The organism is Paenibacillus sp. J22TS3 (genome assembly GCF_018403205.1).
Classification (GTDB): domain Bacteria; phylum Bacillota; class Bacilli; order Paenibacillales; family Paenibacillaceae; genus Fontibacillus; species Fontibacillus tuaregi.
In genome coordinates this window covers 346028-403533 of sequence record NZ_BOSF01000002.1, presented here as the reverse complement: position 1 = coordinate 403533, position 57506 = coordinate 346028, and the positions used below count along the sequence as shown (strand labels likewise).

The following is a 57506-nucleotide window of genomic DNA, read 5'->3' as shown; positions in this document are numbered from 1 at the left end:
CATTCGTAAGCAGCAGCAGACCCTCCGTATCCTTGTCGAGCCTCCCTACCGGGAAAGGGGAGAACGCCCGGAACTGTGGCGGGAGTAGATCAATAACTGTACGGTCCCGGTTATCTTCAGTGGCCGAGACGACCCCAGCAGGCTTATGAAGCATAATGTAAACAAACTCCCTGTAGAGCACCGGCTCGCCGTCCAGCTCAATTTTGTCATGATAGGGGTCGACCTGCAGGCCACTGTCTTTAATGACAAGGCCATTCACCAGGATTCTTCCCTGTTTAACCAGCTTCTTGCTGTCCGAGCGGGTGGCCAGTCCAAGATGGCTGAGGATTTTGTCCACCCGTAGTGTTGTTCTGCCTTTACTCATGTCGCTTTACGTCCACCTCCATCCTGCAGGATATTCATTCTTCAGCATACCGTCCTGCCATTTGCCCCATCCGGCTGAATAACCATCTATGCACACGAGCACATACCCTTTGGGCTTCGCCTCACTTCGGCATTCAATCCGCTCAGCCGGAATCATCAGCGTTTCTCCCTTCAGATAATGCACAGCCTCCCCGTCCCTGGAGGACAGGGAGAGCACCCGCTTAGCCTCTTCGGGGCGAAGAGCCACGGCAAGCGGGTGACCCGGCGTAAATCTTCCATTCTTCACCGCACCCACATACCATCCCGGACGTACCGTCTTCAGGCCATTCAGCCGCTCCTTGGCGAACACAGAGAGATATACGTTGCCTCCGTAAAATATCGGACCGCCTGCGGCTTCGAGATTCAAGTTACCAGATAAGAACTCACGCCAGCTGACAAGCGGGTCCTGCTCCTCAAACCCCTTTTTCGCGGAACGGGCATCTCCCTTGCTTTTAACGGGCTTGGCCTTCACAAGCCGTTCTGCCTTAGGATTGCTCTTTCCTTGAGCCTGAACTGGCGGCGCTATACTTAGGCTCACTTGACCGCCGCTTTCAGTGCGGCTTCCGTTCAGGGACTCAGCTGTACTTCCAGCGCCCTGGTGACGGAGTATAGCGACAAAATGACCCTCACCATGGATTTTGTGAGGCCATAGTCTTCCGCAATTCCGGGTTTGCCGTAAGGCCTCTTCACTCCAGACCTCATGCTTGTCACCAGCACTTATAAGCTCCAGCCAATCCGGGCGTCCACCTGAAATTCCCCACTCTTCCGGAATAGGAATAACCCTGAATTCCGGGTTCAAAGTCAGAAACGAAGCGATCATCCCCTCATTCTCCTCCGGGGCGAAGGTGCAGGTGGAGTATACAATAGTTCCGCCAGGAGCGAGCAGATCTGCTGCGCTGGCCAGGATATCCCGCTGCATGCTTACACATTTCTCCACAGAATGCTTCTCCCACTGACGTGCCATGTCCGGCTCCTTCCGGAACATCCCCTCCCCCGAGCAGGGAGCATCAATCAAGATCCGGTCAAAAAAGTGCGGAAACGCCTCCGCTATTCGCTCGGGCGATTCATTAAGCACCACTGCGTTGCGCACACCATATAACTCCACATTCTTGGCTAACGCCTTGGTCCGGTCCGCACTGATATCGTTCGTAACGAGAAGCCCTGTTCCCTCAAGCTTCCCGGCAATCTGCGTCGACTTTCCTCCCGGTGCCGCACACAGATCAAGCACCCGGTCTCCAGGCTGAACGTCCAGCGCCTCTACCGGTGCCATCGCACTCGGCTCCTGAATATAATAGAGCCCAGCATGATAATACGGGTGTTTCCCCGGCTTCAGGCCCTCTTCCGTATAATACCCCGTTCCGCACCAGGGGATGGGTTTCATCGGGAAAGGAACCACACTCTCGAATTCATCCTGTGCAATTTTGAGCGGATTGACCCGCACCCCGGCATAATGAGGTTTCTCATAAGAAGCAAGGAATGCCGGGTACTCCTCTCCAAGCATTCTCTTCATACGTTCCAAGAACGCCGTAGGCAAATATACGGTCATCATAACATCCCCTCTAACCTGCAAGCGGCCCGCCGCCTAAGTGATCAGGCAGCGGGCCGGCGCATATCTATTTATCAAGCATCCTCTTCTCCCGGAGCGCATGCTTCTCGCCCCGCTGAGGATGGATCTGAATCGGCTCGTTCGGACGTATTTCCGAAGAGGCCGTCTCAACTGCGCGAAGCAGCTCATCATCTATGATTTCAATGGTCAGATCGGCATATGCCGGCGGCACCGGACCAGCAAGCTTTTCAGACAACTGCTGGATCTCTCTCCTCAGCCGGCCCAAGTTGATCCCCAAACATTCATCTCCGTATGCTTCAAGCTTATCCACAGCCGAGACCAGCATTTTGCTGCTGCCTTTGAAATTCCCCCTGCGGAAATGAAACATTCCGACAGCCACCTGAAGCAATCCTTTATAAAGAGGTTCCCGTCCCTGGGCAAGCCACAGTTCTTCCAGCACCTCATGGCATTCAAAATAATCACGGTCCCGGTTGAAATAGATCAGATACGCCAAGTACAGCGGATCATACTTCATCCGTTCCCTCCCCTTTGCGGGCCGCCTTAAGCAGCGCCTTCACGTCCTCCACAAGCTCCTTCATTCCAGTCAGGTTCTTCGCTTCCCACAGCTCGTTGAAACGCCGCTGTGCTTGAATGGCCTCGCTGATCAAATGATAGAAATACAGCTGGTGAATAGTTTTCAGTGCTTCAGCCACCAGGCTGGAGTCATCCTCGAAGGACTTCTGGGCATCCAGAATTTCCTGACGGATGCTGGACATCTCATTATCGAGCACAAAAGCGGCTTCCGCAGCTTTCTTCAATCTTTCGCGCATTTCCCCGGGCAGGCTCTCCCGGTATTTATAATTAAGCGAATGTTCGATGGTCGCCCAAAAATTCATCGCAAGTGTCCGGATCTGAATCTCGGCCAGTACAATCTTCTGTTCGAGTGCTGTCTGCACCGGATATTCAACAATCATATGGAAGCTGCGGTACCCGCTGTCCTTATAATTTGTAATATAGTCTTTCTCATACAGAACCTTCAGATCTTTCCGGTTACGAATATATTCAGCCACCCGCCGGATATCCTCCGCGAATTGGCACATAATCCGGATTCCCGCGATGTCCTCGATCCCCGTCTCCAGATTATCCATAGAGACATTCAGACGTTTCGCTTTGTCCAGAATACTGGAAATCTTCTTAACCCGTCCGGTCACGAACTCGATCGGCGCATACTCTTCGCGTTTCTTGAGCTCTGAGCGCATCGTCTTGAACTTAACCTTCAACTCCTCAACTGCCTGTTCATACGGAAGCAAAAATGTTCCCCAATCTCTGCCATCCATTCTGTTGCCTCCTCTCTATATTTCCGGCATATCAGCGGTGGTCCGCGCCCACCGCTTCGGATATATGAGTGAACCCGTCACGGGCAAGCAGCTCCCGCAACCCGCGGTGTATCCGGCGGTTAATTTCTGGCCCCTCATAAATAAGTGCGGTATAAATCTCCACCAGACTGGCGCCAGCACGAATTTTCTCATAAGCGTCCTTGCTGTCAAAGATGCCGCCCGATCCAATGATCGGCAGCTTGCCTTCTGTCTGGCGGTATATTCTTGAAATGATCTCCGTTGAACGCTCCTTCAGTGGACGCCCGCTAAGGCCTCCTGTCTCCTTGGCATTGGAGTGGGTCAGCCCCTCTCGGGAAATGGTGGTATTGGTCGCAATAATCCCAGATACTCCACTGTCCTTAATCGTATTAACCATATACTCCAGTTCTTCGTTACTTACATCTGGAGCAATTTTTACAAGAACCGCCTTATTCAAGCCGGATTTCTGATTATGCTCGTTCATCTCCCGCATCACCACCGCAAGCAGATCAGCCAGTTCATTTCCATGCTGAAGCGCCCGGAGATCCGGTGTATTCGGCGAGCTGATATTCACAACGAAAAAGTCCGCATGAGGATACAGCACCGATATGCATTTGGCGTAGTCCTTATGCGCCTCTTCATTCGGCGTCACCTTATTCTTACCAATATTTATAGCAATAGGAATCCTTCTTGTGGGCAGAGCGGACAACGATTCCGCCATGCTCTCGGCTCCCTTGTTATTAAATCCCATCCGGTTGACCAGCGCTTCGTCCGGCGGCAGGCGGAACAACCTTGGCTGTTCGTTTCCTGGCTGCCCCAGCGGGGTCACCGTACCCACTTCCATAAATCCGAAGCCAATGGCTGAGAAACCTTCAGCCGCCTCAGCATTTTTGTCCAGACCTGCGGCAAGCCCCACCGGTGTCGGAAAGTGGATACCAAACAAATCAACGGCCAGATCCGGGGTTTCGGACACACCGTACAGTTTGTTAAGGAGTGTTACTCCTCCCGGCATCCTGGACGTTTTATGTAATCCGCCAATAACAAGATGATGCGCCTTCTCCGGATCAATCCGGAAGAACACCGGTTTGCCTACGTTACGATATAGCAATGTTAACTCACTCCGTTCCTCTCTCGCTGGACATTATAGCCCCATAACTCAGTTTATCGTTTTCTCCCCCAAAAGAAAAGTCTTGTACCTGACGGGAACAAGCCTAATCAAACGTATAGCCAACCTTTTTGAAAGCCGTTACAATATAGCTGAATGGGCTGCTCCTCATAAGAAACAACCCATTTTATGCAAAGATAGTTATGAGAGGGGAATAAGCGCGATGTCAACCAAACGCAAACCGCCAACACTTCAGCAGAAGAAGGAGGAAGTCAACAAAAAAGCGCTGATCTGGATTGGCTCATCCCTTGTGGTTGTTGTGATTGTGTTCACGGTCCTGCTGCTGTGGAGCCGAAGCTAGAAGAGCCAGTGATATGTCCTGTGGGGGTTGGTCTGATCGGGTCTGTCTTGCAAAACAAACCGCATCTCCGAGTCCGCTGATAGATCAGGCACAATCCCCTTCCCGATCGTAACCTTGGTCCCCTTCGGGGCCAGGTCAAACAGCTCCTCCACATCCTCCTTGCTCATCCGGATGCATCCGAGCGACTCATCCTTGCCTATGCTGTCCGGCTCGTTCGTCCCGTGAATCGCATAGTTCGTATCTGACAGCTGCATTCCTCTGCTGCCAAATTCCCCATTTGACCTCCCATTCGGATTCACAATCTTCTCTGTTATCGCATAACTACCTTCAGGCGTGCGGTCCGCACCAAGCCCTACCTTGTAGCTGCGTAGAATTACATTCCCGCTGACCAAGGCCAGACGGTGGCTGGTCTTGTCGACCAAAATCTCCAAAGGCTCATTAAAAAATGGTTTGCTGCCAGCATGCGCATTGCTGCGGGTCCGCCCATCAGTCCCAGCAGCGCTCTTCGTCGAGCCGCCCTTCGAGCTCCCATTTGCCCCTGTTCCAGACGGATCATGGTCCTCCTGAACAGCCTGTTCGAAGGCAGCTTCCAGCTCGGGACTGCTTCCGGCAATCCAGTTGTCCGGGTAAGGCTTGACGAGCTCTCCCAGCTTTGCGGGCTTCCTGCCGTTCTTCTGCCTGAAATGCTCTACCGCGGAAGTCACAACCGCGCTTGCTTCCTGCTCCTTCGTCCACTGGTTGGCCTTCTTTCGAAGCGGGCCCTCATCCGGCGGCTTGCACTCACAGCTCTTCGCGTCATAAGACTGCACGGCTGCTCTGCCGCTGGCCGGGTCTCTCTCCACCGTGAACATCACCGGCATGTCACGCTTCCACAGCAGCCACTTACCGTGCTGCCGCATCCCAAGTACGGCTGTTAGTTGCGCCTGCGGTCCCTTGCCCATGATCAGTTCCCCAAGGGCTTTATTTCCCGCCCCGCCGCCATAGGCCTTAGCCGTAAATGCCAACGAAGCCGCGCGGGGTCCCTTGACAGGTGCTGACGGATTGTCCACCTCCTGAACAGGCAGCGTCAGATAATCCTCTTCGATCGAAGATGTATCCACAGCCACCATGGAATTCTCAGCGATGCTTGGATCATCAATCGAAGGAATAAACATCAGGAGCAGAATCATCAGGGCTAACAGCAGCTTACGCTTTCGGCGGCTTCTTCGTTCCTTCTGCGCCGAGGCTTCAAGCAGCTTCGCTTCATATTCCTTCCACACCTCGGCGGGAACCTTGCTGCTCTCAAATGCTTCATAAATATGACCCGCTTTATTGAAGCAGTAATTCGCCTTCCCGACCTGACCGCTTCGCTCATATTCTTTACCCAGCAGATACCAAGCCATCTTATTGCCGGGATGCATCTCGACGTATTTCTTCAGATATGAAGGGTTCATCGAAACCTCCTGGTATATGGTTTTTTTATGTATCGGATCTTACTTTTCTCTTATCAGCCAATGCTACCAGCCCTTATTTATATATCGGCAGACGGGTTTAAGTCTATAGATCAAGGGAGCTCTAAGCGGCAAGTCACGACTTTATACCCAAGGGTATAATATAGGAAATTAAACCCAAAAAAAAGACATCCCCCATCCTTTAAATCAGGATGAAAGATGTCTCATGGTGAATATCAACAGAGGGCTGTAATCTTAGCCTTCCTTGTTAAATGGAGTATCGGCGATCTTGATGGAGTCCGTAGGGCAGCCATCGCAAGCATCTTGAAGATCGTCGTACAGGTCCTCACCAATTTCTGTGTTACCATGGTTTCCGTCACCCTTGTAGATGACTTCAGCCAAACCTTCATCGTCATAATCGTAGATATCTGGTGCTGTAGCTCCGCATGCGCCGCACGCGATGCAAGTATCTTTCTCCACCCAAGTATATTTCGCCATATTAATCTGCCTCCTAATATAAGACGGTACAAGTCCGGTGCGTTCCACCATGTACAATATATAATAATATAACCACAATTTCAAATGCTTTTGCAGGTAATCTTAACTGATAATTATTATCATCATTCCCGCTTCTCTCTAAGAAAATCAGTCTGCAGGGAAGTGCCCCGAATCCGGTGATTCCGGATCAAGGTGGAGGGGTCGTCCCCCAGCATTCCGGCTGTAAGAACAGCACTCTCACCGAACTTGTCGCGCAGCATATCCATCGTTTTGGTGAGCTGCTCCTTTTTGGGCTGCTTCTCATAATCAAATAGATCCAGCTGAAGTGCCGATTCATCCTTGGGAACCAGGTTCTGGACTGTAATTCCAAGAAGACGCACAGGATGTTCTTCTTTCCAGTGACGCTGATACAGTTTACAGGCTTCCCGGTAAATGTCCTCCATATTCTCGGTCACTTTGCCCAAGGTCTGAGAGCGGGTTATCGTCTTCATATCCGGTGTGCGAATCGTGATTTGCACCGTCTGTGCCATCATATTCTGCCTTCGCAACCGGCGTGCAACCTGATCAGCCAAGTTCAGCATCACACGGGATATATCTTCGTACTTGCTGATGTCTCTTGGAAGCGTTGTGGTATGGCCAATCGACTTGTTCTTGTCCCTCTCTTCCTTTACAGGGGAGTCATCGATTCCCCAGGCAGCCTGCTTCATCCAGAGTCCCATCACTCCGAACTTCTCCGCAAGAAGCCGCTCGTCTGCGGCAGCCAGCTGGCCAAGCGTATAGATCCTTAACCGCTGAAGCTTCTCCGCCGTTTTCCGGCCTATTCCGAACATCTCCGCGCAAGGCTTGTCCCAGAGCAGCTTGGGTACATCCCTGATCCGGAGCACAGTTATGCCGTTTGGCTTCTTCATGTCCGAGCCCATCTTGGCGAGAAGCTTATTGGGAGCAACGCCAATCGAACATGGCAGGCCAAGCTCATTGCGGATTCTCCCCTGGATTTCCTCGGCAATCTCCAGCGGGGTTCCAAACTGCTTGGAGCCCGTGATGTCCAGATAACACTCATCGATGGACACAGCTTGAAGAAGCGGGGTGTATCCATAAGCAATATCCATAAAAGCCTTTGAATACTTGCGGTACAGATGAAAATCCGGAGAGATGACAATGAGGTCCGGACACAGCTTAAGCGCCTGACTGACCAGCATGCCCGTTGAAATGCCCAGCCTCCGCGCCGCATAAGAGCACGTCACTATCACACCCTTGCGAAGCTCCACACTGCCAGCTACCGCTGTAGGCCTGTCTTTGTACTTGTGCGGCTCCTCTGCTTCATGTACGGAGCAGTAGAATGCATTCATATCTATATGTAATATGACCCGGCCCTTAGCGGGATAATACTCCTCCACATTCTTCACCGGAATCCCCCTCACTTGCTTGTAAATTCATGGTTTTATGCAAAAATCCTAATTCCGTGTTACATTTAAAATAACAAATGTTATAATAATTCATTATACCAAAATACCGTGCATGTTTATGACTTTTAAAGGGGGACTCTCCACTATGTCAAAGGCCTTATCCATCTTCGACACAACCTTGCGTGACGGCACACAGGGCGAAGGAATCAGCTTGTCTGCGGACGATAAATTAAAGATCGCCTCAAAGCTGGACCAGCTGGGTGTGCATTACATCGAAGGCGGCATTCCGGGGAGCAACAATAAAGACATTGAGTTTTTCAAACGGGTCAAAAGCTTAGGGTTAAACGCTAAAATTACCGCATTTGGCAGCACCCGCCGCAAAGACAGCATTGCCTCCGCGGATGCGAACCTCAACCGGGTCATCGAATCCGGAGTGCAAGCCGCAACCCTCGTGGGCAAATCCTGGGACTTCCACGTCCACACGGCTTTGCAGACCTCACTGGACGAGAACCTCGCGATGATCTTTGATTCCATCGCTTATTTGAAGCAAAATGGACTTGAAGTGATTTTTGATGCAGAGCATTTCTTTGACGGCTACAAGAACAATCCGGAATATGCGCTGTCTGTCATGAAGAAAGCCAAGGAAGCCGGTGCCGACTGGCTCGTTATGTGTGATACGAATGGCGGAACTCTTCCCCATGAAGTTCACCAAATTGTATCGGCTCTTGCTCAAGAGGTGCCTGGTGCCCATCTCGGCATTCATACCCATAACGATTGCGAGCTGGCCGTAGCCAACTCACTCAGCGCGGTACAGGCTGGAGCGCGGCAGATCCAGGGTACGATGAACGGATATGGGGAACGCTGTGGTAACGCGAACCTCTGCAGTGTAATCCCTAATCTTCAGCTCAAAATGAACTATGAGGTGTTGGAGCCGGGCAAGCTGGCGCAGCTGACCAATACAGCCCGTTACATCAGTGAAATTGCCAACGTGCATATGCCGAATAACCAGCCGTATGTCGGGACGTCCGCTTTTGCTCATAAGGGCGGTATCCATGTGTCAGCGATACTCCGTGACTCCCGTACCTATGAACATGTGGTACCCGAGACGGTGGGCAACAAACAAAGGGTACTCGTCTCCGAACTCGCCGGCCAGAGCAATATTCTGTCCAAAGCGCAGGATATGGGGATTGAGTTCGACCCGGCCAATGAGGATACCCGGGAAGTGATTAACCGGATCAAGAACCTGGAGCATCAAGGCTACCAATTCGAAGGGGCTGATGCCTCGCTGGAGCTTCTCCTGCGTCAAGCCAACGGGGAATTGACTGAGTTATTCGTATTCGAGTCCTTCAAAATGCTGGTAGAGAAAACCGCCGGCAGACCGGTTGTATCAGAAGCTTTCGTTAAGCTTAATATAGCAGGTTCCAGCGTATATACCGCTGCGGAGGGTAACGGTCCGGTCAACGCACTCGATAATGCCCTGCGTAAGGCGTTAATCACTTACTTCCCGCGGCTGAACGAAATGCATCTGTCTGACTATAAAGTCCGCGTGCTGGATGAGATGGACGCTACCGCTTCCAAGGTACGGGTTCTGATTGAATCCAGAGACCTAACCAGCAGCTGGAATACCGTTGGGGTATCCGGCAACGTAATCGAAGCGAGCTGGGAAGCCTTGGTTGACAGTATCCGCTACGCCCTGCTCGGCGAGAACCAATTGGAGAATCAGGAGATCACCGCAGAGCGCGGGGGAATCGTCAATCATTAATCAAACCGTATGGCTTCGGCCAAACTTCATATCATGACATCAAAGGCCCGTCTAATCCTCTAAGGAGCAGCCGGGCCTTATTCACACCAGTTTATTTAACAATTCGTTACAGATTAACCAATTTCGCCAATTTACGATCAAGCTCATCCGCGGATAGCACACCGATGATCACATCCTGAATCATACCGTTCCGGTCAATTAAGACATTAGTCGGAAAAGCCACGCCATTGTATTTCCGATAGGCGGTCTCTTTTTCATCCAGCAGCACAGGAAATGTCATTTTATAGGTTTTCACAAAATCCTTGGCTTTGGATAACTTGTCATACATGGTAACATTTACACTATAGACATCAAGGTTAGACTTATATTTGTCAGCCAGCTTAACCAAATCAGGTGCCTCATCTTTGCAGGGATCACACCATGATGCCCAGAAGTTGACCAGCAGCGGCTTCTCCCGCTTGCCGCCAACCTGATAAGTTTTGCCGTCCAGCGCAGTTAAGCTAAAGGCCGGTGCTTCAGCGCCCGGCTTCAGTCCGCTCTTCTCCAAAGCAGTGGCACTAATGGAAGCTGGCTTACGCTCACTGGTCCCTGTAAACCAGGACAAGATGCCTTTGTCGGAGTTTTGATATAACGCAACGCCGAGAAGCAGCGCAATCCCGAGCAGAATAAATCCGTTTCGTTTCATGGTTCTCTTTCCTTTGCTGTTAAGGTTGAAGGACTAACTTCTACTATTGTACCCTTAATGAGCAAAATGTTACAGGTGTACGTTAAAGAACCGGAAACTCATAAAATCCTGCCATATAAGTTGAACATAAAAATTACTAATAGACCAGGACATTTCCCTTGTTTTCCTTACATGTAAATCAATAGTTCAGCTTATATACAACGGGGTAGCGTATCCATTCGCGGGTCTGTTTCTGTCCAGGTTTATTTTCACAAATAGAGATGAAATAATTATTCAAAGGAGAGAGTATCATGCAGCTTCAATCCCGTCAGCAGTGCATCCTCACCCCTGAAGTGCGTCGTTCTTTGGTCACCCATCTATACCGCGTATTTCCGGAGGAAGGCTGCGGTGCACTTCTTGGCGACAAGACAGACAACGGGTGGATTCTGGATCACTTTCAGCCTATTCGCAACACAGCCAGCAATCCACAACATATGTTCAAGCTGGACCCTACGGGCTGGATTACCTCCAGCTTTAATCCGAGATTGCTGGGGATATTTCACACCCACCCCAGTTCATCTCCCGTTCCTTCTCCCGAAGATACTATGCAGCTCCAGCTGTTTGGGGAGATGATCCAGCTTTATTTGATCGCCTCCAGAACAAGTGTAGACGGTGAACCGGACGCCGAGATTGGCGTGTACACGGTGCACCGTCAAGAGAATGGATTATATACGTTAGAGTCTTTAGGTCTTGCTTAGAAACACGTATAAATCTCCTAAGGTTATGATGTTCATCTGCTTGAGCCTTGGGATTAACGCAGCCCACAGGGAGGCTGTCATCAACGCATCTTCGAGGGCATGATGGCGGGTTCTAATGGGAAGGCCGTAGGCGTTAAGCCAGTCATCCAGACTAGAAATGCCCCGGTAAGGCTCCAGCTTGCCCGCAATCATCATGGTATCCAGCACCCTGTGGCCGAGATGGGATCGCGTAGTCCTCCATAACGCCTGATCCAGAAATGACTTATCATGTGCACTCCCATGAGCGATCAGCACCCTGTCAGCAATGAAGGACATAAACCCGTGAAGTGCCCCCATCAGGGGAGGGGCCTGGTCGGACATTTCCTGGGTAATACCGGTCAGCTCTGTAATGGACCTTGGAACAGGACCTGAGGATCGGCATAACTCATGAAAGGTCTGATCGGTAATCCTTCCCCCTTCCATCTTCACTGCACCGAAAGACAGAATTTCATCCCCGTGATGCGGATGAAAGCCCGTCGTCTCCAGATCAAATACTGCGGTCTTAAGCTGGGTCAGCGGGATATGAAGGGTCTCAGTTCTTCTCTGCCCTTTGTTCATCGACCTTATAAAAGCGATTTGCTGAGCACTCGGATTTCCTGCCCTCAAAGCGGCAGCCGAGGGAACACTCCGGTTTAACAGGGTATTCCAGAATCCGCCACCTTTCTTGCCGGACTCCTTCATAACCCTTTCCTCTCCGTGAACCGAAGCTGTCTTTGCAGGGTCCTGTACAGCAGCTTAACCGTGCCAAGGCTCTCCCGCAGCTCTTGCTTAACCTCTTTTTGCTTCATCATAGACGGAGTAAGATAGGAGCTTCCCTGCAGCATACCGTCATATACCGTATAGGAGGTCAAGGACCTGAGTTTAAGTGTCGTATAAAAAGCATGGCGGCAGGCTTCAAGGCCAAGCCCCGGGACGGCCTCAAGCCGAATGAGCTGCTTAAGCCGCTCGGCTGTTGAAGTCTCGGGGATACCATACTGCAAAGCGATACATCTCATCCCGTTGACAAGCGGCATATAAAGTCCATATTTAACGTCGAAGCTGCCCGCGTGTTCTCCGAAAGGTTCGGTAATGACCTGACCCAACACATTAAGGCCCGCTTTATGCCTCACTGTTCCCCTAAGCAATGCAGCGGTAAGCGCCTCTCCAGGCTCCATTACTTCCTGAAATGCTTCCTTCCACTCCCTTTCAAGCTCACGGCTTCCCGCAATACACCTCATATCTGAAGCGATATTCAGATATCTAATCTGCTCCCACTGCAGTTCATCCCTCCAGCCCTGCAGCTGCTCACGCCAACCTGTTAGCGTGTGCCTCCACATTGCATTCGATAACATAACATTCCCCGGGCATGGCGGATAACCAACCTTCTCCAGAATTTTGACCAATACCCCGGCAAAATATTTAAAATAAAGCTCGGCCCTCTCTCCACCGCCTTCCCCGATAATCAGCCCGTTATCCTGGTCACTCCATAAGGTCTGTTCTCCACGGCCGGCACTGCCAAAAGCCACAAAAGCATAAGGGACTGGCGGAACGCCAATACCTTCAACTTCAAGGACTTTCTCAGCAAGATAAGCGCAGCGGGCCATCACCTCATCATGCATTTGATTAACTGCATGATTCCAATCGGGCGAGGGCATAGCGGCGAATAAATCCAAGAGCCGGCTCTGCTCTTTAATTCTCGCTGCCCGCAAGGTGCGGGGGGAGGAAGCTGCACGTATGCCCGCATAGTTATTCTCATAAGCCAGCGCTTCAGACATGAATGCCTCACTCCCTCTTCCTGCTTATTATTTATTTAATTACACTGATAGCCCCAAGCTCCGGATTTGTCCGCGCCTTCAGACTCTCTTTGTCGATTTCACCTGTCAGCAGCTGCATTTGTTCTGGGTAACCATAAGTTCCATGTTCGCTGATATCCAGACCCATCATTTCTTCCTCTTCAGTAACCCGAATGCCCATCAGCCATTTCATAGCTGCAAGAATCAAGAAAGAGACAACGAGCACAAATGCAAAGGTTCCGGCGACTCCCAAGATTTGCACACCCAGCTGTTCAAAACCCCCGCCGTAGAATAATCCCGGCTTCCCTACTCCAGTAGCTGCCACCAGCTCTGGTGTAGCGAATAAGCCAGTGGAGACGGCTCCCCATATACCTGCAATCCCGTGGACAGATACAGCAGAGATTGGATCATCCAGGCCGGCTCTTTCCAGCCATTTTCCCGAGAGGAAACCGATAATACCTGCGACAGCCCCAATTACTACAGCAGCCCAAGCTTCCACAAAAGCACAAGAGCCTGTGATAGCCACAAACGCGGCAAGTACTCCGTTCAGCATGCTTGGAATATCTGATTTACCAGCAAATACCCAGGATATGAACAAGGCGGCAAGAGCACCTGCAGCAGCTGCAATATTAGTAGTCAGAGCCACATAACCGAAGAATCCATCCGCAAGCGGGGTTAGAGCACTGCCCGGATTAAAGCCGAACCAGCCAATCCAGATAATGATCACTCCAAGCACCGTAAGAACTTGGTTATGACCTTGAATCACATTAGGCTTACCTTCTTTATTATATTTGCCAAGCCGGGGCTTAAGCAGGAATGTGGCCGCCAAAGCCGCTGTCGCGCCTGTCAAATGTACTACTGTAGAGCCGGCATAGTCCTGCATGCCAAGGCTTCCAAGCCATCCGCCGCCCCATACCCAGTGAGCGACTACTGGATAGATAAGGATCATAAACAAAGTTCCGAAAATAATATATACGCTAAGTTTCGCCCGTTCAGCCATCCCGCCACAAGCTATTGCCAGAGACACGGCTGCAAAAGAAAGCTGAAACAAAAATTTGACATTCAGCGATACATTCGAAGCAGAAAGTGAAGCGAAGGAGCCTGCAGCACTGTCCCCTCCGAATAGAAATCCGGTTGTACCCCAGAAGCTGTTCCCGTTACCAAATCCGAGCGCGAACCCTGCAGCCCAAAAAGCAATGACTGCAATACCTAAGGTCAGAACAGTTTTCCCGGCCACGTGACCGGCGTTCTTCATCCGGACCGAACCCGCCTCCAGCAGAGCGAAACCCGCTTGCATAAAGAACACTAACAAGGCTGCCAGAAAAACGAACATCGTATTAAGGCCAATCTCGAGCACCGGTGCGGTCACCTCATCCGCAGCAAAGGCCGAAACCGGGAAAGCCATCAGCATCACAGCTGCAATTAATCCAATCATCCATTTCTTCCTCATTGAAAACCACCCCTAATGTCATGTTATCTAACACGTTTTTGATTTGTTAAAGTGATTATATATCCAAATTGCTAAATAGTACAACAAAAATTTATTAAAAACAGCAATAAAATTAATTAATGTACCACTTCATGTAATGTTTAATTACACAACTTTAGAAACACCAACTACTTTTTGTAAGTGTGACGTTTGACTGTACACTTTAGGATCGTGTATGATATTTTTAGATGTTGGACTATAGGAAAGGCCCATATATAAGAGAGAAAATTCAGGCATAAGTTAGGATAGGATCATCTGTGGAAATAAGGAGTGATTATATTGGAGATACGAAGCTTTACCGCATAGGAGAATTAGCCAAGTCCGCAGGCGTTAGTGAACGGACCATCGATTATTACACAAAGATCGGGCTCATCAGTCCAGAGACCCGTACACAGAAGAATTACCGTCTGTATAATCATGAAACTTTACTACGGCTTGAACGTATTAACCAGATGAAACAAGAGAAGTATACGTTGGAAGAAATACGGGCCAAGCTTGAGATGTGGAACAAAATCACCAACGAAGAACAGGTCACCGAGAAACTCACCGCATTGGAGATCCATATGCAGCAGCTTGAGCGGGAAGTCAAAGAATTGGAACCGATTATCTCCCAGCTCCAGCCTAACCAAATCAATCGTGCATTTACGCATCTCATGCCTCAGAGCCTTGCCTGTATCGAAGCCATCCGTATCCTGCTTAATCATGGGCCATTTACTTAATCTTGACGGTTGGAGGAATGAACGATGTATTTTGACGGTATGTATATACTTATAATTATTGCTTTTATTTTCTCTTTGTGGGCTCAATTCAGAGTCTCGGGCACCTTTAAGAAATGGTCGGACGTTCCAAATCTCCGTGGAATGACCGGACAGGAAGCCGCCAGACACATGCTGGATTCCAACGGACTTTACGATGTTCCCGTGGAACCGGTCAGAGGTTCGCTCACAGACCATTACGACCCGATTGCTCGTGTTGTAAGGCTGTCTGAGCCTGTATATTATGAGAGATCCATTTCTGCTGTATCGGTTGCCTGCCACGAAGTAGGCCACGCTATCCAGCATAAGGTTCACTACCCAATGCTCGTTCTTCGTCACAAAATGTTCCCTGTGGTTAATTTTGCATCCGGGTTTGCTCCGATCCTGCTGCTTGCCGGTCTGATCTTCGGATTCATGAACTTGGTTGGACTAGGAATTATATTCTTCTCGGCAGCTGTAGCTTTCCAGCTCGTCACCCTTCCAGTGGAATTCAATGCGAGCAACCGGGCCCGCGAAATTATGGTCTCTGAGGGATACATTACAAATGAAGAAGAGCGCGGCGTAGCCAAGGTGCTTAACGCAGCCGCATTGACTTACGTGGCTGCCGCTCTGATCGCCTTGCTGGAGTTGATCCGCTATATCATGATTTTCGCTAGCAATCGCGACTAATCAGCATCTTTAATTCAGGGACCGTCCCATAAGACGGTCCCTGCTTTTGTTTAAGAGTTCTATTTGTGTTCAAAAGTCTCCAAGAACGAACAAATCAAAACAAAAGAAGCCGTCCTCTCTGCAGTAAAATTACTCGCTTGGGGACGGCCTCTTTTATTGTTGCGCGCTATTGCTTATATTTAGAAGCAGTCTCGAAGTATTCCAGCAGGAACCGCCGGAACGACTGAGCTACAAGCGGCAGCTTATCATCAGAACGGTGGATCAGCCCTATGGTTCTGGTTACTTTTGGCACCGCAATTCGCACTTTGGCAGGCTGGAGCAGATTAGTCTGGAACAAGGCCATTTCCGGAAGCAGGCTGACACCCATACCCGCTGCAACTAACCCCCGTATTGTATCTGTCTCTTCACCTTCAAAAGCGATTTTTGGCGTAAACCCAGCCTCAAGACAGGCCTGCCACACAATCGGTCGCAGAGAATACCCCTTGCTGAACAGGATGAACTTATCATCCTTAAGCTGACTCAGATGAATGCTCTCCTCATGGGCCAGGGGATGATTCTGCGGCAGGATAGCCACCAGCTCTTCCGTAAGCACCAAATTCCCTTGCACTTGATCGTGGCTCTCCGGGAACGGAGAAATAAAAGCCAGATCAACTTCGGCCATAGTCACGTCCTGGATCAATGACGGGAACATGCCCTGCTTGAACCTGAATTTCACGTTAGGGTACAGCTTGCGGAAATCCGCCACAATGCTTGGGATCAGATGAATGCCAAGACTATGTGGAAATCCAAGCCGGATCTCCCCCTGCTCCGGATCGAGAAATTCATGAACCTCTTTTACCGCGAGCTCCAAATCCTTAAGAATTGTCTCCACCCGCCCGCAAAACAATTGCCCCACTGCCGTCAGGTGAACATTCCTGCCTTTCTGGATAAACAAATCAACACCCAGCTCTTGTTCAAGCTGATGAATCTGTCTGCTCACCGCAGACTGGGCCACATGCAGTTCTTCCGCCGCCTTTGTCACGTGCTCCTTCTGGGCCACCTTTACAAAGTAAAGCAGTTGTCTTAACTCCACTTCCTTAACCTCTCCATTCTGCTTCCAACGCATTCCACTATAGTGCCGCTTTTAATGTTCCAATCCTTAATAATTTCAGACTAACTTTACCATGTCCTACTCTATCCTTCAACGCCGATTTGTCACACGGATCAGCAGGCCGTAAATAAAGAACCCGGTCACGAGCCCGCTAAGATGAGCCATCCAGTTGATATTATCAACCATAAACGAGAAAATCACCCCGATGGCTAGAATGACATAGATCATTTTGCGTGAAGCTTCATCCATCAGCCGGCGCTGAAGCACAGCCACGTATAGAAACGCCCCGTATATCCCGTATATCGCGCCAGATGCCCCAACCGTCATGGTGAGTTCCATCTGGTAGTTATAATAAGCAATGCTCAGCATATTCGCCAGCAGGCCGCTTCCCAGATACAGCACCACGTATCTCCACGACCCCAGCAGTCTCTCCATTGGAGGCGCAAAGACCAGAAGCGCGAAGCTGTTGAACAGCAGGTGGTCAAAGCCGTCGTGCAGGAAGATCGAGCTTATGTATCTCCACTTCTCTTCATCATATGGCGGATAGTTGGTAAGCGCACCAAGCGAGATTAAGTCATTCCCGTTCAGTAAGAGAAGGATGAAGAGGATTACATTAATTAATAGAATCAAGGAAGTTACCGGATAATACCGCAAGTAGTTCTTCCAATTCTCATAACGGATGAAAATCATGATTACTCCCCTTTACCGATTTTGAATCTTTAGGATTGGACAAGCGCTTTTTAAAAAGATTATAATGTATTCTGGCATGTAAAACCATTTTAAGGAGGAGATTCATTTGGCACAAGAACGTCAAACAGCCACATTCAAAGGCAATCCAATCACTTTGGTAGGTCCTGAACTAAAGGTTGGAGACACAGCTCCAGACTTTACTTTGAACAAGAACCTGCTCGAAACCGCAACTTTGCAGGATTATGCCGGCAAGATCAAATTGATCAGCGTAGTCCCTTCACTGGATACAGGCGTATGCGACGCCCAGACCCGCCGCTTCAACCAAGAAGCTGACGGACTGGGAGACAAAGTCGTCATTCTCACCGTAAGTGCGGATCTCCCATTTGCCCAAGCTCGCTGGTGCGGTGCTGCCGGAATCGACCGTGTAATTACTTTGTCCGACTATAAGAACAACTCTTTCGGCGAAGCTTACGGTGTGTTGATCAAGGAATTTGCCATTGATTTCCGTGCGATCTTCGTAGTGGATGCAGATAACAAAATCCGTTATGTCGAGTATCTCAACGAGATGACCGAGCATCCGGATTATGACAAAGCCATTGCGGCTGTTAAAGAACTCATCTAAGCAAAACGGGCACAAGGAAAAAGTTCCTTGGCCCGTTTTTTTATGCTGTACCCCTAACCGCTGGTAGTCTTATATTGACTCAGCTTTTTGTCAAGGACGCCAAACAGCTGAATAATATTCCGGTAGTTGGAGCCGAGATCACCCATGGAACCACGTGAGGCAGAGTAGATATCTACCGCGGAACGGGTAGGTCCCGTCTGTATAATGGACACCGTAATGTCCATCATGCGCCCGAACGTGCTTCTTTTCTCAAGCAGGATCTCACCTACAGTAGGAACCTCATGCAGCACCTTATACCCCGGGATTTTCTTAAGTGTGGAGGATACTTCCTCCCAAGCTCTTTCTTTGGATAATTGATAATAACGTGTTTTAAGTTCTGGCAGCTTCGCCCGGTCGCTGGTCCCTTCATAACTTCGCAGCAGCCCGGTAAGCGTTCTCTTGAGTGACAAAATATTTCCTCCTTCAGTCCGTACGGATCAAAACTGAGATTTGTATACGCTATCTCTAGTGTAACATTGTTAGGAAGCAAACAAAAGTCAATTGATCACAAGACCCCTGTCAAACAAAAAAGCACCCCTGCTTTCCATAAAATGAAAGCCTGAGTGCCTGATTCATATCATTAGGAATCCCGCTTATGCCGTCCGATCACATTGTCTTAGAACCTGCATTGGCAGGTGGGTGACCTCAGCACCGTTTTTGAAGTCCCCTAATCATATAGATAGGGCTTATCAGCCGCGCTGCAATGTTGATCTCCCAAGACATCTTCATTGGTTCAAAACAAAGTATAACCGAAACGCACATCGCAGGATGTATTGATAATTATAGACGCTTACATCGGAAAAGTAAACTAAGTCAGCAGGGAAAATTGATGGTAAAATTCGCCAATCCTCAGTCCTGCTTAGATTTGGTTACCTAGTTAATCTTTCTTGGATTCCTCATTAATCATGTTATCCAGGTCCCCGTCCGCCTTGGCCTCATCAGCCAAGCGCTGCTTCTCGGCCATCTGCTGCATCTTTGTAAAAGTCGCATAGAAGTTGAAGAACGCGATATATGCGCTAAGACTTCCCAAGCCAAACAGAATCAGGAACGGGAACTTAGCAGTGGCTGCAATGAGCGCCCCTACACAAATCACCGTGGAAAGAATCCGCAGTGGACGTACAAGCGTTAAGAGCATTGAATTCTTGAGAATTTGTATGACTCCCATATGATAGTGAGTAACCATGGAGAAGAAATTGAACATTGAAATAATAAGTATCAGCAGGAAGACCAGCATGACCATGCCAATCAACTGGGCGCTGAGCTGATTCATGTAAACCTTATAATCCACAATAACAATAACGAACAACAGCGTATAAAAAATGCCGCCAACAAGACTCTGCTTATAGTTCTCTTTGTAGCCTTTGAAGAAAGTGCGGAATACCGACACATCCGCCTCCCCCATCACCCATTTGCGAGTTACCGCGAACAAGGCCGAGGTGGCCGGGAATAATGTAACCGGTGCCAAAATAATCATAAGATAAATCGTCAGCGTTTCGGGCTGATTCGGCATATTAACCCAAAGCAGATATTTAGTAAGCAGTACAAAAAAGAACGGGATCGAGCACATCAGCCACAATAGATTGCTAACCGCGATTCTTGTAATCCATTCTGTAACTTTGTACAGCCCGCCCATTATTCCTCTTGTTTCCAACTGTTTCTCCCCCTCTGATTGCGTGTCTGTCTAATATTACTATACCCCATTGGGAACCTGCATTCCAGCGCCTATTTTGACCGCTATGGGTAGTCGTCTAATCACGAGTATCCTTTATACCATATGATACTTTGTAAACATCAACATTTACACATTAAAGGAGGGTACCCGACCATGTCTAATGTAGGTGGATACGGCAACATGTTTACTTCTACTGGCACAATTCTGGTTCTGTTTATTCTGCTCGTCATCGTTAGCCGCACATTTATCTAATGTAAAAAAAGAGAGGACGAAGCACCTACCGCTTCGTCCTCTTCGTTTGCATGGCTATGCCTTATTCGTTGTCACTGCGGGTGGAAGGACGGCGCTCGCCGCCGCTTGTGCGCGGTCTGCGGTCATAGGAGGAACGGGAAGATCCGTCACGTCCGCCTTCTCTGCTGCCGCTGTTATATCCGCCCTTGCCACTTCCGTAGCTGCTTCCATAGCTCCGGCCGCCGCCTTCACGGTTATCCCGGCGGTATGAGCCGCCTTCTCTGCCTCCACGGTTGCCATATCCGCCAGACGGTTTGCGTCCGTTGGAGCGGATATCCGGCTTCCGGCGTTTCACGCGGATTGGCTCTTCCGGTGTCAGCTCGATGTTGCCGGTCTCCTTCTTGTCGCCGGTAACCAGCTTAATCGCTGCGGAGAGCAGATTCACCGAATCATACTGTTCCAACAGCTGAATAGCAATGCCTTTGTACTCGTTCAATTCACCGTTCTCCACAAGCTCAATCAAACGTTCAGCTGTAATACGCTGTTTACCTTCAATAGCTTCCGCGATGCTTGGAAGCGGCTTGCGGTTAATCCGGTGGCGGGTTACACGCTCGATGAAATGGAGATGGTCCATCTCACGCGGAGTAACGAAGGAGTAAGCCGCCCCTTCTTTACCCGCACGTCCAGTACGGCCAATGCGGTGAACATAACTTTCCGGATCCTGCGGAAGGTCAAAGTTCACTACATGGGTTACCCCGGACACATCGAGACCGCGTGCGGCCACGTCGGTAGCAACCAGAACATCAATGCTGCCGTCACGGAACTTACGCATAACCGTGTCGCGCTGGTTCTGGGACAGGTCCCCGTGCAATCCGTCTGCAGAATATCCGCGCTTGGACAGCGCTTCAGCAAGCTCGTCAACCCGACGCTTCGTACGTCCGAATACGATGGCAAGCTCTGGAGACTCCATATCAAGCAAACGGGTCAAGGCATCAAACTTCTGACGTTCGTGCACTTCGATGTAAGCCTGATCGATCAGCGGAGCGCTGACTTGCTTAGGGATAACAGATACATGCTCAGGATTCTTCAGGAATTGTTGGGCCAGCTTCTGGATATTCGCAGGCATTGTTGCAGAGAATAGCAATGTTTGGCGCTGTTCGGGGACAAGCTTCAGGATAGATTGGATATCCTCCATGAAGCCCATATCAAGCATTTCATCAGCTTCATCAAGAATGACGGTTTGTACGTCGTCAAGCTTAATTGTTTTGCGGTTGATGTGGTCAAGGAGGCGACCAGGGGTTCCGATAATGATTTGCGGTTTCTTCTTCAAAGCACGGATCTGACGAACGATATCCTGACCACCGTAAATCGGCAGGGAACGGATACCCTTAAAGCGGGACAGCTTGCTGATCTCTTCAGCAACCTGGATCGCAAGTTCGCGGGTCGGCGCCATGATAAGTGCCACAATCCGGTCTTCTTCTCTGGAGATCTTGTTGATCAGCGGAAGTCCGAAAGCTGCGGTCTTTCCTGTACCAGTCTGTGCCTGTCCGATCAAGTCTCTTCCTTCCATAGCGAACGGAATCGATTTAGCCTGAATTGGGGTAGCTTCCTCGAAACCAAGCTCTGTAATGGCTTGTAAAACCTTAGGCTCTAGGCCAAATTCTGCAAATGTACTCAAATTCATTCATGCTCCTTCTATATGGTGGACAAATCCACAATCTTGACGTTATTCTTAAGTAGCGGTAAACGTTTATAGGCTGTCCCATCCTGCAAAAAAATTTCATCTCAGGAGGCAGGGTAAAGCTGGAAATAAACCCTTAAATCATTTAAACTTTACCGTTTCTTTTGAACCATGCAACCGTGACACATATATTCATTAAAATGGAAATCCATCCCTACTCAAGAATATCTCAAACATTATAGCATAAAACATTCTTGAAACACCAGTTACATACCTAGACCAATTTGTGTGAGGTGAAACCATTTGTACAAATTAATCAGTCACAGCTTGGCGGTCATCTTCGGGGCCGCCCTCATTGCCGCGGGTTTCAATCTCTTCTTGGTTCCGCACAAGCTTCTAAGCGGCGGAGTATCCGGACTAGCCATGTTGACCGGTTACTTCACCAGCTTCGACATCGGAAACTTATATCTCATCTACAACATCCCGCTGCTCCTGGCAGGCTTGTTCGTCCTCGGCAGAAAATATATCGGACTGAGCATACTATCCGTCGTCGCCACTACAGCGTTCATTTCCATTATTCCGGTTCCGGCCAAAATGCTTGCTCAGGACGCCCTGCTTGCTTCCGTTTTCGGCGGTGTGCTCGTAGGAATTGGCGCGGGAATCTGCTTCCGGGCCGGAGGGTCATCCGGTGGCTTTGACATTCTGGCCTCCATTGTCACTAAATACCGGGACTTCCCTGTAGGAAGCGTCGTCGTTGTCTTGAATGCCCTCGTTGTTCTGGCTATGGGATATTTAAATGGAGACTGGAACCTCGCTCTTGCCTCCATGGTTTCTATTTATCTAAGCGGGAAAGTGGTTGATTACATTCATATCAGCCATGTCAAGGTGACTCTATTCATCATCACGGATCAGAAAGAAGCCTTACTTGAGAAGCTTCTTGGTCGTCCCCGCGGGGTAACTCTAATAAAGACCCAAGGCGCATTCTCCCACAAAGAGAAAGATATGCTGATGACGGTAACAACCCGTTATGAACTCCAGGAGCTTAGGGAGATTATCAAAGCTACCGATCCGGCCGCCTTTGTTAACATTGTAGAGACGGTTGGCGTAATGGGAGCTTTCAGGCGTAGTTAATTGCCCCGATAGCACCTTTCTTGGTTATATGTTATGATATTGACGCACGGAATCTTTGCCAGTTTCATGGATTGCGAAGTTAAGATTTACCCCCTTTATCTTCACAGGTTAACGGCTTTTCCGGTACGATGAATGATTCTGTAATGAATGATTCCGGAGGAAAGGATGATTATTGTGGATATGGAAACGGTAAAACTTTCTCAGATCGTCATGAAATGGTTCCCCGACATGATGCCATTCTTCAATCCCAAGGAGTTAGATTCCAAGATTCTACTCCGTGACGGCTTCACCGTTCTGGAACCCGAGGATGCTTTAGAGATAATTCAGTACAGCATTTGTGAGCACCAAAGCACCGGGCAGCTTCATTAATTGAAAATCATCAACGCATCAATAAGCCGCTTCTTATTTCTTAGAGGCGGCTTATACTTTTTTTCGGGGACAGTATTAAATTTTGGGATTTTCTAATTTCCGGGCGTTTAACCACATATTTTTAAGTTTAAAAGGACACATCGCTTTAATTTGAATCTATTAAATATAGCAAACCTGATCTTTAAGGCTATGTTTCATTCAGATATAATTATCGAGAATGCTTTACAAGGGAGAGAACTGGACATGAACATCATATGGTCGCTACTGCTGCTTGCTGCCGGTGCCGCTACAGGCGGAAATCCGGCGGATCATCCCGGACATGATAATCTATCGGGCATTCTGAAATCATCCTATCAATCTTTGGTTACCTATTCACAGAACCCGTCCAAAGGAGGCACATCAACTACAACCGGATCGGTGAAGTCAGATCCGCAGACGGATGCCCCCAAAGTAAAAGGGATATACGTCACTGCCTACAGCGCAGGAGGCTCTCGGATGGAGCAGCTGCTTAAACTGACTGACAGTACGGATCTTAACGCAATGGTTATCGATCTGAAAGACGACTCGGGATACATAACTTATCCGACTACGAATAAAGAGCTGCTTAAATACGGAAAACCTCAATCTTTTATCCGTGATATTCATACACTTATGGACCGTCTAAACCAGCACAAGGTATACCCGATTGCCCGTGTCGTAGTGTTTAAGGATACGGTACTGGCCAAGAAGCATCCTGAATTATCCTTCCGCAAAAGTGACGGCACAGTCTGGAGCAACGCCAAAGGCGACAGCTTTGTGAATCCATACAGCAAGGAAGTGTGGGAGTATAATGTGGCCATTGCCAAGGAGGCAGCGGCACTCGGATTTAAAGAAATTCAGTTCGATTATGTCCGGTTCCCTGAAGGATTCGAGAAACGGGCAAATTCTCTGAAATATATTAAAGATGGAAAAAGTCGGGTAGATGCGGTATCCTCTTTTGTGGAGTATGCCCGACAAGAGCTTGACCCGCTCGGCGTTCGTGTATCCGTGGACATATTTGGCTACGCGGCATCGGTTCCTGCTGCAGAGGGAATCGGCCAGGACTTTGTGAAGATCTCCAAAAATGTCAATGTTATCTCGCCGATGATCTATCCAAGCCACTATACGGCCGGCTGGTTTGGAGCCAAAGACCCGGATAAGGCACCTTATCAGACCATCAAGGGCTCCATTGTGGATACTCATAAAAAGCTGGACCCCCTAGGTGAGAAGAAACCGCTCATCCGCCCGTGGATTCAGGATTTTACGGCGAGCTGGCTGGGAAGCGGGCATTATGCCAAATACGGCAAGCACGAAGTGGAAGAGCAGATTCGTGCGCTCAAGGACATGAATGTCGATGAGTATTTGCTTTGGAATGCTAATAACCGATACACCGCAGGTGTAACTTATAAATAAGCGAATGTGATGCGAAAGAGCCCGTTTGCGCGGGCTCTTTCTATTGCGTGCTTGTAAATACGTCTTTGAAATGGAGAAAACAATGAAACATGCCATAAGCTTGAAACAAAAGTATATTCAGTTTTTCCACATTCTAATTCCGATTTTGGTCACCCAAATTACGCTCTCTCTCATGACTTTTTTCGATACGACCATGTCCGGCCATGCCAGCCCCGCAGATCTGGCCGGTGCTGCGATTGGCTCCAGCCTGTGGGTGCCGGTTCAGACGGGTCTAAGCGGGATTCTCATGGGGATTACGCCAATCGTGTCCCATTTAATCGGCCGGGGCGAGAAGGATAAGGCGGATTTCAATGTAATGCAGGCGCTCATGCTCGCCTTGGTTGTCTCTATTGTTGTAATTATTGCTGGCGGCTTTTCCTTGGACCCCATTCTGAATGCCATGAGCTTGGAACCCAAGGTTCAGCATGTAGCCCATTATTTCCTTGTTGCTATTGGCACAGGAATTCTGCCTCTGTTCGGGTATACGGTGCTGCGCTCCTTCATCGATTCCATTGGTCAGACAAGAATTTCGATGATTATCACCCTGCTCTCCCTCCCGATCAATGTAGCTGTGAATTACCTGCTGATCTTTGGCAAGCTGGGCTTCCCTCAGCTTGGGGGAATTGGTTCCGGTGTTGGCTCCTCATTCACTTACTGGTGCATCTTCCTGCTTGCTCTGATCATCGTGCGCAAAGGCGGGGTATTCTCCGAATACCAAATGCTCCGCAAAGTGTACCGGATCTCCCTGGCTAAATGGAAGGAGCTGCTTAAGATTGGAGTGCCGATCGGCTTTGCGATTTTCTTCGAAACTGCTGTCTTTGCCGCTGTGACCTTATTTATGAGCCAGTATGATACGAAGACGATTGCCGCTCATCAGTCAGCACTTAATTTCGCCTCAACACTTTATATGATTCCGTTGAGCATCTGCTTATCCCTGACCATCCTGGTTGGCTTTGAGACGGGGGCATCCCGGCTGAAGGACGCCAAGCAGTACGCAAGACTCGGAATCGGAACCGCAGCCGGCATGTCCGTGCTGACTGCGGTTATTCTCTTGGTCTTCCAAGATGGCGTGGCTTCGCTGTATTCGAACGAGCCACAGGTAATTGAGCTGACTAAGCATTTCTTGCTCTATGCGATATTCTTCCAGTTGTCTGATGCAATTGCCGCCCCGATTCAAGGCGCTCTGCGGGGATACAAAGATGTGAATTCCCCATTCCTGCTGGCCTTTGTAGCCTATTGGGTCATCGGGCTGCCGCTTGGTTATGTTATTGCCAACTTTACCGATCTGGGGCCCTACGGTTATTGGGTAGGACTAATCAGCGGTTTGGCGGTAGCTGCTGTGTCGCTGTATCTGCGTCTGAACTACATTCAGAAGAAATATGCACGGCGGACCGGGCAGTCGGCGGTGTAGGGTTAGTTGCAAAAATTCGGGGCCGTCCCAAAAGACGGCCCCGAATTTTGTTTAGGAGTTCGGTTTATGTTCAAAAGGCTCCGGGAACAAGCGCCTGCTCCCATCGCTGTTAATTTTGGATTTCTTGAACTATTAACCCTCTTCTGTCATTTGTCTATTAAGATGCTATCTCCCTTATCAAAGCGGGAAGTGGCTCTAACCATGTCTTTCCTTCTGTAAATACCAAGCAGCAGGCCTACGGCAGCGAATTCGACGAATAAATGGGAACCACCGTAACTTAGGAAAGGGAAGACTATGCCGAGAATAGGAACAAGTCCTGTTGCCATGGCTGCACTGTACAGCATCCGGGAACCGAGAATTACCGACACAATCAAAAACAGGGCTTTTCCATATGAATCATCCAGCTTTCTAAATGCGGCAATCATGTAACGAATAAAGAGAACCACAATAAATGCTAAGGCAATACCCGCTGCCCATCCAAAGCAGTAGATGAGATAGGTAACAATTCCTTCAGAGTGCAGAAAGGGTACTTTATTGAGCGGTGCTCCGAATCCATGTCCCCACCAACCAGATGACCGGATTGCCTCCCTCATTTGAACATATGCATAACCAAATCCCTTAGGATCAGCATATGGATCAAGTGCACCCTTAACAATTCTGGATATTGAACTATAAGGAGTTGATGTTGCTGCATAATAGTATAGTGCGGCAGCTCCGATCAAAAATGCGGAAACGGGAGCTTTCCAGTCCCGATACATCCATATGTACAAGATACCGCATGTAAATAAATAAAAGGCGAGCTCCGATGCTGCAGCTAACATTACATATATAAATACTGGGGCTAGAAATGCCCCGGATAATATTAATTTACTCTTCCATGGCCTATAACCGAATGTTGAAATTTGACGAGCGATGCCTGCCAAGGCCACAACAAAACAATACGAGCTGATATTGGCCCAATCAAGACCTATCGGTCCAATAAGAATATATCGCTTTACTCCATTCACAACAGGACTATTAAATGTATAAATATAGACATAACCTATTATCATCAAGATGTACAAGTGCCATGACCATCTATATAGCTTACGATAGTCAAAGAAACACACAACCAACATAATGATTATGCTTATGGTTAAAAAAACAACCTGCCTCTGTGGGAAATCTAACTGATAAAACTGTTGAGAAGACCCTGCATAATTCTCATGTACCGACAGTAAAGTCAGCACACTGATGGCCACCAGGATGATTACTGAAATAATGAGCCCATAATGAACTCGTGGCTTATACACCCGGTTGAACTGCTTGCCGAGTACCGCGGGTTCCCCCATTTGTCCAACCGCCCATTCCCAAGCTTCCACAGAGTCATAGCCATCTGCAATTCGCTCTTCCGCCAGCTCTGTCAAATGACTCCCCAGCTCTTCCTTGACAGCTGTATGTACTTCCCTAGCCTTAACATATCCGCACACCTCAGCCAAAAACCTGTCCCGAAGCTCATTTACAGTGATGATCATACCTGACCTCCCTCCCCTAAAACCGAATCGACAGCCTGCCTGAAAACCTGCCACTCCGTCCGCTTAACTTCAAGCTGTCCCCGTCCGCCTTCCGTAATCCGGTAGTACTTGCGCTTTCTTCCTCCGCTCTCGGTCCAGTACGACTCGACCCATTGCTCAGTCTCCATCGTGTGCAGCAAGGGATAAAGCGTCCCTTCCTTAAGGGCAAATACACCACCCGAGCTCAGCTCAAGCTGTTTGATCAGCTCATAACCATACATCGGCTGCCGGGACAGTAAGGTCAGGATCAGAGTTCCGGTGCTTCCTTTGATCATTTCCTTGCTAATCTTCATACCACAATCCTCCTTGCCGTTTAAACCAGCTCGCTAATTTACTTATACATCATTTATCTATGCATCGTATTTCTATGTATAAGATTATAGCTATATCCGCATTTTGTCCACTGTTTTACATATTTTTATCCAAAATATTCCCAGCCCTCTTTTTGCAACAGGAAGCTAACCATACTACAATAGTTGAAGTACGTGTCTTCTTAGGTTATTTATATAGTACCGCCCACTAATTAATAGGAGTGTGATTCAATCATGCTGAGTGTTGGAGCCTTGGCGCCAGCCTTTCGGGCTGACAGTACTAAAGGAACTATAGATCTAGCTGAAGTTATGGGCAGACAACCCATTGTACTCATTTTCTACCCTATGGATGATACACCCGGCTGTACCAAACAGCTGTGTGCTGTGAGAGATGCTGAGCCGTCCTATGCAGGGTATGGGGCGCTTGTTCTCGGTGTAAATCCTGGGACCCTGGAGAGCCATCAGAAATTCGCAGCCAAGCATAACTACGACTTTCCACTCATTGCGGATGTGGACGGACGGATCAGGCATCTGTATGAGGTTGGGAAAACTCTGGGCTTTCTCACCCAGCAGCGAATTGTATATATCATCGGTCTGGATGGCCGAATCGTATATGCAGAGAAAGGGCTCCGGCCTACCGAAGAAATTCTCTCCGCACTTGAGGAGATTTCCAGCAAGAAGGACTAAACTGCCCGGGTCAAATATAGCGGCAGCGGCTGCATCAACGGGCTGACGGTACACTCATTTTTTTGCTTTTCTCTACCTTATACTGAATAAGGATCATCTAGGATAAAGCGGCGAGGTCGCCACCTAGAGCACCTCCCCATAAAAGTCCGGATAACTCCCCGTATGGAGATCCTGACCACGATTTGAAGTATAACAAAAAGGCGTCACAGGCTTAAACACCTGTGACGCCTGTTCTAAATTACCAATGGCTTATTGAGACAAACGGGAAGCAAGCTCATAAAGTTCCATGTTGAACTCTTTCTTCGTATTAACAACCTTCTCGATATCCGTAACCACAAGCTCACCTTTCAGCACGCCGCAGCCTTTGTTGGAATCTCCCTCGATCAGCTTGCGTACGGCAAAATCGCCAAGGCGGCTTGCCAAGTTACGGTCGAACGGAGTTGGGGATCCCCCACGCTGGATATGACCCAGCACCGTAACACGCGGATCGATGGAAGGATAACGCTCCTTCAGCGCAGTGGCCACATCTTCTCCTCGGCCAACCCCTTCCGCTACAATGACAATACTGTGGCGCTTGCCATGATCAAAGTTCGCCTTCATCCGATCGGCAACCTCGTTCAGATCGTAAGGCACCTCAGGCACGAGAATCGTCTCGGCACCAGAGGCCAGACCCGCATGCAGCGCAATATCGCCGCAATGACGTCCCATAACCTCAACCACCGAAGAACGCTCATGCGAAGACATCGTGTCACGCAGCTTGTTCACGGCATCCACAACGACATTCACCGCTGTATCGAAACCAATTGTATAGTCTGTGAAAGAGATGTCATTGTCAATGGTTCCCGGAAGCCCCATCGTTTTGATCCCAAGACGGCTGAGCTTCTCAGCACCCTGGTAAGAACCGTCGCCTCCGATAACGACCAGCCCGTCGATTCCGCGGTCGCGCAGAATCTGAGCACCTCTCTGCTGGCCTTCAAGCGTCTTGAACTCCAGGCAGCGGGCCGATTGGAGGATGGTTCCCCCACGCTGGATAATATCGCCCACACTGCGGATGTCCATCGCAAAAATATCATTGTTCAGCAGTCCCTGATAACCACGCTGAATTCCGAACACTTCCAGGCCATAGTATAGTCCACTGCGCACAACGGCACGTACAGCCGCGTTCATCCCTTGTGAATCTCCACCACTTGTTAAAATTGCAATTTTTTTCACTTCTGACATAATGGTTGCCTCCTCAAAATGAATGCTTATATATGCTTACGGATCCAGCGGCTGTTCACGAAAAAAAACAACCTGGTGAGCGGACTCTTCTTCATGAGCCTTCTGGATACGCTGCGAATCTCCTGCTGCTCGCTGACTTTGGGGTCTGATAAATACAAGGCAAGCAACCCTTCAATGATCATACGGTGGAAGGATGACGACGGCAGTACTCTTACATCCTGCCTTGCTGATTGTACAATAAACGAGATACGATCCACCATTTGTTCGGAACTGTCATAATAATTGCAGAAGTTAAGATCTCCGCCAATCCGGTCCTCATCCTGATCAATTAAGTAATCGAGCATGATATGAAGTCCGCATACATAAGGAAAATAAGCATGGCGAATCATTTCCGCACTGGCCGGGTCGAGATTCTTGCTGCTTGCGGCAAGAAACAGCATAAATACGCCCAAGGTCGATCCGGTAGCCGCCGCGAACTCGTTCCAGCTCAAATCCGGCGCAAGATCTGCGTATTCTGAATGCCAATGAAGCAGAACGTCTTCCCGCAGCTCAGGTTTGATGTGCTTGTACACCTGCAAATCAGTATACAGCTTGACAAGAATAAGAATCTGCGGCTTAGCCGCTTCATATCCGGGTAAATCACCTATGCATTTACGGCACGTGGCGACAAGGCGGTGCAGATACCCCCCATCCTCCTTCTCGTCGCGTAATTCGTAATAATCATGCAGGCTGGCATCAGGGTCCACCGCATCAAGCATCGATTGATGCAGCCGTCTGAAATCATCCGCATCCATGGATGTGCTCCTGTCACAGAGGTTGTCTAAATAATCACTGATTGTCTGAAAAGCGACAATGAGTGGAATCAGGATGTGCCTCATCTCCAAATTGGCGGCAGCATAGACGGAGCCTCCCTGACAGTGGAACTCCTTCGTCTCAATACTTGCCAGTGCCTGGCGTCTAAGCTCAGGATCAGGAATGGCTTCAGCCCTTCGTTTCCATTCACCTAGCTCGGAGCGCACGTCTGGCAATAAATACTTATATACCCGGCTCATCAGCCTGATCGGATCACGGGGTATCTGATATGGGCGTTCTTCAAGATCAATCAAAGGCTTGCCTCCAGAGGATAGTCATTACAGATTGGTCCAAAACCATTCTTTATTATAATATGTTCCTCCCCAATCTACAAACAACTATGTCATAGACACTCAGGAATGCCGCTTCCCTTCAGACACCTCAGCCGACACCCTATACCATATATGAAGATCGTTAACGATGCTCGCAAGTTCTGCAATATCACTGTTAATCCGGCAGGATTGTTCGAAATTATTCTCTTCCCCTAGTTCAAGCAGCTTACTCACAATGACCTGTTCCAGCTCCATGACCCGGGTTGGAATTGTACCGCGGATATCCTCCCACACTTCAATAATGTGAGCTCTTTCGGAGAGCGGCAGCTCCTCGAACGGGGTTTCGAATTGCGGAACCTTGATTCCAAGTCTGCTGTCATACACAAAAACGTCCAACCCAATCCCTCCCAAGACACAAAGTCGCTTCTCTATATTATATCGGAAAATCAAGGATTTGTGGGCTTTATATGCTATACTGGCATGGTGGTCTAATGGTATAGACCGATGTATATTTCACCTGAAACGGAGTCCTTCTACCATGCAATCAAACCTTCAATCCCGGCGAGACATCAACTGGCTCCGGGCTTTTACTTTTACTATATACGGCCTTAGCGTGCTTGTCTTCTCCTTCTTTCCGCTCTATTACCGCTCTCTCGGCTTCACGACCACCCAGATCGGTTATCTGTATGCGATCGGGCCTATGGTTTCCCTTTTCTCCAACCTGCTGTGGAGTATGATCAGCGACCGGTACCGGACAATTAAGAAAATACTTATGTTCCTGCTTGCCGGCCAGCTTGCGCTTTCCTTGATTCTTTCGGTATCCACATCCTTTATAAGCATCCTGATTGTCATTATGATGTTCTATTTCTTCTATTATCCAATCTTTCCCCTGGCTGATACGATGGCCATTGCCACCGCCAAAGAGCAGGGAAGAAACTTTACGGTAATCCGGATATTTGGTTCGCTTGGATTTGCTGTATTTGCAATTCTTATCGGCTACGTCCTTTCAAACCTAGGCACGTCCTGGACGATCCGAATCAGTACATTCCTGACGATTCTAGCCTTGCTCCTGACATTTATGATTAAAGACCAGCGCTCTTCCGTAGATAAAATGGACGCTTCAGGGCTTTGGAGGATTTTGCGGCAAAAGGAGCTGCTGTGGTTCTTCGGCTGTGTCTTCTGCCTGTCCATCGGATACAGGATGAATGATGCGTTCCTGACCATCGCGATGAAGGAAATGGGCGCAGCAGACAATCTGGTCGGCTGGGGAGTACTAGCCTCCTCCTTATCAGAGATTCCTGTGTTTTTCCTATTAAGCATATACGGAGAACGGTTCAAGGAGCTTCCTCTACTTCTGTTTGCTTGTCTGATGTTTGCCTTGAGGTTCCTCTTGATGAGTCTGACAGACTCAGCGTATATGGTCATTGTGATCCAGACGATGCACAGCGTGACGTTTGGGATTTTCTTCGTGACAGCCGTCCGTTATTTAACAAGAATGATACCGGATAATTACCGGGCAACAGGACTTGCTCTCTTTACGATTATGTGGTCAAGCGCGTCAGGCTTGGTCAGCGGCACACTCGGCGGGGCAATTTACGAAGCCTTTGGCCGCAAAGACTTTTACCTAATCGCTATGGCCTTTGTCATCCTGGCCTTCTTCGGCTTTGCTGCCCGTTACTTATACAGCGGGCCATCCCGCCGGAATCTGGAAGAAACACTATAGTTCAGGGCACCCTATCAAACCTGGAATCTTTCCGTTATAATAGTGATTATAAATTGTTAGTACCAAGTCTTAATAAGGTGGGAACTTAATGGTATTTACTGAATTCATGGAGCTCATCCAAACTCGTCGCAGTATTCGCGACTTTACGGAAGAGAGTGTTTCAATTAAGGATATTGAAGAAATTATCGACTGTGCGAGGTTCGCTCCAAGCGACACCAACTCACAGACATGGGAATTCATCGCTGTGGTTAACCGTGAGAAGATCAAACAGATTGAGGACTTCACTTGGGAACAGCTTCACTTAAGAGCTGCCGAAGCTGAAGAGAAAGGGCTCGCACGGGAAGCCAAGCTTCTGGTCAGATCATTCGGCCCCTATGCGACAGCCTTCTCCGGCGCTCCTGTACTGATCGTTTGCCTGTCCACGCCTTATGCCTCCAAATTCCGGGAGCGGATCTTCGACCCGCTGGAATTCGGCGGTCCCGAGATTTGGGACGAAGAAGGCTTGAAGAGCAGCAGTCTCGCTTCACAGAATCTAATGCTTGCTGCGCACGCCAAAGGGCTTGCAACCTGTCCGATGACCGGCCCGGTTCTTCTCGCCGAAGAGAAGCTGCGGGAATTCCTGGATATTCCGGAAGACCGCTTGGTCAATATGGTCATCGCTCTGGGGCATCCGGCCATCTCACCTAAGGCTACACCGCGCAAGGATGTAGCGGAAATCCTCCGCATCGTCGAATAGAAAATCGTTGAATAGAAATTTCAAAAAGGCTCGTCCCTTGTTATAAGGAACGAGCCTTTCTAATTTCATCTGTATCTTAGCCGATGCGGTTCATCTCTTCGACACTGATTTCGAAGTTGGAGTACACGTCCTGAACATCGTCGTTGTCCTCGAACGCATCCATCATTTTCATAAGCTTCTCTGCGTTCTCGCCTTCCACATCCACGGTATTTTGCGGTACCCAGCGGACTTCCGCACTGCTGAATTCGAAGTTCTCCGCTTCCAGTGCGCTCTTTACCTTCTCCAGCTCATGTGGATGGGTTACAAGCTCGAACGTCTCGTCCGTAGTTACCAAATCCTCCGCTCCGGCTTCAACCGCCTGCAGCAGCAGGGTATCTTCATCCAGATCCTCATATTTCTCCCGGTCGATAACGAGCAGCCCTTTCTCATCGAACATATAGGAGACACAGCCGGATTCGCCCATGTTGCCGCCTCTCTTATTAAAGATGGCACGGACATCCGCCGCGGTCCGGTTGCGGTTGTCTGTCAAGCATTTGACCATAATAGCTACGCCACCTGGTCCATAGCCTTCATAATAAATTTCTTCGTAATCCACATTGTCCGTGTTACCAGACGCTTTCTTAATCGCACGCTCAATGTTATCGGCAGGCATCTTGATCGCCCTGGCATTGGCAATCGCTGTCTTCAGTCCGAAATTCGCTTCCGGATTAGGTCCACCCTTGCGAGCCTGCATATAAATCTCGCGGCTGAGCTTCACCCACTGGTTATTTTTGGCCTGATCGGCTTTACCTTTGCGTTCCTTAAACAGTTTGAATTTCATACCTTAACGCTCCCCACAAGTAATAATTCGATTGCCGCTTTGTGAATTCCGTGGCACAAATCTTCTCCCAGTTTATCACTAGGCCGGGTTTTCCGTCAAAGACAAGCAAAAAAACACAGCCCGCAAAGGAGCTGTGTCTCTCGTATAAAGTTCAAGATCAATTATAGTTTGTTTACGTTGGCAGCTTGTGCACCACGGTTACCTTCAGTGATATCGAATTCAACCTCTTGGCCTTCTTCCAAAGTCTTGAAGCCTTCGCCTTGAATTGCAGAGAAATGTACGAATACATCTTCGCCGCCTTCAACTGAAATGAAACCATAACCCTTCTCTGCGTTAAACCATTTAACTGTACCTTTCAAATGAACAACCTCCTAAAAATAACGCCATTTACTGGCGAATATCTAAATTATAACCTATGGTCCGGCTCATTGCAACGCATCTTTAGCCCTGCATCTCCGGAAGCGGAAATTGGCGGAATTATCCTGCATTCCATTTGCTTTCCTAATAGTCGTGCGTTATGATTTTATAAAGCTTTTGCACATGCGTTCCTACTACTGAAAAGCCATATATGATCTGCAGACTGGAGATAAGTACACGATGATCAAAAAACATCAAATTTACAAAACAGACAAATGGAACATGATGACCGTCGAAGTTCAAGGGAAATATTTGGTTCTGCGTGAGATCTCGGATCAGTGGGGTGAAGAAACCCACACCTTTCTAAGCCGTCCAGCCTTGATGCAGTGGGCTCAAAACCGCTTCCCGAAGGAAGACTTTGAAGGAAGAGAAGAGGAATGGCGCACTTTGATGGATTCCTTCAAGCAAATTTAGAGCTACCTTAAAAGGAGTTTAGAATCACTACTTATGGACTATTCGAGAATTGCCCTGTTTATTGTACTGGCCATCGCCTTGGGTCTGATTCTGATTATGAATAGGGATAACATCCCGCCCAAGCTGAAACGGCCTATGGCCATCTCCGCCCTGGTGATGATCATTGTAGCATTTGTACTTGTGATTTACAGTTTCTTAGCCTAGTTTGTTGGGGCCCGCATATCTATAATATTGCACTCCGCCTTGGGTCATACTATATGGATGGTTCATTCCATATATGGAAACCGACTACAGGTCAGGAGGCGTTCCGCCCGTGAAATATGCCAAGTTGCTCTGCACAATCACGCTATGCAGTCTGCTGACCGCAGCTGCCCCGGGTACGGATATGCGGGCCATTCCACAGAATAGGCCCTTATCTATTCATTTACCGAGGAGGATTCCCATGAGTACACTACCAAAACGTTCCGAAGCCGCTGAAGAAAACACATGGAAGCTAACCGATCTGTTCCCTGACCAGAAGGCATGGGATCAGTCCTATGAGCAGATTAAAGCGCAGAAGTCCAAAACCTCGGAGTTCGAGGGAAAGCTGACCACTGCGGAGAATATCAAGGCGGCATTCGCTCTTGAGGACGAAATCTCCCTTGAACTTGAGCGCCTGTTCGTATACGCCAATCTTCATCATGATGAGGATACTACCAACCCTACATATCAAGCTCTGGTTCAGAAAGCCAAGAAGCTTAGTGTTGAAGTGAGCGAAGCGCTCTCTTATATCACTCCTGAAATTCTATCCCTGCCGGAGCAGGAGCTGGACAACCTGATCGGAAATCCGGTTCTGGCTGATTACAAATTCACACTCCAGGAGATCAAGCGGGAGAAAGCCCACGTGCTGACGAAAGCCGAGGAGGCTCTGCTTGCCCAGGTGGGCAACCTGTCCCAGGCGCCAAAAAATATTTTTGGCATGATCAACAACGCGGACTTGAAGTTCCCTAAGATTAAAGATGAGAATGGCCAGGAGGTCGAACTGACTCACGGCAACTACATTCAGTTCCTGGAGAATCCTAACCGCGAGGTGCGCCAAAGAGCGTTCAAGGCGGTATATGAAACCTACGGCAAGCAAAAGAATACCTTGGCCGCAACACTCAGCTCCAACGTAAACAAAAATATTTTCTATTCCCATGTCCGCAAGTATCCTTCTGTTCTGGAAATGTCCCTGTACGGTGACAACATTCCGAAGGAAGTCTATACGAACCTGATTGACACCATCCATGAAAGCCTGCCCCTGCTTCACCGCTATATGGCGCTGCGCAAGAAGCTTCTTGGGGTGGATGAGCTGCATATGTACGACCTATTCGCTCCACTGGTCGAGGAATATAAATGGGAAATCCCGTATGAAGAAGCGAAGAAGCTCGTTAAGGAAGGGCTTAAACCGCTTGGCGACAATTATTTGAAGGTGCTTCAGGATGGCTTCGACAACCGCTGGATTGACGTCTATGAGAATGAAGGCAAGCGGACTGGCGCATACAGCTGGGGAGCGTACGGCACGCATCCTTACGTGCTGCTCAACCACAATGCCAATCTGAACAGCATGTTCACGCTCGCTCACGAGATGGGCCATGCGCTGCATTCCTATTTCTCCGATGAGGCGCTGAAATACCGGGATGCCCAGTATACGATCTTCCTCGCCGAGGTGGCATCAACTACAAATGAAGCCCTGCTTATGGATTACCTGCTGAAAAAGGCCACAGATCCGAAGCAGAAGATGTATCTGCTGACTTATTATGCAGACCAGTTCCGGACCACGGTGTTCCGCCAGACCATGTTCGCTGAATTCGAGAAAATCATACACGAACGCGCTGAAGCTGGAGAATCCCTGACACCACAGGAGCTCTCTTCGATCTATTATGATCTGAACAAGAAGTATCATGGTTCAGGCATGGTTGTAGATCAGGATATTGAAATGGAATGGGCCCGCATCCCTCATTTCTATAACAGCTTCTATGTATACAAATATGCTACAGGCTTCTCTGCGGCTACAAGCTTCTCGAAGCAGATTCTGGAGGAAGGCCAGCCGGCGGTCGACCGCTACCTCGGATTCCTGAAGAGCGGCGGCAGCGATTATTCCATCAACATTCTGAAGAAGGCTGGCGTTGACATGTCTTCTCCGGAGCCGATTCGCGAAGCGATGAGCGTGTTCGGAGAGCTGATTGAACAGATGGAGAATTTGACGAAATAATGGAATAAGCCCCGTATATTTACGGGAAAAGCCTATTCATCCCTTGCCCGCTTCGGGCAGGGGATTTTATACTGTCTTAAGAGGAGGTGTACCATGAAAATTCAGTGGTCCCTGATTGCCGCACTTGTATTCGCCCTGATTACTGCCATCTTTGCGGTCATTAATGTCGAGCCAGTGAATGTCAACCTGTTGTTCGGCACAGTAAGCATTCCCCTGATCCTGCTCATAATCGGCTGTACCCTGCTGGGAGGCATCATCGTGGGTGCTTTCGGCTTGTACCGAAGCTACCTGCTTGACAAGGAGAACAAGAAGCTAAAAGCTGAGCTAGCTCACATCCAAGAAGCGACCGGGTATGTATTCCCCGAACCCACACCTGTGGAAGAGAGCATTCCAGATCCAGAGAAACCATCAAATACATAACTGGAGGTTCAACCATGACAATTTCCGTAAACGAGAATTATGTGCTGGATGTACTCAAAAGATTGCTGGATACCCCAAGCCCAAGCGGATTCACCAAAGAGGCCATCCGGCTTGTGGAAGAAGAAGCAGGGAAGCTTGGCGTTCCCTTCTCCCTGAATGAGAAAGGCGGCGCCCTTCTCACGTTGAAGGGGCAGGATGACAGCCGCCGGATCGCCCTCAGCGCCCATGTGGACACGCTTGGCGCGATGGTCCGCTCCATAACAGCCCATGGCACGCTTGCCATTACCTCTGTTGGCGGCTTCTCCATGAACAGTATTGAGAATGAATACTGTCAAATTCATACCCGCAGCGGTAAGGTCTATACCGGAACGATCCTGACCACCCATCCTTCTGTCCATGTATACAGTGATGCGAGAGAATTTCCGCGCAAAGAGAGCAATATGGAGGTTCGCATTGACGAACTGGTAGAGAACAAGGAGGATGTTCGCAAGCTTGGCATCCAGACCGGTGATTTCATTTCGTTCGATGCCCGCGCAGTCATTACGCCAAGCGGATATATCAAGTCCCGGCACATTGATGACAAGGCCAGTGTCGCAGCTCTTCTCGGCCTGCTGGAATCGGCCAAGCGTGAAGGCTGGACACCGCGCCATGATCTGGTCTTCCTCATCTCCAACTATGAGGAGGTCGGACACGGTGCCTCCCACATCCCGGGCGGCATCCATGAGATGATCGCCGTTGACATGGGAGCTATGGGGGATGATCTAAGCTGCAAGGAGACCGAAGTATCCATCTGCGCCAAGGATTCCAGCGGACCGTACGATTACGATATGACCAGTAAGCTGATTGAGCTGGCTGAGGCGGAGAAGATCCCTTACGCCGTCGATATTTATCCTTATTACGGATCAGATGCCTCCGCTGCCCTTCGCGGGGGACATAACATCCGCGCAGCCTTAATTGGGCCTGGTGTCCACGCCTCACACTCCATGGAACGCACCCACAAGCAGGCGGTATTGAACACTGTCAAACTGCTTGGGGCGTATGTTACGGCGTAAACCTCCCTATCCTGGAATTGTGTCAGCCGCCCTCCTGACCTTAGGTGTGCTGCTTCTAATCTTATGGGGGAGTCTCTATGAGGTTCCTCATGCTTACCGCTATGTGAGGGCGCAAGCGCCCAACGGGGTACAGCTTCATGCCTTGGCGGCTAAGCCGGAGGAAATCACGCTGAAGGCCCTTGCAGGGCCTCTATCTTCCTATCCCGAGTACGGAATTAACGGTGGATTCTTTTACGGTGCAGATCTGCTGTCCATCGCCGTGATGAACGACCGTCCGGTCAAGGGTGATCCCGGTAAGTACGGCTCCGGCTGGTTCAATGTGAAGTATCCGCGAGGCACACTGGTCTGGGACGGGGCAGCGGGCACCTTTTCCGTTCAGGTGGTGTCCTCCGCATCCGAGATTCAGGTGTCTGACCGCCGCCGCTATTTTGCCCAGGGCGGTGTCAGCATGAATCTTCAGGAGGATTCACGCTGGCCGGTTGCCGCAAAGCAGGAGAACCTTCCCTTTGGCGACGAGAAGCGGCTCCGCTCAGGACTTGTGTATGACCAGAGCGGCACGGTGTGGCTGATTGTGACTCCAACCCATTGCACTGCTGCTGAATTTAGAGCAGCAATACAAGGCAGCCTGGCCCCAGATCTGGTCAAGGAAGGGATATTCCTGGACGGTGACGGGTCCGCCCAGCTGAACGCGGCAGAAGCCCGATTGACCGGAGATTCACGCAGCTTGTTTCAGATGATTGCGGTACAATAATTTTCTGAGCAGGAGGACGAGTGGCTCTGAAGAAGCGGAGCGCCCGCCTTTGTCTCCGAAATGCCCCTACTTGGATATCTAGTTCAAGCATTTCGGAGACAACAGCGGCCTTAAAGAACACTCGGCATCGCAGCGTCCAAAAGGGTAACCTTCAAAGTTCATTTTATATAGTGAAATAATTCCCCTAAAACTCTTGCATCGGAACTTCAGTTTAAGGTATACTACTCACTAAATTATCCAAATCCAATCATGCCGATGAAGAGAATCCAACTCGGAGGCGTTCTCGCCAAGAGGAATCTTTGTTCCTCTAAGTTAACCGGAACCGCCCGTTACCGCGGACCAAAGAGGACCATACCGTACCCGGCTTGGTCAAATTGGGTGGCACCGCGAGTCTAAGCGCTCCTCGTCCCAACGTGGCGAGGGCGCTTTTTGTATTTTTACAGACAAAGGAGCGGTTTATAATGTTGGATGTACGTTGGATTAGGGCACATGCGGATGAGGTTCAAGGGGTCTCGGATCAGAAAGGAATCCGGGTATCGGTCAGAGAATTCCTGGAGCTCGAAGAAGAACGGCGAAGAGTCATGCAGGAAACTGAACTGCTCCGAAGCCGCCGTAATGAGTTGTCCGTGCGGATTGGGGAGGCCATAAAGCTGGGACAGAACCAAACTGCTGATAGCTTGAAGGAGCTGGTCAAAGAGGACCGTATCCGGTTGGATCAGCTGGAAGCGCAATTGAACGGGCTGAATGAACGGTTTTACACCATGAGCCTGCTGATTCCTAATATCGTATCTGCGGATACACCGGTTGGGTTATCGGATGCTGACAATGTGGTGCTTCGCACTATCGGGGAACCTAGGGATTTTGATTTTCCCATGAAGGACCATGTGGAGCTTGGCCAGCTTCACGGCCTCATAGATATCCCACGCGGAGTTAAGACGTCCGGCAGCCGCAGTTATTATCTAAAGGGAGCTGGCGTGCTGTTGCACCGGGCAGTCCAGCAGCTGGCGCTGGATATGCTGATAGAGCGCGGCTTTACACCGCTGGAGGTGCCGCTAATTGTCACCACCGAGGCGATGGTTAATACGGGATATTTTCCATTGGGGCAAGATCAGTCGTATCATATTGAAGATGAGGACAAGTGGCTTGCAGGCACATCAGAGGTTCCTCTGATTAATTATTATGCGGGGGAAATCGTGGACGTGGCTGCACCCGTCCGCCTCGCGGCTGCTTCCACCTGCTTCCGCAGTGAAGTTGGCTCGGCAGGCAGAGATGTTAGCGGATTGTACCGTGTGCACCAGTTCTCCAAGGTTGAACAGATCGCCATAACAGCAGCTGACCCTGATCTGTCCGAGCAGGTTCTGCAGGAGATTACCCGTAATGCGGAGGATCTGCTGCAAATGCTGGAGCTTCCATACCGGGTGATGGCGGTCTGCACCGGGGACATGTCTCAGAAAACTTACAAGCAGTATGACATCGAGACTTGGATGCCCAGCCGAGGGGCTTATGGGGAGACACACTCGTCTTCCAATCTGCACGATTTCCAGGCACGAAGGGCAAATATCCGCTACAAGGACCCAGCCGATGGGAAGCTGAAGTTCTGCCACACTTTGAATAATACGGCCGTGGCTACTCCTCGGATTCTGATCCCTCTGCTCGAGAATCATCAGCAGGAAGACGGCTCGATTACAATTCCGCCGGCGCTCAGAAAGTATATGAACGGAATGGAAGTACTGAAGGTTCATCTGCCGGAATAGTAAGCTTGGGGTACATTAAATATGCCTTACACCAAACTAACGTTTTACATTTTTTCCACTAATGATAAGTGTAACTTATTCGGGATTCGCTACTGACAGCCTGAAGGAAGTAATTAACCGAAAATTTGAGAGGACAGCTCTGGAGACCGCTTATGCGGTCTTTTTTTCATACAGCTCCCCCCTGTGTACAGGCAACATAACATAATACACAAGCCGCTAAGCCTTTTTAATTAGGAAGAGTACTCAGGACAGTCTGCCATTCAAGCCACCACCTCGTCTCTCTACAGCCTTGACTTCAACCGATTTACAAACTTCCTGGCGATCTGTGAGGAATACTTGCCCTCTGGATGAACCCAGCCGTAATAAACAGGCTTGGAATCTGGCAGGTCGAGTGGAATGATAACGGTCATCTCTTCTGGGTAAGCCAGCTGGGAAATGAAAGAGTAATCGAGGCCGATAGTGATGGCAATTCCGTCTCTGACCGCATTTTGGATGGCTTGTGTGTTATTTGTGGTGAATAGAATCTCCGGACTTCCAAACTGCCCGATGAACCGTTCCATGTACCATTTGATATAGTCATCATCATACAGAACCAGGGTCTGGGTCAACAGCTTTTCCGGTGTCATCTTCCTGCAGAGGGCTATTGGGGATCTCTTGCTTACCGCGGCCACAATATTCCCCTCAAGCAGCTTCTCAAACTTCAGTCCGCTCCCGCTGAGCGAGAAATGTTCAAATAAAACCATCAGCCCGATATCGATCCGGTGATGGGTAAGGTCCTCCATAATCTCCTTAGGCCCCTTCTCCACCAATGTGATTTTCACCTTGGGAAAATCCTTCTTAAACTGGGCAACCACATCCACGATCAGATGCATGGGACCAGGTATCGTTCCAATCCGCAGCTCCCCGCTTAAGGAATTCGTATAGCTCTGAGCTTCTTCCCGGATCTCCTGGATCTGATGAATGATTTCTGCGGCCTTCCCAATAATGACTAGCCCTTCCGCCGTTGGTACCGCCCCCTGTCCCCTCGCCCTGGAGAACAAGCTGAGCCCAAGCTCTTCCTCCAAGGAGGACAGGGCCTGGCTGATTGCCGGCAGCGTCACGTGCGCATTTCGCGCCGCTCCTGTCAGTGAACCTGTCTTGGCAATTTCAACAATATACTCAAGCTGTTCTAAATTCATCGTTCATCCCGCCTAATTAATTATTGCTTAACTATTAATAAGAATAACTAAATTTTAATTAAGAGACAAATGTATTAAATTATATAGACAAGAGATGGTAACACACATTTATACCCTTAGGAGGATGACCAAGATGAGTACACAACGAGTTGCAGTCATTACAGGCGGAGCCAGCGGAATCGGTAAACAAACTGCTTTGAAATTTGCGAGCAAGGGCGACCATGTGGTCGTGGCAGACTTTAATGAAGAGGCCGGTCAAAAAGTAGTGGAGACGATCAAATCCCAAGGCGGGGAAGCGATCTTCGTGAAAACGGATGTAACCAGATTCGAAGACGTGGAAGCTCTGGTGAACCAAGCAGTCGAGACTTATGGAAGACTGGATGTGATGTTCAACAATGCGGGAATTGGCGGAGCAGGTCCTGTACTGGATCAAAATATGGACCGCTACTATCAGACCATTGCGGTTAACCAGCATGGGGTTGCCTATGGAATTATTGCCGCAGGCCGCAAAATGAGAGAGCTCGGCATCAAAGGGGTTATTATCAACACGGCGTCCGTCTTCGGCTTCCTTGCTTCTCCTGGCACCTTCGCTTATCATGCCACCAAGGGCGCTGTTATTATGATGAGCAAATCGGCAGCACTTGAGCTGGCCCAATTTGGAATCCGGGTTCTCGCTGTAGCACCAGGTGCGGTAGATACTCCTATTATTCAGGGTTACAAAGACTCGGGTATGATCGAGAGTATGAAATCCAAAGTCATGGGCAACAAATTGACCCAGCCGGAACAGGTTGCCGACACCGTATATCTGCTGTCTCTGGAAGAAGCCAGTGCAATCAACGGCAGTGTCGTTATGGCTGATGAAGGCTACGCCTCCTTTAAATAAAGGAAGCAAGGGACGAGCACCTTCTTTCATTCAAAAGAAACGAAAGACCGCTTTGGCTTACACCTCTGCGGTCTTTGTTATATTGACAGTCCTTCCTATGGACTGTACAGGTTTTACTCGTTTCAAACTTGGAGCACGCTTTAGTCACATAGGTGTGTGAACGCTCCCGTAAGAACGGGGCTGCCGCCGTGTATGGAACGACCGGCGGTTAACCATTACGCTGAGCTTCGATCCGCTCAGCCAGTTCATTCAAGTAAGTCCACCGCTCCATCAGCCGCTCCAGTTCGGCTTCGGCCTCCTGCTGCTCCCGCATCAGCTCCTGAAGACGGGCAGCGTCGCTTGCGGCCTGCTCCATGTCAGCTGCGAGTTGGCTCAACCGCTCTTCCGCCGCTTCAACCAGGCCGTCGATGGCCTCGTATTCCCGCTGCTCATTATAGCTGAACTTCACTTTTTCCTTGGAAGCAGAAGGTTGTGAGGCAGCCGCACTTCCGCCGCCCGCTTCTCCCCGGTTCTTGACCTGGGCATCGCGTCCGGCCTGTTCCTGCTTCACATTCTCTTGGCTGGTCCGGCGAAGCCGCTCCTCGTAATCACTGTAATCCCCCACATGAACAGCCACTTGGCCTTGTCCTTCAAAGGCCATAATCTTGTCCACAGTCCGGTCCAGGAAGTACCGGTCATGGGAGACAACAAAAACTGCGCCAGGAAACTCATCGAGATAAGCCTCCAGAACCGTTAGTGTCTGAATGTCCAGATCATTGGTCGGCTCATCGAGAAGCAGCACATTGGGCGCTCCCATAAGCACCCGCAGCAGATACAACCGACGCCGCTCACCGCCAGATAATTTGGCGATCGGCGTCCACTGCATAGCCGGATCGAACAAGAAACGCTCCAGCATCTGGGAAGCAGTAATCCGGGAGCCGTCCGCAGTCGTAACGACCTCTGCTTCTTCCTTAATATACTCAATTACACGCTGCTCCCCGTTCATTTCCTGATGCTCCTGCGTGAAGTACCCCAGCTTTACGGTCTGTCCAAGCTCGACATTGCCTTGGGATGGCATAAGCTTGCCCGCTATCAGATTGAGCAGGGTCGACTTCCCGCTGCCATTAGGCCCCACAATGCCAACCCGGTCACCAGACACAGCCGTATAAGTTAAATCATGAATCAGAGTCCGCTCTCCTGCCGCATATCCTAAATGGGAAATCTCCAGAATCTTGCGGCCGAGCCTTGTCGAGGCCACCGAAATGTCCACTGACCCGCTCTTGTGCTCGGTCTTCTGGTTCTGCAGGTTCTCGAATCGCTCAATCCGGGCCTTTTGCTTGGTGCTACGGGCCTTGGCGCCTCTGCGGATCCAAGCCAGCTCCGTTCTCAGCAGATTCTGCCGTTTCTGCTCCGCTGAAGCCTCACGCTCCTCACGTTCGCTCTTCAGCTCCAGAAACCGGCTGTAATTGGCCTCATAACGGAAGAGGCGTCCATGGTCCAATTCGAGCATGACGGTGGCCACCCGGTCCAGGAAATACCTGTCATGGGTAATCATCAGCAGCGCCCCGCGCCGTTTCTGCAAATACTGCTCCAGCCAAGCAACAGAATCATTATCAATGTGGTTTGTCGGCTCATCCAGAATCAGCAGCTCCGAAGGCTGAATCAAGGCGGAGGCAAGCGCAACCCGCTTCCGCTGTCCTCCTGACAAGGTCCCCATACGTCTTCCGAAATCGGTAATGCCCAGCTTGGAAAGCACACTCTTGGCCTCGCTCTCCAGCTGCCAGATTTGAAGACGGTCTATCTCCTGGCTTAGTCTGGAGACTTTATCCTGAAGAGCAGTGTCCGTGGGTGACTCCTCCAGCATCTTCAGCGCCTCCATATATTGATAGACAGCCGCAAGCTCAGTGCCGCCCCCCTGAAATACCTGCTGCAGCACCGTCATCTCCGAATCATAGTCGGGGTTCTGCGCTAAATAACGGATGCGCACATCGTTCCCCACCGCAATCCTGCCTTCGTCGGCAGGCTCCAGGCCGGCAATCACTTTTAAGAAAGTGGATTTCCCCGTACCGTTGACCCCCACCACGCCGATCTTGTCCTGATCCTCCATCCCAAAGGAAGCCCCTTGGAACAGCACCTTCTCACCATAACTTTTGGAAATTTGTTCAACAGTCATAATATTCATAATTGGTTTCCCTACTTCAGCCCATGTATTTTGAAACGCCTGCCGTTATCAGCCACTTAATCTCCCTGAGTCTCAGGAAGCCTGCAGCCGTACATAAATAAACGGGAGGCGAAGTGGATATTCTTGGTTAAGTCTTCCTTCGTAAAAGTCTGGTCGAACAGGATGTCCATCTTCAGGCGGTCCAGCATGCCGATATAAGACTTAGCGTGCAGATGAGGCTCTGGCACACCACCCTGTTCGAGAATACGAAATACTGCGGCCATATAACTCCGCAAGAAATTCTCCATGAGCCTCATGAGCTCCGGGTCATTATTAGGCGCCATAAAGAACAGCTTCGTATGACCCTTGCGCTCATAATAATACTCCAGATGGTGTTTGGCAATAAACCGCAACTGCTCTTTAATATTGCTGCAGGCCGCAAGGCCGTCCTCAAGACGGCTGAGAAACTCATTGAAATCCCGCTCTGAGACGGCGGCGAACAGCTTTTCCTTACTTTTAAAATAAATATACACCGTGCCTTTGGCGATTCCCGCGAGCTCGGCAATTTCTGAAATCTTGGTATCATAGAAGCCTTGCGAACCGAACAAGGCGAATGCCGCGTCCAGTATAGCCTTGTATTTATCTCCCTGGACCTCACTCATATTCGTCACCCTCCTATGATGCAATAAAACCAATTATGAATGCGATCAGCCCGCCCATCAAGGAGCTGAGCAAATTGACCGCATCGTTGTTCATAAATGCCAGACCTCTGGAAGGTATCGTGTCTACACCGCAGTGGACGGGCACTTCCACCTCACGCCCGCATACTGGGCAGCGGTACATGCGCTGCAGGCTTGCGCCAAGTACAGAGTCGGTGAACGCCCCGGCAAGACCGCCGATTCCTCCGGCGGCCAGCCAAATCCAGAAGCTCCCGCTCTGGGGTCCGCCCGCTCCAAGCAGCAGCCATGCCCCTGCGCCGATTACACAAGCGCCCGCCGCCGCTGCTGCGCTCCCCAGCCAGGATACGCCTCCCGAGGTTCCGGGAGCTAGCACCTTCCATGTTAATACGGAGCGCGGGGGTCTTCGGCTTAATCCGCCGACCTCTGTAGCCCACGTATCTGCGGTTACAGAAGCCATGATGCCTATAAATGCATAGGCCCATAACGGTTCAGGCCATATCCAGTTGAGCAGGCATACAAGCATGCCAAGCCCTCCGTTAGCCATGACCTGCCCCGCATCACGCCGCCCGGTTTTGGCATAGGACTTCTCGAGCTCTTCCTTGCGCCGGCCCTTCCACTTGGAGAGCAGCGTAGAGGTAATGAAGAACAGCAGCAGTGTGCCGAACCAGAACACGTTTCCGGCACCATAATAAACCGTGCCCATAATTACAGCCGCACACATGCCTGATAATGTAAGTGAGTTCTTATAAAAAGCAGCGCCGGCAACCGCCAACGCACAGATGAAACCAATCAGCCAGGCCACCCGCTTATCCTCTCAGCCGGATCGTGCAGCTTCCGAGCACATCCTGATCAAGGCTAAGCTCAAGCTTGTCCCCATCCGATACCGGGCCCACTCCTGCTGGAGTACCGGTATAAATAAGGTCACCTTCATCAAGTCCATAATGATCCGCAATGTAATCCACGATCTCCTGAAGGGAGAAAATCATATCCCCGGCATTTCCTTTCTGAACCGTCTCGCCATTTCTCTGAAGCGAGAAATAACGCAGACCAATCTCCTCCGTCCCCGGGAATGCAACATATGGGGTTAGTGGCGCGGCGTTGCGGAAGCCCTTGGCCGCAGTCCAAGGATGCCCCTTCTTCTTCAGGTCGTTCTGCACATCCCTAAGCGTGAAATCAATACCAAGAGCCATAACGTCCACAAGCTCATTCACGGAAATTCCGGGCACATAGGTACGGGCAATCCGCAGCACAAGCTCGGCCTCATAATGAATTTCCCCGCGGTCACCTGGCAGCTCTACAACACCCCCGTCCATAGGAACTACCGCATGTGAAGGCTTTAGAAATATCATAGGCTCTGTCGGAACGGCATTGCCTAGCTCCTCGGCATGAAGCCGGTAATTCCGGCCCACACAGTATACATTGCGTACTATGGATCTCATCAATATCTACTTCCTTCCCCATTTTAAAAATCCGAATCTTGCTTTGGGCACCTTCCCGTTTATAAAGGTATCCTGCCAGACATCCGGGCGGTTCGTACAGATCATGATTTCAGGATGCATCTCCGAAATCCGCTTCATTGTCTTTGCGTCATCAATTGTCCAGGCCATAATCTCTATCCCAGACTGTACCGCACGGGAAGCAAATTCCGATGTCAAATACCTGTAAGAAATAGACAGGAAGTCACTGCCAAGGTCCTTCAGTCGTTCCAGCAAATCGGCCGGTCTTCCGTCGATAATAAGTCCTGTCCGCATTCCCGGGTCAATCTTCTTCACTTTGCGAAGCGCTCCTGTGTCGAAGGAGGTAAAAACCACATCCTGCTCCATCCCCCGTTTCTTAACGGCCGCAACCATTCTTTCTTCCAGACCCGGGTATTTATCATTCTCGGTTTTGATCTCAAGATTAACCTGTAGACGACCCTGGACCGCTTCAAGGAAGCGGTCCAGCGTCACCAGTCTTTCACCTGCATATTCAGGGGATTTCCAACTCCCGGCATCCAGGCGGCTGAGCTCATCCCAGAGCGCATCCTTCACAGGTCCCCTGCCGCTTGTGGTCCGGTTCAAGGTATAGTCATGAATGAGAAAGGGGACTCCGTCCTTGGACAGCTGGACATCCACCTCAATCCACTTGACATAAGTGTTCTCCATGGCCAGCTTTACTGCTGCCATCGTATTCTCCGGCGCTATGCCCGAGAATCCCCGGTGTGCCGCGCAGTAATCCGTCATTCTAGGGTTCCTCCTGTCTTCAGCCGGAGTTGCTGCCTGCAACCAAATCTCCGGCATCCGGTTTGGTCATGCCAAGACTGGTATTATTCTTCGTTGCTTTGAAATTTCCGTTGGCGTCAATATTGACGCCTGGGGACAAGCTGTCAATTTCCTTAATCAGCTTGGCTCCGTCAGCGGCATTCTTAGGAACAGGCTGACCGATTTCCGTGAAATAAGGAATCATCCGCAGATCACAATTCCCCTTGGTGGTGCAGCGGGCCTGAAATACTGCCGTGTCCCAGGTTTTGGGACGATTCGTAGCTTTGGTGAAGATAAAGTTCCCTGTGCTGTAAGCAATCCACTTGCCTTTATATTGCTCTACACCCTGAAGAACATGCGGATGCCCGCCTATGACTAAATCGGCCCCCGCTTCAACAAACGAATGGGCGAGTGTGGTCTGGTTTTTGTCGGGCACGGTGACCCTTTCCTTGCCCCAGTGGGCCACCACAATAATAAGATTCGCCTTTTTCCGGGCATCTTGAATCGACTTGACAGCCAAGTTCACATCCTCATTGTAGACACCCGCAAGCCCAGGTCTCCCCGCTCTTGCGTTCCATCCAAGCTCAGGCAGCACCCGGGTGAAGCCAAACAGGGCAATCTTCATGCCCTTCCGTTCTATGTATACCGGAGCATAAGCTTCATCACTGTTTCTTCCAGCGCCTGCGAACGGGATATTGTTAGCCTTCAGATGGTCCAAAGTATCCAGAAGCCCCTGTTCCCCTTGATCGAGCGTATGGTTATTGGCTACGTTCACCGCATCGACCCCTGCGTCCTTCATGGCCTTAATCGCATCCGGATGGGCTTTGAAAACAAACTGTTTGTTCTTTGCACCAATGCCTCTTGTGGTCACCGGGGTCTCCAAGTTAAGGATGGTCAAGTCATCCTTCTGAAACAAATCCTTGACGTACTTGAACGGATAATCAATTCCGTTCTGATTCATCTTGTCCGCTACTTTACCCGAGAAGATCGTATCTCCTGCAAAATTAATCAGCAAAGTCTCCTTAGCGTTCTTAGAGGTTTGGATTGACGAACCGTTATCCGAAGTGTCCGTGTCCGGTGTATTCACGGCGCTGGAGCTGTTGCCGCCTGAAGTATTCTGGCTGTTATTCTTAGGAGTGGTCAGGTTATCTACAGTATCACTTGGACTAGCGGCTTCCTGCATGTATTTGTTGTTCAAATAAGTAAATGTGACAACAAGTCCAATAATTACAATTAACGTCAAATTCACAAGCGCCCAGAACCGGCCCTGACGCTGCTGTTTACGCTTCTTCTCGGCGCTATACTTTTGCGATCTCGGCTGAAGCATAATTCACTCCTTCAATTCTATTAAATTTGAGGCAGGCAACCCGAATCTATTATATCAGGTAAATTTGTTGAACTAAAGCAACATTACTGTATCCTGTTGTGCAAAAAAGCCAATTTCCAAGCCTCATAAGCGAAGATATGCGCAATAAGTGGGGAAGATAACCGGAATAGTGCGCGGGTGTACATACCTGAGGATAAAAAAGCGAAATAATTCTGACGAAGCAGAGCGTTCGTCTTTGTGAACGGATTGCTTCCATATTGAAATGGTTTAGACCAAGAAATCCGTGCACAACAGCGACCTTAAAGAACAATTCATCCGGCGTACAAGAAGATTTGCTCCGTTAAACTGTTCTCCATGCGTCTTACCCAATGATCCGTTAAGTAGTCCGATAAAATAGAGCATCTTCTCTCTACCACTGCTTGGCTGAGAAAGCAGCGTTGATAAACCAAAAGTGACCGTGCAGGTATTGACTCCGCACGGTCACTATTAATGATATGGAGTTATCCATTCAGGTGAGTAAGGTAATCTGCGCTCTTAACCCCAAAGTTACTCCCCCACCATTCTCTGGGCGAGTTCCTTCGCCTGCTTAATACAATCCGGCAGTCCAACCCCTTCAAAAGCCGCCCCGGTAACATAAAGTCCAGGCGCCTTGGAACCGAGCTCCTTACGCAGGCTGGAAATTTGCTCCAGATGGCCGACCGGATACTGGGGCATGGATTTAGGCAGCCGGGTAATCTCCGAGAACAACGGCTTCGCCTGGATTCCCATAAGCTCCCTAAGGTCCTTCAGGACCAGATCGGTCAATGCATCATCCGGAAGCTGCACATTCTGCTCATCCCCGGAACGGCCCACATAACATCTCAGCAGCACCCGGTCGTCCGGACTGGTATGCAGCCACTTCATGGAGGTCCAGGTACATGCCGTAATATTGCGTCCTTCCTTACGCGGAACCAGGAACCCGGAAGCGTCCAAGACGCCTTCAAGCTCCTTCTTATCAAAAGCAAGCACAACGTTAGCAACCGAAACGTAGTTAATGGCCTTAAGCGGGCTCACATCCACAAACGGCTCCAGAAGCTTGGCAGCACTGAAAGCCGGAGTTGTAACCACAACTTGGTCTGCCTCAAGCACTTCGCCGTCCGTTAGGAGGACCTCATAACCGCTCTTGCCGCCGCGGCGGATGGAAGCCACTTCGGTCTCCAGGCGCTGCTCGACATCCGTAAGCTCGTGGACAAGACCATGAATCAACGTCTGGAGCCCCTGTCTAAACGTGAGAAATGCGCTGCGCTTGGTCCCGGTATGCGTCTCAACCGGCTTCTTGCCGGTCATCATGCCGCGCATCAAGCTGCCATGTGCCCGCTCCACTTCACCGAATTGCGGGAAAGTGGACTTCAGACTCAGATTGTAGGTATCCCCCGCATAAATGCCGGCTAGAAGAGGCTCGGTCACATTGCTCAGCACTTCCGCACCCAATCTCCGCTCGATAAAATGCCCCAGAGATTCATCCTCCGTACTCTTGCGGGCCGGAATGAGGAAGTCCATCAGCGCACGCATTTTACCACCCCAGGATATCAGTCCGCTCTTAAGAAACGGCCCCAGCTCTGTAGGAATCCCCAGCACCAGACCGGACGGCATCGGATGAAGTTCGCCGCGCTTGACGATATACGTCTTCTTCGCTGCCGGATTCATGGATACGAGCTCATGATCAAGCTCAAGCTCCTTCGCCAGATCAATCATCGCCGTCTTGCGGGAGAGGAAGGAATCCGGTCCCTTCTCGATGACGAAGCCGTCCCGGTGAAGCGTCTCGATTTTGCCGCCCATCGATCTTCCCTTCTCCAGCACCGAGATTTGGACAGGAACTCCCTTCTCCTTATAGAACTTCCGGATATAGAATGCCGCACTCAGCCCGGTAAGTCCTCCCCCGACGATTACAATCTTCCTAGCAGAATCACTCATAGCTTGTTCATTCCTCTTCCCATGCTTTGATTATGACGTCGCTAAGCGTCTCCATATACAAAGGATCGGTGTTTAGCGCATCCGTGCGCATTAGTCTCATATCGAGCTCACCGGCCACAGCCTGCGCTTCGATATCCAGATCGTAGAGCACCTCCAGATGATCGGATACGAATCCAATCGGTGCGACCAGCACATCCTCAACCTGCTCCACACTTAGTTCACGCAGGGTATCCAGAATGTCCGGCCCGAGCCATGGCGTCGCTGTACGGCCTGCACTCTGCCAGGTGAACTGCCAGTTCTTTACGCCGGCCCGATCAGCCACCGCTTTAGAAGTCTCAAGCAATTGATCCTGGTACGGGTCTCCCATTTCAAGAATTTTCTCCGGCAGGCTGTGCGCGCTGAACAGCACTCTCACACTGTCCCGTTTCGCTCCAACCTCTTCGAATTGGTCCAGCTTCTTGCTCACGCGCTGGGTCAACGCCTCAATCAGCTTCGGATGCAGGTGATAGCTCTTCACAAAAGAAAAACGGATTCCATGCTCAGCAGCTTTCTCCTCCGCACGCTTGATATATCCCCCAACACTCATAATGGAATAGTGTGGCGCAAGCACGATTCCAACAGCTCGTGTAATTCCGTCCTTGGCCATCTGCTCAACCCCATCCTCGATGAACGGATAGGCATGCTTGAGACCTTGATAACATACAAACTCTACATCCTTGTCCGCGGAATCGCGGTTCAGAGTCATCTGAAGCGCTTCAACCTGGCTGTCGGTATTCGCTCTAAGCGGGAACACCCCGCCAACGATAGCTTCATAGCGGTCTTTCAGCTCCTTCAGCTGCTCTTCCGATGGCGGGTTCCCCCGGCGGATATGGGTATAGTAAGCCTCGACCTGATCCAGACTTTCGGGAGTGCCGTAGGACATGACAAGTACACCGATTTTATTTTTCACGGATTCAATTCACCTCGGTAAGTAATTTATTGCGTCGTTGTGATGCGTGTAAACCTTACTTGCTCTGACGCAGCGCCTGCGCCGAGTATTCGTGCACATATTCCGTCAGCTCGCGAAGCTTGTCCAGCGAGGCCTCAGGGAACAAGCCATGACCCAGGTTGAACACAAATCCCGGTGACTTGATGCCTTCATCAATAATCTCTTTGGCGTACTGCTTAATAACATCCATCGGGGCAGTAAGGACATAAGGGTCCAGATTCCCCTGTACTGCGAAGCCTCCCCCGGTCCGGCGGCGGCCTTCCTCAATCGAGACACGCCAGTCAAGACCAATCACATCAGCCTTGATTCCTCTCAGTGTGGGCAGCAGTTCTCCCGAGCTGACCCCAGGAAAATATATTTTCGGTACATTGAGTGACTCAAGTTCGGCAAAGATACGTGTAATGGTCGGCAGCACATAAATCTCAAAATCTTTGGGCGACAGGGCGCCTACCCAGCTGTCAAAGACTTGGAAAGCCTTGCTGCCGTTCTTCACATGATGCTTCAGATATTCAATCACCATGTCTCCCAGCTTGTCCATCAGACGGTGCCACAGCTCAGGCTCGCCATACATCAAGCTCTTGGTGCGGATATAGCTCTTGGATGGACGGCCTTCAATCAGATAGCTTGCAATCGTGAATGGAGCTCCTGCAAACGTAATCAGCGGAACGCTAAGTTCACGGTCTAGAATATGGATGGTCTCCATAATATGCGGCAGATCCTTCTCCACATCAATCGGACGGAGACGGTCAATATCAGCAGCCGTGCGGATCGGGTTATCAATGACAGGTCCAATATTCTTAACAATATCAAAATCAATCCCGATTGAAGCAACCGGGTTCATAATATCCGAATATAAAATAGCCGCATCGACGCCAAGCTTCCTGACCGGCATCATGGTGACTTCCGCTGCCAGCTCGGGCTGCTTGCAAATTTCCAGCAGGCTGTAATTCTCTTTAATCTTACGATATTCCGGATCATAGCGGCCGGCCTGACGCATGTACCACACAGGCAGCTGATCCACCTCCTGCTTAAGACAAGCACGGATGAACCGATCATTATAGGTCATGAAGACGCCTCCATCTATAAAATTTCCCTAAATTCCATTATGCCCTTTTTAAAAGTAAGTAACAACCCGTCATCGATGAAGAAGGCATGACAATCCTATGAAATCCGTTAAAATTAAACAATTTAGCGTTATGATATAATAGAACTTTAGAAAGGAAGTGGCCGCATCTTGCCAACCTGGAAGCTTAACCTCGTCGTGTTGTGGTTTGGTCAATTTCTGGTGAATGCCGGGATGACTATGATCACTCCTTTTCTTGCTTTGTATCTGTCCCAGGATCTCGGCGTTCATGGTGAAAGGTCGCTCGGATTATGGGCCGGTACCATATTTGCAGCCAACTTTGCGACCTCATTTATATTTCAGCCGATCTGGGGAAAGCTCGCAGACCGTTACGGAAGAAAGGTCATGCTCCTGCGCTCCGGCTTCGGCATGGCGGTTGTCGTCACCTTAATGGGCTTCGCTGCAGCTCCGTGGCAGCTGCTTGCCCTTCGCCTGCTTAACGGGACCATCTCCGGCTTCAATCCGGCTGCGGTCTCACTGATCTCCGGCACGACTCCGAAGAAGCGCATGGGCTTCGCCATGGGCATTATGCAGTCGGGAATTGTAGCCGGTACAATTCTTGGACCGCTCATCGGCGGGCTGCTTGCCGATTGGGTCGGCTTCCGGCCTATATTTTATATTACAGGCGGGCTTCTTCTCGTGGCCTCGCTGCTGGCATTGTTTCTGGTCAAAGAGAATTTTGACCGCGAGGAAGCCTCGCATACCCCGCAGATTTCAGTGCTTGCCGGCTTCCGCGAATTAAACAAGACTCCGCAGCTTACTGCGCTGTTCGCCGTCACGTTCCTGCTGCAGTTCGCTATGATCAGTCCGATGTCGGTGCTGCCGCTTTATGTTGAGAAGCTGCACGGCAGCGCGGTTAACCTGTCGTTCTGGGCAGGGTTTGTGAGTGCGGTGACCGGACTGTCCAACATGATCACCTCCCCGATTCTCGGGAAGTTAAGTGACAAGGTTGGAGCCCACCGGATTCTGACCTTTGCCCTGATCGGGACTGCCCTTACGCTCATTCCCCAGGCCTTTGCCCAGAACGTATGGCAGCTTGTGGTCATCCGGTTTCTGATGGGGATCTGCATGGGCGGGCTTCTGCCAAGTGTGAACGCGCTAATCCGTTCCTATACCCCGGACGGCATGGAGAGCCGGGCCTTCGGCTTCAACAGCAGTACCCTTGCCCTGGGCAACATGCTGGGTGCCTCCATCGGCGGCCTCTTGTCCGGATACATCGGTGTGGAGGGGATCTTTATTATTTCCGGAGTACTCCTGCTGGCCAATACCGTCTGGGTCAGAGCCAAGCTGTACAAGCACCACCGGCGGAACACGCCTTCCTTCCAGTAACGGTGGCGGATGCCAGCTTGCAAGGGCAGGCTAGAGCAAGCAAAAAACCACCGGTCAGGAGTAACTCTGACCGGTGGTTTTATTTTTTCGCTTCCGTGAAGAATATTATTTCACCAAAGCCAGCGCAAGCCCGTCATAAGCCGGAATAAACGTGCTGATCAAGCGCTCGTCTTGGGCAATTGTTTCATTGAACTTACGCATCGCTTGAACAGAAGGACCGTTCTTGTCGGAGTCGAGCGTTCTTCCCCTTAGAAGTGTGTTGTCCCCAGCGATCACAGCGCCAGGCCGGGCCAACCGGATCGCGTATTCCAGATAATTCGGGTAATTCTCCTTGTCGGCATCAATAAAAAAGAAATCAAACTTCTCCCCCTCGGCATGGAGGGCTTCCAGGCTGTCCAAAGCCGGGCCGACCATATACCGGACCTGCCCCCCGTAACCGGCCTCACTCATATTGCGCCCGGCCAGGTCTGCGTTCTCCTGCTTAAGCTCCAGAGAGACGATCTCACCATTTTGTGTTAATCCCCGGGCTAGGCAGATTCCGCTGTAACCTCCAAGCGCTCCGATCTCAAGCACTCTTGAGGCCCCGGACATTTGAACAAGCATCGTCAGCAGCCGGCCGTAGCCGGGCGCGATGGAGACATCCCGAATCCCTGCGGCGGCAATGGATTCTTTGACCCTGGTTAAAGTATCGTCAGCTGGATATAGATCCTCACTGTATTGTTCTGGCGATTGTTCTGGCGTTGTCATGTAAACATTTTCCTTTCTTACTCCGTTAATTAAATTAAGAACGTAATTGAGTGGTGCGACATCAAACCCCAATTGTATGTTTATGTACATTGTCCTATACTATATTGAATGAATATCAACCTAAATTGTATGATTTTTGAAGCTTTCCCACAAGTCAAAATGGAGTTGAGAAGATGTCAAGGCAATTGGAACTGATTGCCACGTCACCGATGGGGCTCGAATCGGTCGTGGCGCGTGAGCTTAAAGACTTAGGATATGATGATGTGCGCGTGGAGAACGGGCGCGTTAATTTTACAGGAGATCTGATCGATATCTGCCGCTGCAATCTGTGGCTGCGTACCTCGGACCGTGTTCTCGTTAAGCTTGGCGAATTTAACGCCGTCACCTTTGACGAGCTGTTCGAAGGAACGAAGGCGCTCCCATGGCAGGACTGGATTCCCGCCCATGGGGAATTCCCGGTTGAGGGACGCTCCCACAAATCCCAGCTCAGCAGTGTGCCAGCGTGTCAGGGCATTGTGAAGAAGGCGGTTGTTGAGAAGCTGAAGATGACTTACGGTACCGAGTGGTTCCAGGAAAATGGCCCCCGGTATGTCATCGAGGTCAACCTGCTGAATGACAAAGCGCTGCTTACGCTGGATACAACCGGTCCCGGGCTTCACAAGCGCGGATACCGCAAGCACGCAACAGAAGCTCCGCTGAAGGAGACTCTGGCCGCCGCGCTTATTCTGCTGAGCCGCTGGGGTCCGCACCGGCCGCTCTATGATCCGTGCTGCGGATCAGGCACGATACCGATTGAAGCCGCAATGATCGGCTGGAACATCGCTCCAGGGCTGCGGCGCTCCTTCAATTCCGAGAATTGGCCGGTGATTCCGAAGGAGCTGTGGCAGGAAGCCCGTGAAGAAGCGTTCGATGCGGTGCGCGACGATATTCCCCTGAACATTACGGGCAGCGATATCGACGGGGAAGCGATCGAAATCGCCATGGCTGCGGCCAAAAGCGCAGGTCTTGGCAGAGAAATCACTTTCAAAAAGCTTCCGGCTGCCAGCATTACCCCGCAAGGGGACTTTGGATGTCTGATAACCAATCCGCCGTATGGCGAGCGCCTTAGCGATGAGAAGGAGGTCCGGAAGCTGATCAGCCAGCTGGGAAAAGTCGCAGCTGGTCTTCCAACCTGGTCCTTCTTCGCCATCACGCCAACCAAACAGTTCGAGCAGGACTTCCATAAGAAAGCAGACAAGCGCCGCAAGCTGTTCAACGGCCGGATTGAATGCCAGTATCTCCAGTT

The 57506-nt window shown here is 50.0% G+C and carries 59 protein-coding genes and 1 other RNA gene (2 of these 60 running past the window's edge); 24 read left to right on the top strand and 36 right to left on the bottom strand.

Annotated elements, in window-relative coordinates:
* The 5 genes from KJS63_RS07735 to KJS63_RS07715 form a co-directional block, all read right to left on the bottom strand.
* Positions 1-364, bottom strand: the beginning of a protein-coding gene (locus KJS63_RS07735; protein WP_213618619.1) for a pseudouridine synthase. It extends 377 nt beyond the left edge of the window; 364 of the gene's 741 nt are visible here — the first part of the coding sequence; its start codon is at positions 362-364; its stop codon lies off the left edge, out of view.
* A 6-nt stretch (positions 365-370) separates the two neighbouring features.
* Complete coding sequence (locus tag KJS63_RS07730) at positions 371-1948, bottom strand: RsmB/NOP family class I SAM-dependent RNA methyltransferase (protein ID WP_213618934.1); 1578 nt, start codon at positions 1946-1948, stop codon at positions 371-373.
* A gap of 67 nt (positions 1949-2015) precedes the next feature.
* Positions 2016-2483: a DUF309 domain-containing protein gene (locus tag KJS63_RS07725; RefSeq protein WP_213618618.1), complete on the bottom strand. Its 468-nt coding sequence runs from the start codon at positions 2481-2483 to the stop codon at positions 2016-2018.
* Positions 2473-3285 (bottom strand): GTP diphosphokinase, encoded by an 813-nt coding sequence (yjbM, locus tag KJS63_RS07720; protein WP_068619680.1) that lies wholly within the window; start codon positions 3283-3285, stop codon positions 2473-2475. Before yjbM ends, KJS63_RS07725 begins: the two co-directional genes overlap by 11 nt.
* 31 nt (positions 3286-3316) lie before the next feature.
* Entirely contained in the window at positions 3317-4411 is a 1095-nt protein-coding gene (locus KJS63_RS07715) for a quinone-dependent dihydroorotate dehydrogenase (RefSeq protein WP_213618617.1), read from the bottom strand.
* Between the two features lie 220 nt (positions 4412-4631).
* Between KJS63_RS07715 and KJS63_RS07710 the strand changes: the two genes are divergently transcribed.
* Positions 4632-4769, top strand: coding sequence for a hypothetical protein (locus KJS63_RS07710; RefSeq protein WP_213618616.1), 138 nt, complete (start codon positions 4632-4634; stop codon positions 4767-4769).
* Here KJS63_RS07710 and KJS63_RS07705 read toward each other — a convergent pair.
* From KJS63_RS07705 to KJS63_RS07695, 3 genes are all read right to left on the bottom strand, one after another.
* Positions 4766-6202 carry a L,D-transpeptidase gene (locus KJS63_RS07705; protein WP_213618615.1) on the bottom strand — a complete coding sequence of 479 codons (1437 nt, stop codon included), beginning with the start codon at positions 6200-6202 and terminating at the stop codon, positions 4766-4768. The genes KJS63_RS07710 and KJS63_RS07705 overlap by 4 nt on opposite strands.
* 252 nt (positions 6203-6454) lie before the next feature.
* On the bottom strand, positions 6455-6697 hold the full coding sequence (locus KJS63_RS07700) for a ferredoxin (protein WP_068619683.1): 243 nt from the start codon (positions 6695-6697) through the stop codon (positions 6455-6457).
* A 122-nt stretch (positions 6698-6819) separates the two neighbouring features.
* Positions 6820-8103, bottom strand: a complete 1284-nt coding sequence (locus KJS63_RS07695) for a DNA polymerase IV (protein ID WP_213618614.1) — start codon at positions 8101-8103, stop codon at positions 6820-6822.
* A gap of 145 nt (positions 8104-8248) precedes the next feature.
* On the opposite strand from KJS63_RS07695, the gene cimA reads away from it, so the two are divergent.
* The gene (gene cimA / locus KJS63_RS07690; RefSeq protein ID WP_213618613.1) at positions 8249-9865 is read left to right on the top strand and encodes a citramalate synthase; all 1617 of its coding nucleotides are present in this window, start codon (positions 8249-8251) and stop codon (positions 9863-9865) included.
* 106 nt (positions 9866-9971) lie between these two features.
* On the opposite strand, the gene KJS63_RS07685 is transcribed toward cimA, so the two are convergent.
* The gene (locus tag KJS63_RS07685; protein ID WP_213618612.1) at positions 9972-10550 is read right to left on the bottom strand and encodes a TlpA family protein disulfide reductase; all 579 of its coding nucleotides are present in this window, start codon (positions 10548-10550) and stop codon (positions 9972-9974) included.
* A 290-nt stretch (positions 10551-10840) separates the two neighbouring features.
* Here KJS63_RS07685 and KJS63_RS07680 point away from each other — a divergent pair, with 290 nt between their 5' ends.
* On the top strand, positions 10841-11287 hold the full coding sequence (locus KJS63_RS07680; RefSeq protein WP_213618611.1) for a Mov34/MPN/PAD-1 family protein: 447 nt from the start codon (positions 10841-10843) through the stop codon (positions 11285-11287).
* Here KJS63_RS07680 and KJS63_RS07675 read toward each other — a convergent pair.
* The 3 genes from KJS63_RS07675 to KJS63_RS07665 are packed head-to-tail and all read right to left on the bottom strand — an operon-like array spanning position 11273 to position 14548.
* Complete coding sequence (locus KJS63_RS07675) at positions 11273-12007, bottom strand: exonuclease domain-containing protein (protein WP_213618610.1); 735 nt, start codon at positions 12005-12007, stop codon at positions 11273-11275. The genes KJS63_RS07680 and KJS63_RS07675 overlap by 15 nt on opposite strands.
* Entirely contained in the window at positions 12004-13080 is a 1077-nt protein-coding gene (locus KJS63_RS07670; RefSeq protein WP_213618609.1) for a DUF294 nucleotidyltransferase-like domain-containing protein, read from the bottom strand. Before KJS63_RS07670 ends, KJS63_RS07675 begins: the two co-directional genes overlap by 4 nt.
* A 31-nt stretch (positions 13081-13111) precedes the next feature.
* Positions 13112-14548 carry an ammonium transporter gene (locus KJS63_RS07665; protein WP_213618608.1) on the bottom strand — a complete coding sequence of 479 codons (1437 nt, stop codon included), beginning with the start codon at positions 14546-14548 and terminating at the stop codon, positions 13112-13114.
* A gap of 296 nt (positions 14549-14844) precedes the next feature.
* On the opposite strand from KJS63_RS07665, the gene KJS63_RS07660 reads away from it, so the two are divergent.
* Both KJS63_RS07660 and KJS63_RS07655 read left to right on the top strand, forming a co-directional pair.
* Positions 14845-15306 carry a MerR family transcriptional regulator gene (locus KJS63_RS07660; protein WP_068619691.1) on the top strand — a complete coding sequence of 154 codons (462 nt, stop codon included), beginning with the start codon at positions 14845-14847 and terminating at the stop codon, positions 15304-15306.
* A gap of 24 nt (positions 15307-15330) precedes the next feature.
* Entirely contained in the window at positions 15331-16011 is a 681-nt protein-coding gene (locus tag KJS63_RS07655; protein WP_068619692.1) for a zinc metallopeptidase, read from the top strand.
* Between the two features lie 166 nt (positions 16012-16177).
* Here the strand turns inward: KJS63_RS07655 and gltC are convergent, their stop codons facing one another.
* Together gltC and KJS63_RS07645 are read right to left on the bottom strand one after the other, a co-directional pair.
* Positions 16178-17083: a glutamate biosynthesis transcriptional regulator GltC gene (gltC, locus tag KJS63_RS07650; protein WP_068619693.1), complete on the bottom strand. Its 906-nt coding sequence runs from the start codon at positions 17081-17083 to the stop codon at positions 16178-16180.
* A gap of 108 nt (positions 17084-17191) precedes the next feature.
* A complete protein-coding gene (locus KJS63_RS07645; protein ID WP_068619694.1) occupies positions 17192-17791 on the bottom strand; it encodes a rhomboid family intramembrane serine protease in 600 nt (199 codons plus the stop codon).
* Positions 17792-17897: 106 nt separating this feature from the next.
* Here KJS63_RS07645 and tpx point away from each other — a divergent pair, with 106 nt between their 5' ends.
* Complete coding sequence (tpx, locus tag KJS63_RS07640; protein WP_068619695.1) at positions 17898-18413, top strand: thiol peroxidase; 516 nt, start codon at positions 17898-17900, stop codon at positions 18411-18413.
* Positions 18414-18466: 53 nt separating this feature from the next.
* Here the strand turns inward: tpx and KJS63_RS07635 are convergent, their stop codons facing one another.
* The 3 genes from KJS63_RS07635 to KJS63_RS07625 all read right to left on the bottom strand — a co-directional run bounded on the left by KJS63_RS07635 (position 18467) and on the right by KJS63_RS07625 (position 20103).
* Complete coding sequence (locus KJS63_RS07635; RefSeq protein ID WP_068619696.1) at positions 18467-18862, bottom strand: DUF1499 domain-containing protein; 396 nt, start codon at positions 18860-18862, stop codon at positions 18467-18469.
* A 172-nt stretch (positions 18863-19034) separates the two neighbouring features.
* Positions 19035-19225, bottom strand: a non-coding RNA gene (gene ssrS, locus KJS63_RS07630) — 6S RNA.
* Between the two features lie 104 nt (positions 19226-19329).
* Positions 19330-20103, bottom strand: coding sequence for a YesL family protein (locus KJS63_RS07625; protein ID WP_213618607.1), 774 nt, complete (start codon positions 20101-20103; stop codon positions 19330-19332).
* Between the two features lie 174 nt (positions 20104-20277).
* Here KJS63_RS07625 and KJS63_RS07620 point away from each other — a divergent pair, with 174 nt between their 5' ends.
* A complete protein-coding gene (locus tag KJS63_RS07620) occupies positions 20278-20376 on the top strand; it encodes a dihydroorotate dehydrogenase (protein WP_204249260.1) in 99 nt (32 codons plus the stop codon).
* A 61-nt stretch (positions 20377-20437) separates the two neighbouring features.
* On the opposite strand, the gene cshA is transcribed toward KJS63_RS07620, so the two are convergent.
* Positions 20438-22033, bottom strand: coding sequence for a degradosome RNA helicase CshA (gene cshA, locus KJS63_RS07615; protein WP_213618606.1), 1596 nt, complete (start codon positions 22031-22033; stop codon positions 20438-20440).
* A 306-nt stretch (positions 22034-22339) separates the two neighbouring features.
* Between cshA and KJS63_RS07610 the strand changes: the two genes are divergently transcribed.
* From KJS63_RS07610 to KJS63_RS07595, 4 genes are all read left to right on the top strand, one after another.
* Entirely contained in the window at positions 22340-23167 is an 828-nt protein-coding gene (locus KJS63_RS07610; RefSeq protein ID WP_068619698.1) for a YitT family protein, read from the top strand.
* A gap of 165 nt (positions 23168-23332) precedes the next feature.
* Entirely contained in the window at positions 23333-23536 is a 204-nt protein-coding gene (locus KJS63_RS07605; RefSeq protein ID WP_068619699.1) for a hypothetical protein, read from the top strand.
* Positions 23537-23779: 243 nt separating this feature from the next.
* Positions 23780-24967, top strand: a complete 1188-nt coding sequence (locus tag KJS63_RS07600; RefSeq protein WP_213618605.1) for a putative glycoside hydrolase — start codon at positions 23780-23782, stop codon at positions 24965-24967.
* An 82-nt stretch (positions 24968-25049) separates the two neighbouring features.
* Complete coding sequence (locus tag KJS63_RS07595) at positions 25050-26417, top strand: MATE family efflux transporter (protein ID WP_213618604.1); 1368 nt, start codon at positions 25050-25052, stop codon at positions 26415-26417.
* Positions 26418-26563: 146 nt separating this feature from the next.
* On the opposite strand, the gene KJS63_RS07590 is transcribed toward KJS63_RS07595, so the two are convergent.
* Both KJS63_RS07590 and KJS63_RS07585 read right to left on the bottom strand, forming a co-directional pair.
* Positions 26564-27931 (bottom strand): FtsW/RodA/SpoVE family cell cycle protein, encoded by a 1368-nt coding sequence (locus tag KJS63_RS07590; RefSeq protein WP_213618603.1) that lies wholly within the window; start codon positions 27929-27931, stop codon positions 26564-26566.
* The gene (locus KJS63_RS07585; protein ID WP_068619703.1) at positions 27928-28263 is read right to left on the bottom strand and encodes a PadR family transcriptional regulator; all 336 of its coding nucleotides are present in this window, start codon (positions 28261-28263) and stop codon (positions 27928-27930) included. Before KJS63_RS07585 ends, KJS63_RS07590 begins: the two co-directional genes overlap by 4 nt.
* Positions 28264-28515: 252 nt before the next feature.
* On the opposite strand from KJS63_RS07585, the gene KJS63_RS07580 reads away from it, so the two are divergent.
* Complete coding sequence (locus KJS63_RS07580; RefSeq protein WP_213618602.1) at positions 28516-28968, top strand: peroxiredoxin; 453 nt, start codon at positions 28516-28518, stop codon at positions 28966-28968.
* 249 nt (positions 28969-29217) lie between these two features.
* Here KJS63_RS07580 and pfkA read toward each other — a convergent pair whose 3' ends face one another.
* The 3 genes from pfkA to KJS63_RS07565 form a co-directional block, all read right to left on the bottom strand.
* Complete coding sequence (gene pfkA, locus KJS63_RS07575; protein ID WP_068619705.1) at positions 29218-30189, bottom strand: 6-phosphofructokinase; 972 nt, start codon at positions 30187-30189, stop codon at positions 29218-29220.
* A 26-nt stretch (positions 30190-30215) separates the two neighbouring features.
* Complete coding sequence (locus KJS63_RS07570) at positions 30216-31241, bottom strand: tetraprenyl-beta-curcumene synthase family protein (protein WP_374706272.1); 1026 nt, start codon at positions 31239-31241, stop codon at positions 30216-30218.
* 153 nt (positions 31242-31394) lie between these two features.
* Positions 31395-31709 (bottom strand): hypothetical protein, encoded by a 315-nt coding sequence (locus KJS63_RS07565; RefSeq protein ID WP_213618600.1) that lies wholly within the window; start codon positions 31707-31709, stop codon positions 31395-31397.
* 142 nt (positions 31710-31851) lie between these two features.
* On the opposite strand from KJS63_RS07565, the gene KJS63_RS07560 reads away from it, so the two are divergent.
* Positions 31852-33036: an MFS transporter gene (locus KJS63_RS07560; RefSeq protein ID WP_213618599.1), complete on the top strand. Its 1185-nt coding sequence runs from the start codon at positions 31852-31854 to the stop codon at positions 33034-33036.
* Positions 33037-33124: 88 nt separating this feature from the next.
* A complete protein-coding gene (locus KJS63_RS07555; RefSeq protein ID WP_213618598.1) occupies positions 33125-33772 on the top strand; it encodes a nitroreductase family protein in 648 nt (215 codons plus the stop codon).
* 76 nt (positions 33773-33848) lie between these two features.
* Here KJS63_RS07555 and KJS63_RS07550 read toward each other — a convergent pair whose 3' ends face one another.
* Both KJS63_RS07550 and KJS63_RS07545 read right to left on the bottom strand, forming a co-directional pair.
* Positions 33849-34592, bottom strand: coding sequence for a YebC/PmpR family DNA-binding transcriptional regulator (locus KJS63_RS07550; RefSeq protein WP_213618597.1), 744 nt, complete (start codon positions 34590-34592; stop codon positions 33849-33851).
* Between the two features lie 161 nt (positions 34593-34753).
* The gene (locus KJS63_RS07545) at positions 34754-34951 is read right to left on the bottom strand and encodes a cold shock domain-containing protein (RefSeq protein WP_068619710.1); all 198 of its coding nucleotides are present in this window, start codon (positions 34949-34951) and stop codon (positions 34754-34756) included.
* Between the two features lie 238 nt (positions 34952-35189).
* Between KJS63_RS07545 and KJS63_RS07540 the strand changes: the two genes are divergently transcribed.
* From KJS63_RS07540 to serS, 7 genes are all read left to right on the top strand, one after another.
* Positions 35190-35423 carry a hypothetical protein gene (locus KJS63_RS07540; protein WP_068619711.1) on the top strand — a complete coding sequence of 78 codons (234 nt, stop codon included), beginning with the start codon at positions 35190-35192 and terminating at the stop codon, positions 35421-35423.
* Positions 35424-35456: 33 nt separating this feature from the next.
* The gene (locus KJS63_RS07535; protein WP_213618596.1) at positions 35457-35627 is read left to right on the top strand and encodes a hypothetical protein; all 171 of its coding nucleotides are present in this window, start codon (positions 35457-35459) and stop codon (positions 35625-35627) included.
* A gap of 238 nt (positions 35628-35865) precedes the next feature.
* Positions 35866-37656 carry an oligoendopeptidase F gene (gene pepF, locus KJS63_RS07530; RefSeq protein ID WP_068619712.1) on the top strand — a complete coding sequence of 597 codons (1791 nt, stop codon included), beginning with the start codon at positions 35866-35868 and terminating at the stop codon, positions 37654-37656.
* Positions 37657-37749: 93 nt separating this feature from the next.
* Positions 37750-38076 (top strand): LapA family protein, encoded by a 327-nt coding sequence (locus tag KJS63_RS07525; RefSeq protein WP_213618595.1) that lies wholly within the window; start codon positions 37750-37752, stop codon positions 38074-38076.
* A 14-nt stretch (positions 38077-38090) separates the two neighbouring features.
* Positions 38091-39128 (top strand): M42 family metallopeptidase, encoded by a 1038-nt coding sequence (locus KJS63_RS07520; RefSeq protein ID WP_213618594.1) that lies wholly within the window; start codon positions 38091-38093, stop codon positions 39126-39128.
* On the top strand, positions 39115-39879 hold the full coding sequence (locus tag KJS63_RS07515) for a hypothetical protein (protein ID WP_213618593.1): 765 nt from the start codon (positions 39115-39117) through the stop codon (positions 39877-39879). Before KJS63_RS07520 ends, KJS63_RS07515 begins: the two co-directional genes overlap by 14 nt.
* Positions 39880-40340: 461 nt before the next feature.
* Positions 40341-41633, top strand: a complete 1293-nt coding sequence (gene serS / locus KJS63_RS07510; protein WP_213618592.1) for a serine--tRNA ligase — start codon at positions 40341-40343, stop codon at positions 41631-41633.
* A gap of 281 nt (positions 41634-41914) precedes the next feature.
* On the opposite strand, the gene KJS63_RS07505 is transcribed toward serS, so the two are convergent.
* Positions 41915-42811, bottom strand: a complete 897-nt coding sequence (locus tag KJS63_RS07505) for a LysR family transcriptional regulator (RefSeq protein ID WP_213618591.1) — start codon at positions 42809-42811, stop codon at positions 41915-41917.
* Between the two features lie 133 nt (positions 42812-42944).
* Here KJS63_RS07505 and KJS63_RS07500 point away from each other — a divergent pair, with 133 nt between their 5' ends.
* On the top strand, positions 42945-43694 hold the full coding sequence (locus KJS63_RS07500; protein ID WP_213618590.1) for an SDR family NAD(P)-dependent oxidoreductase: 750 nt from the start codon (positions 42945-42947) through the stop codon (positions 43692-43694).
* Positions 43695-43902: 208 nt separating this feature from the next.
* Here KJS63_RS07500 and KJS63_RS07495 read toward each other — a convergent pair whose 3' ends face one another.
* The 9 genes from KJS63_RS07495 to hemE form a co-directional block, all read right to left on the bottom strand.
* The gene (locus KJS63_RS07495; protein ID WP_213618589.1) at positions 43903-45855 is read right to left on the bottom strand and encodes an ABC-F family ATP-binding cassette domain-containing protein; all 1953 of its coding nucleotides are present in this window, start codon (positions 45853-45855) and stop codon (positions 43903-43905) included.
* A gap of 56 nt (positions 45856-45911) precedes the next feature.
* Positions 45912-46496 carry a TetR/AcrR family transcriptional regulator gene (locus KJS63_RS07490; protein WP_213618588.1) on the bottom strand — a complete coding sequence of 195 codons (585 nt, stop codon included), beginning with the start codon at positions 46494-46496 and terminating at the stop codon, positions 45912-45914.
* 13 nt (positions 46497-46509) lie between these two features.
* Positions 46510-47316 (bottom strand): DUF92 domain-containing protein, encoded by an 807-nt coding sequence (locus KJS63_RS07485; RefSeq protein ID WP_213618587.1) that lies wholly within the window; start codon positions 47314-47316, stop codon positions 46510-46512.
* Positions 47317-47320: 4 nt separating this feature from the next.
* On the bottom strand, positions 47321-47953 hold the full coding sequence (locus tag KJS63_RS07480; protein ID WP_213618586.1) for a fumarylacetoacetate hydrolase family protein: 633 nt from the start codon (positions 47951-47953) through the stop codon (positions 47321-47323).
* A gap of 6 nt (positions 47954-47959) precedes the next feature.
* Positions 47960-48736 carry a glycerophosphodiester phosphodiesterase gene (locus KJS63_RS07475; RefSeq protein WP_213618585.1) on the bottom strand — a complete coding sequence of 259 codons (777 nt, stop codon included), beginning with the start codon at positions 48734-48736 and terminating at the stop codon, positions 47960-47962.
* Positions 48737-48755: 19 nt separating this feature from the next.
* Complete coding sequence (locus tag KJS63_RS07470; RefSeq protein WP_213618584.1) at positions 48756-50081, bottom strand: CapA family protein; 1326 nt, start codon at positions 50079-50081, stop codon at positions 48756-48758.
* Positions 50082-50627: 546 nt separating this feature from the next.
* The gene (gene hemY / locus KJS63_RS07465; protein WP_213618583.1) at positions 50628-52034 is read right to left on the bottom strand and encodes a protoporphyrinogen oxidase; all 1407 of its coding nucleotides are present in this window, start codon (positions 52032-52034) and stop codon (positions 50628-50630) included.
* Between the two features lie 7 nt (positions 52035-52041).
* A complete protein-coding gene (hemH, locus tag KJS63_RS07460) occupies positions 52042-52983 on the bottom strand; it encodes a ferrochelatase (protein ID WP_213618582.1) in 942 nt (313 codons plus the stop codon).
* 55 nt (positions 52984-53038) lie between these two features.
* Positions 53039-54088: a uroporphyrinogen decarboxylase gene (gene hemE, locus KJS63_RS07455; protein ID WP_213618581.1), complete on the bottom strand. Its 1050-nt coding sequence runs from the start codon at positions 54086-54088 to the stop codon at positions 53039-53041.
* Between the two features lie 168 nt (positions 54089-54256).
* Here hemE and KJS63_RS07450 point away from each other — a divergent pair, with 168 nt between their 5' ends.
* A complete protein-coding gene (locus tag KJS63_RS07450; RefSeq protein WP_213618580.1) occupies positions 54257-55474 on the top strand; it encodes an MFS transporter in 1218 nt (405 codons plus the stop codon).
* Between the two features lie 105 nt (positions 55475-55579).
* On the opposite strand, the gene KJS63_RS07445 is transcribed toward KJS63_RS07450, so the two are convergent.
* Complete coding sequence (locus KJS63_RS07445; protein ID WP_213618579.1) at positions 55580-56221, bottom strand: O-methyltransferase; 642 nt, start codon at positions 56219-56221, stop codon at positions 55580-55582.
* Between the two features lie 173 nt (positions 56222-56394).
* On the opposite strand from KJS63_RS07445, the gene KJS63_RS07440 reads away from it, so the two are divergent.
* A protein-coding gene (locus KJS63_RS07440; protein ID WP_213618578.1) for a THUMP domain-containing class I SAM-dependent RNA methyltransferase crosses the window boundary here: on the top strand, positions 56395-57506 show its 5' portion. It continues 28 nt past the right edge of the window; the window shows 1112 of its 1140 coding nt (coding positions 1-1112); its start codon is at positions 56395-56397; its stop codon lies off the right edge, out of view.

Bases quoted from the DNA above. Each gene is read 5' to 3' on its own strand.
- KJS63_RS07585 (WP_068619703.1), bottom strand. From the start codon at position 28,263: ATGAAGATTAGCAAGGAAATGATCAAAGGAAGCACCGGAACTCTGATC.
- KJS63_RS07580 (WP_213618602.1), top strand. From the start codon at position 28,516: ATGCTGAGTGTTGGAGCCTTGGCGCCAGCCTTTCGGGCTGACAGTACT.
- KJS63_RS07590 (WP_213618603.1), bottom strand. From the start codon at position 27,931: ATGATCATCACTGTAAATGAGCTTCGGGACAGGTTTTTGGCTGAGGTG.
- hemY (WP_213618583.1), bottom strand. From the start codon at position 52,034: ATGAGTGATTCTGCTAGGAAGATTGTAATCGTCGGGGGAGGACTTACC.
- KJS63_RS07480 (WP_213618586.1), bottom strand. From the start codon at position 47,953: ATGAGATCCATAGTACGCAATGTATACTGTGTGGGCCGGAATTACCGG.
- KJS63_RS07655 (WP_068619692.1), top strand. From the start codon at position 15,331: ATGTATTTTGACGGTATGTATATACTTATAATTATTGCTTTTATTTTC.
- KJS63_RS07555 (WP_213618598.1), top strand. From the start codon at position 33,125: ATGGTATTTACTGAATTCATGGAGCTCATCCAAACTCGTCGCAGTATT.
- KJS63_RS07600 (WP_213618605.1), top strand. From the start codon at position 23,780: ATGAACATCATATGGTCGCTACTGCTGCTTGCTGCCGGTGCCGCTACA.
- KJS63_RS07570 (WP_374706272.1), bottom strand. From the start codon at position 31,241: ATGAGCCGGGTATATAAGTATTTATTGCCAGACGTGCGCTCCGAGCTA.
- KJS63_RS07700 (WP_068619683.1), bottom strand. From the start codon at position 6,697: ATGGCGAAATATACTTGGGTGGAGAAAGATACTTGCATCGCGTGCGGC.
- KJS63_RS07560 (WP_213618599.1), top strand. From the start codon at position 31,852: ATGCAATCAAACCTTCAATCCCGGCGAGACATCAACTGGCTCCGGGCT.
- KJS63_RS07535 (WP_213618596.1), top strand. From the start codon at position 35,457: ATGGACTATTCGAGAATTGCCCTGTTTATTGTACTGGCCATCGCCTTG.
- KJS63_RS07470 (WP_213618584.1), bottom strand. From the start codon at position 50,081: ATGCTTCAGCCGAGATCGCAAAAGTATAGCGCCGAGAAGAAGCGTAAA.
- pepF (WP_068619712.1), top strand. From the start codon at position 35,866: ATGAGTACACTACCAAAACGTTCCGAAGCCGCTGAAGAAAACACATGG.
- KJS63_RS07730 (WP_213618934.1), bottom strand. From the start codon at position 1,948: ATGACCGTATATTTGCCTACGGCGTTCTTGGAACGTATGAAGAGAATG.
- KJS63_RS07550 (WP_213618597.1), bottom strand. From the start codon at position 34,592: ATGAAATTCAAACTGTTTAAGGAACGCAAAGGTAAAGCCGATCAGGCC.
- KJS63_RS07500 (WP_213618590.1), top strand. From the start codon at position 42,945: ATGAGTACACAACGAGTTGCAGTCATTACAGGCGGAGCCAGCGGAATC.
- KJS63_RS07705 (WP_213618615.1), bottom strand. From the start codon at position 6,202: ATGAACCCTTCATATCTGAAGAAATACGTCGAGATGCATCCCGGCAAT.
- KJS63_RS07670 (WP_213618609.1), bottom strand. From the start codon at position 13,080: ATGTCTGAAGCGCTGGCTTATGAGAATAACTATGCGGGCATACGTGCA.
- KJS63_RS07445 (WP_213618579.1), bottom strand. From the start codon at position 56,221: ATGACAACGCCAGAACAATCGCCAGAACAATACAGTGAGGATCTATAT.
- KJS63_RS07505 (WP_213618591.1), bottom strand. From the start codon at position 42,811: ATGAATTTAGAACAGCTTGAGTATATTGTTGAAATTGCCAAGACAGGT.
- KJS63_RS07710 (WP_213618616.1), top strand. From the start codon at position 4,632: ATGTCAACCAAACGCAAACCGCCAACACTTCAGCAGAAGAAGGAGGAA.
- KJS63_RS07520 (WP_213618594.1), top strand. From the start codon at position 38,091: ATGACAATTTCCGTAAACGAGAATTATGTGCTGGATGTACTCAAAAGA.
- KJS63_RS07675 (WP_213618610.1), bottom strand. From the start codon at position 12,007: ATGAAGGAGTCCGGCAAGAAAGGTGGCGGATTCTGGAATACCCTGTTA.
- KJS63_RS07680 (WP_213618611.1), top strand. From the start codon at position 10,841: ATGCAGCTTCAATCCCGTCAGCAGTGCATCCTCACCCCTGAAGTGCGT.
- KJS63_RS07490 (WP_213618588.1), bottom strand. From the start codon at position 46,496: ATGAGTGAGGTCCAGGGAGATAAATACAAGGCTATACTGGACGCGGCA.
- yjbM (WP_068619680.1), bottom strand. From the start codon at position 3,285: ATGGATGGCAGAGATTGGGGAACATTTTTGCTTCCGTATGAACAGGCA.
- KJS63_RS07605 (WP_068619699.1), top strand. From the start codon at position 23,333: ATGATTATTGTGGATATGGAAACGGTAAAACTTTCTCAGATCGTCATG.
- cimA (WP_213618613.1), top strand. From the start codon at position 8,249: ATGTCAAAGGCCTTATCCATCTTCGACACAACCTTGCGTGACGGCACA.
- KJS63_RS07645 (WP_068619694.1), bottom strand. From the start codon at position 17,791: ATGATTTTCATCCGTTATGAGAATTGGAAGAACTACTTGCGGTATTAT.
- KJS63_RS07620 (WP_204249260.1), top strand. From the start codon at position 20,278: ATGTCTAATGTAGGTGGATACGGCAACATGTTTACTTCTACTGGCACA.
- KJS63_RS07595 (WP_213618604.1), top strand. From the start codon at position 25,050: ATGAAACATGCCATAAGCTTGAAACAAAAGTATATTCAGTTTTTCCAC.
- KJS63_RS07525 (WP_213618595.1), top strand. From the start codon at position 37,750: ATGAAAATTCAGTGGTCCCTGATTGCCGCACTTGTATTCGCCCTGATT.
- pfkA (WP_068619705.1), bottom strand. From the start codon at position 30,189: ATGTCAGAAGTGAAAAAAATTGCAATTTTAACAAGTGGTGGAGATTCA.
- KJS63_RS07495 (WP_213618589.1), bottom strand. From the start codon at position 45,855: ATGAATATTATGACTGTTGAACAAATTTCCAAAAGTTATGGTGAGAAG.
- KJS63_RS07725 (WP_213618618.1), bottom strand. From the start codon at position 2,483: ATGAAGTATGATCCGCTGTACTTGGCGTATCTGATCTATTTCAACCGG.
- serS (WP_213618592.1), top strand. From the start codon at position 40,341: ATGTTGGATGTACGTTGGATTAGGGCACATGCGGATGAGGTTCAAGGG.
- KJS63_RS07665 (WP_213618608.1), bottom strand. From the start codon at position 14,548: ATGAGGAAGAAATGGATGATTGGATTAATTGCAGCTGTGATGCTGATG.
- KJS63_RS07515 (WP_213618593.1), top strand. From the start codon at position 39,115: ATGTTACGGCGTAAACCTCCCTATCCTGGAATTGTGTCAGCCGCCCTC.
- KJS63_RS07685 (WP_213618612.1), bottom strand. From the start codon at position 10,550: ATGAAACGAAACGGATTTATTCTGCTCGGGATTGCGCTGCTTCTCGGC.
- KJS63_RS07540 (WP_068619711.1), top strand. From the start codon at position 35,190: ATGATCAAAAAACATCAAATTTACAAAACAGACAAATGGAACATGATG.
- hemE (WP_213618581.1), bottom strand. From the start codon at position 54,088: ATGACCTATAATGATCGGTTCATCCGTGCTTGTCTTAAGCAGGAGGTG.
- KJS63_RS07475 (WP_213618585.1), bottom strand. From the start codon at position 48,736: ATGACGGATTACTGCGCGGCACACCGGGGATTCTCGGGCATAGCGCCG.